Origin of the sequence: Propionivibrio sp. (assembly GCF_016790145.1) — a bacterium.
Classification (GTDB): Bacteria; Pseudomonadota; Gammaproteobacteria; order Burkholderiales; family Rhodocyclaceae; genus Propionivibrio.
The window spans coordinates 1-57,270 of the sequence record NZ_JAEUOI010000096.1; the positions used below are offsets into that span (position 1 = coordinate 1).

Genomic DNA, 57,270 nt, shown 5'->3' on the forward strand with positions numbered 1-57,270 from the left:
CGAATGTGCTTGATCCAAACAGCCTGAATCCCCAGAACATTCGCAACCGCCTTTATTTTGCCTTGCTCTATCGGTTCTAGCGATACAAAACTGAAGCTTCCAGAGTATGTTGGAGTTATTCGCCTGATTGTATAAGTTGCCCCAGCGCTTCATCCGGGCTGGTGAAAAAAAGCGGCTTGACTGACCGTTGCTCCAGCGCATTGCCGAGCAGAGCGCGGGTAAAGGTGCTGGAGGTGTAGCGTGTGACGCGGATGTAATAACGCTCCACCAGGTCGCGTACCATATCCATGTAAGCGTCGATCAGTTCCGGAGCGAGCGCGAAGTTGTCGTAGTTGACAATCGCATAGACCTTGCGGCGCAAGGGTTGCAGCCGGGCTTCGATCACCCGGCGCAGGTTCTCGATTTCCTCCCGGCTGTGCACGCCCAGTCCCTCGAAGTTGACGAAGAAGAGATTATGCCTTTCATCGTAGGTAAAGCGCTGTTCGAGCGGTAGCGCCAGCATGACTTCACGCATGCCAAATGCTTGTTCGCGGAAAAGGCGTGCATCCATCGTTTTCAGATCGGGGCTGATCGCCGGCCGGAAATCCATCAGCGCCAGAATGTCGCGCTCGAGATCGATACCGGGAGCGATCTCGATCAGTTCGAGTCCGCCTTCGATCAGACGGAAAACACAGCGCTCGGTAATGTATAGCACCGGCTGGCGGCGCTTGAAGGCGTATTCGCCGCTGAACGTGCGGTGTTCGACGTGGGAGACGAATTTCTTCGTTTCGCCTTCCTTGACAATTTTCAGGGCGCCATCGCAAACGGCAACGGCCAGTTGTCCTGCGGTAAAGGTGCCGACGAAGACCACCTTTTTGGCGTTCTGGCTGATGTTGATGAAGCCACCGGCACCGGCCAGGCGCGGCCCGAACTTGCTGACATTGAGGTTGCCCTGGGCATCTGCCTGCGCCAGTCCGAGGAAGGCCAGATCCAGCCCGCCGCCGTCGTAAAAGTCGAACTGCGCAGGCTGGTCGATGATCGCCTCGGCGTTGGTCGCTGCACCGAAACTCAAGCCTCCGGCCGGAATGCCGCCGACCACGCCGGGTTCGGCGGTGAGCGTCACCAGGTCGATGATTTTTTCTTCAGCGGCGATGTTGGCGATACCCTCGGGCATGCCGATACCTAGATTGACGATGTTGTTCGGCTTCAGTTCCAGTGCGGCACGGCGGGCGATGATCTTGCGTTCGGAGAGTTCCATCGCCGGGATCGCCGACATCGGCACACGAATCTCGCCGGCGAAGGCCGCGCTGTAGGGCTCGATGAAGGTCTGCATCTGGTATTCGGGTTTCTCGGCAACCACCACGCAATCGACCAGAATGCCGGGAATCTTGACCTGGCGCGAGTTGAGCGTAGAGCGCTCGGCGATGCGCTCAACCTGGACAATGACCAGGCCGCCCGAGTTGTGTGCGGCCATGGCGATAGCCTGTGCTTCCAGCGTCAGCGCCTCCTTTTCCATGGTGATATTGCCGTCGGGGTCGGCGGTGGTGCCGCGAATGATGCCGACGTTGATCGGGAAAGTCTTGTAGAAAAGATATTCCTGGCCGTCGATGATCATCAGTTCGACCAGATCCTTTTTGGTGAAGGCGTTGATTTTGCCGCCGCCATGGCGCGGGTCGACGAAGGTGCCAATACCGACGTGCGAGAGCAGTCCCGGCTTGCCCGCCGCAATGTCGCGAAAGAGATGGGTGATGATGCCCTGCGGCAGGTTGTAAGCCTCGATGCGGTTGCTCACCGCGAGCTGCTGGAGTTTTGGCGCCAGCCCCCAGTGACCGCCGATCACGCGCGCCACCAGACCCTCGTGGCCAAAGTGGTTGAGGCCGCGATCCTTGCCGTCGCCCTGACCCGCGGCGTAGGCCAGGGTCAGGTTACGCGGGCTGCCGGCTGGCGATTGGGGGTCGGCGCCAAGGAAGCGCTGTTCGATGGCAACGGCGATGTTCTCTGCAAAGCCGATGCCGATGAAACCGCCGGTGGCCACCGTGTCACCGTCGTTGATCAGGCGCACAGCCTCGGCAGCGCTGACGATCTTGTTGCGTTTGCCCGACAGTTGCTGCGGGTTGGTCAGCAGTGGGTGGATGCTTGGGTGCATGTCATAATTCCCCTCGGCGGATTTGGTCGGATTAGTGTATCACCCTGCTCAGCGAAGAGATGCGGGAGCCAAGGCGACACGTGGCTTCCAGATCGCTCGCTGAAGACTCCGCCTCATATGCCGTAGGGATTCGATACTCACCGTCAGATCAGCCGCGATAGACGATGCGATAGATCGCGCCCGCGTAATCGTCGGCTACCAGCAGCGAGCCATCGGGCATGACCAGCACGTCGGACGGGCGCCCCCAGGCGGTTTCGCCCTCAAGCCAGCCGCTGGCGAAAGTTTCGTAGGCCACTGCCTTGTTGCCTTTCAGGCGTACCAGTGAAACCCGGTAGCCGATCTTCCTTGAGCGGTTCCACGAACCGTGCTCGGCAATGAAGATCTGGTTACGGTACTCCGGCGGAAACATTGTCCCGCTGTAGAAGCGCATGCCCAGCGCAGCGACATGGGGCCCCAGCTTTTGGGCTGGCGCGGCGAACTGATCGCATTTGCGCCTGCTGCCGAATTCCGGATCGGGCATGTCGCCGCCGTGGCAGTAGGGATAACCGAAATGCATCCCGGCGCGTGGTGCATGATTGAGTTCATCGGGCGGCAAGTCGTCACCGAGCAGGTCGCGGCCGTTATCGGTGAACCAGAGCTCACGGGTCTGCGGCTGCCAGTCGAAACCGACGCTGTTGCGCACGCCATACGCATAGACTTCGATGGCGCTGCCGTCCGCATTCATGCGCATGATATTGGCAAAGCGCTGCGCATCGGGTTCGCAGATGTTGCAGGGAGCGCCCACCGGAACGTAGAGTTTGCCGTCCGGACCGAAAGCGATGAATTTCCAGCCATGGTGGGTTTCGGCGGGCAGCCGGTCAGTAACCAGCACGGCGGCTGGCGGATGCTCCAGGCGTCGCTCGATGTCGTCATAACGCAGGATACGGCTCACCGCTGACACATACAGATTGCCCTCCTTGAAGGCGACGCCGACCGGAAGTTGCAGTCCGCTTGCAAGCAGCGTTACCCGTTGTGCCTTGAAATCGGCGCCGAAGCTCACCGCATGCACTTTCCCCGCCTGCATCGAGCCGACGTAAAGCGTCCCGCCATGGCTGTCGTGGCGCCCCAGCGTCATCTGTCGGGCGTTGTCGACGCGTGCCCAAAGCTCAATGGCAAAGCCTGGCGGCAACTTGACACGCTCCAGCGGCAGATCGGCTGCCGACACGGTCGGCGCAATCAATGCCACGGCAAGTCCAAAAAGGATACTGATTCTGCGCATGTTGAGTCCCGCATCAATGCAAGGCCTCAAATATAACTCCTGGGAGCCTGACTGGTGCCTTTGCGCCAAAATCCATCCTGATTGGTCATGCAGTTCAGCTCGTGACCCGAGGCCAGACTTCGCGCTCATTCCGGCTGGATGACGCCTGCCCGCAAAACGTCGGGACAGGTTTTTTCTGACTCCAGGAAAATTTTGACTTCTCGGCGCTGTTAAGGGCTGAAGTGGCTATTCAAGCGACAAAGCATTCGGTGATAATAGGCAGCGCCATTGATTGGTCAATGCAGTGGCAGCATGTTTTATAAATAGAGATTTGCTTAGGGATGGAAAACAGAATGGAAAGCGAAAGCGCCCTCACCAGCGCGAGGCTCGTGAAGCGCCAAAGGAACCGCCTCTTTTTCTGGACTGCGATTACCCTTGCATTGTTAGCGGTGATAGCGACAGTGTCCTGGATCGAAGCTCGTGATTCGCGCCTGCAGGCGCATTACTTTTCCGAGTTTGCGCGCAGTATCAGCTGGGAAATTCAGGACGGGGCCAATGCCGAAATCTGGCTGCCAGAGTCCGGCCCCTACAGTATCCGTCTCGGTTACACCCAGATGCGGGCGATGTTGCCGCGACTCGCTGCAGCAGGCTACGAGGTTTCAGCGCAGGCCCGTCAGTCCGAAGCGTTTCGCGACATCACCGGTCGCGGTTACTACCCGATCTATCACGAAAAGTCACAGGCCGGGCTGACCCTGCTCGACCGCAACGAAATCCCACTCTATGGCAGTCGTTATCCGGAGCGGCAGTACGCCTCGTTCGAGGCCATTCCACCGGTGCTGGTCAACGCCCTGCTCTATGTCGAGAACCAGGATCTGCTCGATCCCGAGCATCCGCTACGCAACCCGGCGGTTGACTGGGGCCGCTTTACTCGCGTGGCGCTGGGCCAGACCTTGCGCGCACTCAACCTCGAAGGCGGGCGTGCCGGCGGCAGCACGCTGGCCACCCAGATCGAGAAATTCCGGCATTCCCCAGGCGGGCGAACGCGCGATGCCGACGATAAATTGCGGCAGATGGTTTCTGCGTCGCTGCGGGCCTACCAGGATGGTGAAGACACCCTGGCCGCGCGGCGACGCATCGTCCTTGACTATCTCAACTCCGTGCCGCTGGCCGGGCTGGCTGGCTACGGCGAGGTCAATGGCCTGGGCGATGGCCTGTGGGCCTGGTATGGCCGCGACTTCGACGCCGCCAACCGCTTGCTGGCCGACCCCGACGCCGACCCGCTAGAGCGGGCGCAGGTATTCAGGGAAGTATTGTCGCTGATCGTTGCGCAGCGCCGACCTTCCGGTCTCCTGCTCGAATCTACGGAGCGTCTCGACCGCCTGACCGACAGTTACCTGCGCTTGCTGACAAGTGATGGCGGGATCCCCGAAGTCTTGCGTGACGATGCCCTGCGCACCCGGTTGACCCTCGCGCGCAAGGCGCGCGAGGGTGAAGCCGTCTCCTTTGTCGAGCGCAAGGCCGTCAACGATGTGCGCGGGACGCTTGGCGATCTCCTGGGTGTGGATGACCTCTATGCCCTCGATCGTTTCGATCTGCAGGCGCGAACCACACTGGACGCGCCTGCACAGTCCAAAGTGACGGCTTATCTTGCTCGTCTCCAGCAGGCGGACTACCTGCGCTGTGCCGGCTTTAAGGAGCAGCGCATGCTCGACCGTGGCGATCCGGTCGGCGTCAACTACAGCTTTACGCTTTACGAGAAGACGCCACTCGGCAACCTCTTGCGCGTGCAGGCAGACAATCTCAACCAGCCGCTCGACATCAACGCTGGAACCAAGCTCGATCTGGGCTCCAGCGCCAAGTTCCGTACCATGATCTCCTATCTGAGTGTCATCGCCGATCTGCACCAGCGCTATGCCGGCCTCGACGACAAGGAACTGGCCGCCATCGCCACCAAGCCGAGCGACCGTCTGAGTGTCTGGGCCATCGCCTATCTGCGCGGCAGCAAGGATCGCAGTCTGGCGCCGATGCTTGAGGCGGCCATGGAACGGCACTATTCGGCAAGTCCCGGCGAAGCTTTCTTCACCGGTGGTGGCGTGCACCATTTTTCCAACTTCAAGCATGAAGACGACGGGCAGTCGCCGAGCGTGGCCGGAGCGCTTGAGCAATCGGTAAATCTGGTGTTTGTCCGTATCATGCGCGATGTGGTGCACTACCACGCCTATGAGGCGATCAATGCACCCGCACGCTCGCTGCGTGAGGGCAATGAGACGGCACGTCAGGATTTCCTCAACCGTTTTGCCGAGCGCGAAGGCATCGGCTTTCTGCGTACCTTCTGGCACAAGTACCGCGACATCGAAGCACAGGAGCGTCTCGACGTTCTGGCTGATTCGGTTCCGGAACGACCCTCTCCGCTGGCGTCGGTATTTATGAGCGTTCAGCCGGAAAGCGACTTTGCCGCCTTTCTCGCCTTCATGCGTGAACGTCTTGGCGACAAGGCCGGTACCGACGCCGGCCTGCGTCGTCTTTACAACAACCATGCGACGCGCAACTACAACCTGTCCGACCAGGGCTATCTGGCGCACGTGCACCCGCTCGAACTGTGGCTCGTCCGTTATCTGCAAACTCATCCTGATGCCGGCCTGCGCGAAGTCGTCGCGGCCAGCGTCAGCGAACGCCGGGAAGCCTCGCGCTGGCTGTTCGCCAGCCGTTTCCGGCATGCCCAGCAGGTGCGCATCGACATTATCGTCGAGGTTACGGCCTTCGAACGGATCGCCGCCGAATGGCGCCGGCTGGGTTATCCCTTCGAGCATCTGGTTCCCTCGCTGGCGACCTCGATTGGCAGTTCAGCCGACCGCCCTGCGGCTCTCGCCGAACTCATGGGCATCGTTGTCAATGATGGCGTCCGGCGTCCGACCGTGCGCATCGATCAGTTGCACTTCGCTGCCGCTACACCTTTTGAAACCCTGCTTGAGCGCCGGGTCGAGCCGGGTGAACAGGTGTTGCCGGCCGAAGTTGCCCAGGTCGCGAGACGCGCACTCTTGCGCGTGGTCGATAGCGGCACAGCCCGGCGCGTCAAGGGAACTTACCGTGATGCCGACAACATGCCACTTCCGGTGGGCGGCAAGACGGGAACCGGTGACCATCGCTTTCAGATCATCGGTGCAAACGGGTCGGTCAAGAGTTCTCGTGTAATGAACCGCGCGGCGACCTTCGCCTTTTACATCGGCGACCGCTTCTACGGTGTCGTCACTGCTTTTGTTCCGGGGGCGAAAGCTGCCGGCTATGACTTCACCTCGGCAGTGCCGGTACAGATTCTCAAGGAGTTGCAGCCCGCACTGCTGCCCCTGATCGCCGGGAAAGACGCAGTTCCGGTGCGCTGCAGCGAGGTGCGCCGGGTTGAAACGCGGGCGGGCGAAGCAACAAAAAGCGACGCTCACGCGGCCAGGATCAGCAAAAAAGGGGGTTGATCTGGCAGAAGGCCGAGGCGTCACCAGCAGGGTGGAACGTAGAAGCCATTAAAACCGATGGGGAAACTTTCCGCCAAGATCTACAGAGCAAATTCGGCATCATCCCCCAAGTCGTGACCATCAACCGGCTGGAAGCCCGCCTTTAACAATCACTTTCTCGGCCCGGACCCAGTCGTCGGCAGGTGCGCCATCCTTGAACGCACGCTTCTCGGCCAGGTAGTAGGCTGTCTCGCGAATCGCTTGCTCTGGATCCGGGTAACCGTGTATTTGCTCATTCGCCGTGACCGCCACCTCCGGGCTTATTGGTTCAGACGCTTGAATTGCGGGCGGCTCGCTCTGATTCTGCGATTTTACAAGGTGAATCGCTTGGGGCTGCACTTCAGCATGAAGCGCGGTACTTTCTTCGCTGGCCTTGTCCCCGGGTATCGATACCCGGACCGGGCCGGCCAATTCCGTTGGCGTAGCGGCGGGCACCGCATCGGCAAGCTCACCCCGGTGCGGTGTCTCTGTGTCGGGTCTCGTTGCCACATCAACGCGGTTTGCCATATCAGGGGGCGTTACGCCGGCCACCGCTGCTGCCAGGTCGGAACGGGTCGCAACGGCCTTGTCGGATCGCTCGGAAGCGTCTGCCGGTCCGGGCAATTCTTTTTTACGCGTCTCCCACAGGAAGTTTCCAGCGACAAGAAGCGCAATCGCGAGCGGATCAAAAACAAAGATGATGATCAGGATCACGTACTTGACCGCCTGTTCCACCGACACGTTGAATGCCTCTGAAATGTAGACAATGGGTCCGGTATGCGTGTTGATGGTGATCTGTTGCGCGCGCATTTTAGGCAGTTCAGCGTCCAGTTGCCGTAGGCGCAGATTGATGCGGTCCGCCTCTCCCTTGAAGGCACTGATCAGCTTCTGACGCCCTTGCACGATGTGTGAGGGAAGGTTGGCTATCTGGGCATCAATCTCCTTCTTGCGCGCCTCCAGCTTCGCCTTCTCCTCCATGGCGGCGGTCACCAGAATTTGTTGCTGCTTCGTATCCTTGATGGCGCCCTGGAATGCGGCGGAGAGATACCCGAATGCGCCGGCAGACGTGATGGCCATCAACACCGCGGTGGCCACTATCATGTAGAACCTGAGCACCCTGGGTGCCGTACTCCACCGCTTGTACAGAAAGGAAACGGTGACAACCTTGCCCACGTCAAGCGCCGCCGCCAATGCAATAATGATGGGATCCGCGCTAAAGAGGCTCGACAAGCCGATTATTGAAATCCAGGTTCCGAGACCCTCGATCAAGAACGCCGAGGCAAAGGTCAGCAGTGAGAAGATCATGGGGGAAGAAAGTGTCGGGAAATTTTCGCTAACGCTCGTTGCTACTGGGCAGCACCAGCGTGAAGGTGAGAATACGCCAAACCTCGATAACTGTTATAAGCTATTGATTTAGTTGGTTTATGTGGTAGGGCGTGACAGATTCGAACTGTCGACCTACGGATTAAGAGTCCGCTGCTCTACCAGCTGAGCTAACGCCCCACATAATGACTTCAAACAAACTGCCGACCGCTGAAGTTTCCTGGTAGGTCGGGCGAGATTCGAACTCGCGACCAACGGATTAAAAGTCCGCTGCTCTACCAACTGAGCTACCGACCCGGAAAAACGGGAACGCCGGATTATAGGGAGCGGTCATTCGCCTGTCAACGCGAGCCTGCCGCGAGCAAGCCAGGATTACGCCTCTTGCGTACCGATGACGTAAGGTGTCGGGTCACTCAGGCCAAGCGCCGAAAAGCCTTCCCGGCGTAGCCGGCAGGAATCGCAGACACCGCAGGCACGGCCCCATTCGTCGGCCTGGTAGCAGGAAACCGTTTTGCCGTAATCAACGCCTAGGGCACTGCCGCGCCGTATGATCTCCGCCTTCGATAGATCGATCAATGGTGCGTGGATGCTCAGTGTTTCGCCTTCCACGCCGGCCCGGGTCGCCAGTCGGGCCATGGTCTCGAAGGCGGCAATGTATTCCGGCCGGCAATCCGGGTAGCCCGAATAGTCGACGGCATTGACGCCGACGAAGATATCGCGGCTTTCCAATACCTCGGCCCAGGCCAGCGCCAGCGAAAGCATGATGGTATTGCGCGCCGGTACATAGGTTACTGGTATGCCGGGCTGGACGCCATCGACCGGAACGGCGATGGCGTTATCGGTGAGCGCCGAGCCGCCGAACTCGCCGAGCGCCACATGCAGCACGCGATGCTCGCTGGCGCCCAGGGCTTTGGCTACGCGCGCGGCCGCGTCGAGTTCAATGCGATGTCGCTGGCCATAGTCAAGGGACAGACAGTAGCAGTCAAACCCGGCGTCACGGGCAATGGCCAGCGTGGTGGCCGAGTCAAGACCGCCGGAAAGCAGGACAACGGCGCGTCGGCGGGGGGAGGTTAGCGGTGTACTCATGATGGGAAATTGACAATTAGTCACTTACAAAACAGCCGTCATTCTAACGGTTTGGGGAAGAGTATCTCCCGGCATGGTGCGCTACAATCTCCCCCTTTCAGCCTGATTTCCATTTCCGGAGAAAATGATGCGCCCTACGAAATGCCTTTTCGCCCTGGCTACCCTGCTCCTGCTGGGCACCTCCGTTCATGCGGCCGAAGCGAGCCGAACGTCAGTGAAAGTCGGCTTCCTGTCCACGCTCTCCGGCCCCGGCGCCGGTCTCGGTATCGATATTCGTGACGGCTTCAATCTGGCGGTCAAGCAACTCAACGGAAAACTGGGCGGGTTGCCCGCCGAAGTGATCGTCGTCGACGACCAGCAGAAACCCGAGGTCGCGCAGCAGGTCGCCGAGAAGTTCATGAAGAAGGACAAGGTTGATTTCATGACCGGCATCGTCTTCTCCAACATCATGCTGGCCGTGGGTCAGCCGGTCTTCGACAACAAGACCTTCTATATCTCGGCCAATGCCGGTCCCTCGCAGTATGCCGGCGAGCAATGCAACCCGTACTTCTTCAACGTTGCCTGGCAGAACGACAACCTGCATGAGGCGGTTGGCAAGTACGTTATGGACAAGGGCTTCAAGAACGTTGTTCTGGTCGCGCCCAATTATCCCGGCGGCAAGGACGCGATGGTCGGCTTCAAGCGCTTCTACAAGGGCAAGGTCAGCGAGGAGATTTACACCAAGCTGGGGCAACTCGATTACGCGGCCGAACTGGCGCAGATTCGCTCGCTCAAACCCGATGCCGTATTCTTCTTCCTGCCCGGCGGCATGGGCATCAACTTCGTCAAGCAGTTTGTCGCGGCCGGCCTGTCGTCCGATACTCAGCTCTTTGCACCCGGCTTCTCGGCTGATGAGGACGTGATCAAGGCCGTCGGGGCGCCGATGCTCGGCATGTTCAACTCCTCGCACTGGGCGCACGACATGGAGAACGCCGAGAACAAGCGCTTCGTCGCCGACTTCCAGAAGGAATACGGACGTTTGCCCTCACTCTACGCCTCGCAGGGCTACGACGCCGCGTTCCTGATCGACGGTGCCGTGCGCGATGTGAAAGGCAGGCTCGACGACAAGGAAGCGCTGAGAAAGGCGCTCGAAGCCAAGCACTTCAAGTCGGTGCGCGGCGACTTCAAGTTCAACCGCAACCACTACCCGGTACAGAACTACTATCTGCGCGTGATCGGTCGCGACGCCCAGGGCCGTATAACCAACAAGACGATGGGAACGGTGTTTACGAATCATGCCGATGCCTATGTCGCGCAGTGCAAGATGAAATGATGACTTGAAACTCTTTCAACACAGAGTACGCAGAAGCGCAGAGTTCGCAAAGACAAGCGAAAGCAATTCTCTCTCTGCGCCCTCTGTATCTCAGCGATTTCTGCGTTGAAAGCGGTTTGCTATCTTGACCAATGACCCAGCTCATCCTTGAACAGGCGCTCAACGGCCTGCAATTCGGTCTCATGCTGTTCCTGCTCGCCGCCGGGTTGACGCTGGTGTTCGGGATCATGGACATGATCAATCTGGCGCATGGATCGCTGTACATGGTCGGAGCCTACCTGGCGGCAGCGGTAACGCAGGCCAGCGGGTCCTTCATGGTCGGAATCGGCACCGCCATGCTGGTTACGGCCCTGCTCGGCGCACTGCTTGAAGTGTCGCTGCTGCGCCGCCTGTATGCGCGTGATCACCTGGCGCAGGTACTGGCCACATTCGCCCTGATCCTGATCGCCAACGAAGTGGTGCGCATGATCTGGGGCGCGCAGCCGATGTTGCTCAATGCGCCGGAGGCGCTTTCCGGGCCGGTCAGCCTCGCTGGTTTCTTCTATCCTGCTTACCGTCTGCTGCTGATCGGCGTCGGCGTGCTGGTCGCCGGCCTGCTTTACCTTCTGGTGTCCCACACTCGGCTCGGGATGTGGGTGCGTGCCGGTGCATCGAATCGTGAAATGACCGAGGCGCTGGGAGTCAATGTCCGTCTGCTGTTTACCGCCGTCTTTGCTGCCGGTGCGGCGCTTTGCGCGCTGGCCGGCGCCATGCTCGGGCCGCTGCTGGCGGTTCAGGTCGGCATGGGAGAGAGCATTCTGATACTGGCCTTCGTGGTCATCGTCATCGGCGGCATCGGGTCGATTCGCGGTGCGCTGGTCGGCAGCCTCATGGTTGGTCTGGTCGATACGCTGGGCCGCGCTGCGCTACCCTCCTTGTTGCGCGAGTTTTTGTCGCCGGAGGTGGCGTCGAGTCTCGGCCCGGCGCTCGCCTCCATCCTCATCTACGTCCTCATGGCGGCCATTCTTTTCTGGCGCCCGGAAGGCCTCTTCCCGGCGCGGGGTTAATGATCAGTTATGTTGAAAGGCATAGAAAAGCTTCACCACCAAGTCACCAAGGACACAAAGTTTCACCAAGAAAAATCAAGCGGGTTTCCCTTGGTGAACCTGGTGTCATGGTGGTTTGCATTTTCGTGCTAACTCAATTCTAAATGGGACTATACGCCTCCTCACCGCGCCGCCGCATCGCTGCAGCAATGACGCTGGTGGCGCTGCTTGCGCTGCCCTGGCTGATGCAATCGCTCGACCAGGGCTTCTACGTCAGCCTGGCCAGCCGCGTGCTGATCTTTGCGCTGGCGGCAACCAGCCTCAACCTGGTAATCGGCTTCGGCGGCATGATCTCCTTCGGGCATGCCGCCTTTTTCGGCGCCGGTGCTTATACGGTGGCCATCCTCGCCGAGAGCGGAGTGGTTTCTGCCGCGCTGGCGTGGCCGCTGGCGCTCGCTGTGGCCGCATTGCTGGCGCTGTTGATCGGCGCCATCAGCCTGCGCACGCGCGGCGTCTATTTCATCATGATCACGCTGGCTTTTGCGCAGATGGTTTTTTATCTGGTCGTCTCGCTGAAGTCCTGGGGTGGCGATGACGGGCTGTTGTTGCTGCGTCGTTCGACTTTCGGTAGCCTCGATCTGAAGGACGACACGACGTTCTATTTCGTGGTGTTGGCGACGCTGGCGCTGGTGCTGCTGGCGCTCGACCGTCTCGCCCATTCGCGCTTCGGGCGCGTCATCCAGAGTATCCGCGAGAACGAAACGCGAATGGAGGCGCTCGGCTATCCGGTGTTTTCCTACAAGCTGGTCTGTTTCGTGATCGGCGGCGCGCTGGCCGGTCTGGCCGGAGCGCTGCTGGTCAATCAGAGCGGGCTGGCCAGTCCGAACCTGTTGCACTGGATGCAGTCCGGAACGCTGATGGTGATGATTGTGATCGGCGGTGTCGGCAGCGTGTTTGGCGGTGTTGTGGGTGCCGTTCTGTTGCTGCTCTGCGAAGAATTTTTCGTCGAGATATCGCCCCATTGGCAGATCGGACTCGGCCTGCTGTTGCTGGCCGTTGTGTTGTGGGCGCCGCTAGGAATAGCCGGCCTGTTTGGCTGGGGTCGAAGCCGTGAGTGAGCGCCGTACGATCCTGCTCGAAGTCCGTGATGTGAGCAAGCACTTCGGCGGTATCTATGCGCTCAATGGGGCTTCGCTGGCGCTTGAGAGCGGCGAGGTGCATGCGCTGATCGGCCCCAACGGCGCCGGAAAGACGACGCTGATTCACGTTCTGTCAGGCGCCCTGACGGCGGATGCCGGGCAAGTGATCTTCAACGGCAACGATCTGGCGTGGCGCGCGATGCACGAGCGCGTCGCACTCGGTCTTGCGCGTTCGTATCAGATCACCAATCTGTTCTCGCGTCTTACGGTGCTCGACAACGTGACGATGGCGGTGCAATCGCGGGTGCGCGACTGGGGTTCGAGCTTCAGCTTCTGGAAACCCTTTTCGCTCGATTCGGCGATTGTCGACGAAGCCCAAGATTTGCTTGATCAGGTCTCGCTCACCGGTCTGGCCGGGCGTCGGGCCTGCCAGCTCTCGCATGGCGAGCAGCGCTGTCTGGAGGTGGCGCTGGTGCTGGCCACGAAACCAAAGCTGCTGCTGCTCGACGAACCGATGGCCGGAATGGGGCCTGAGGAGTCGGTGCGCATGGTCGAACTGATCGAAAATCTGGCGCGCCGGGTGACGATGCTGCTCGTCGAACACGATATGGATGCCGTTTTCCGCCTGGCCGACCGTATTTCGGTGCTGGTTGGCGGTCGCGTCATTGCCAGCGGCGCGCCAGCGGCTATTCGTGCCGACCATGAGGTGAGACGCGCCTATCTGGGAGACGCGCAATGAGCGCGCTGCTTGAAATCGAGTCGCTGGAAACCGCTTACGGCAGCAGTCAGGTATTGTTTGGCGTCAGCCTGTCGATTGTTGCCGGCGAGGTGGTCACCCTGCTCGGGCGTAACGGCATGGGCAAGACGACCACCGTGCGCTCGATCTGCGGGCTGCAGGTGCCGCGTGGCGGCAGCATCCGCTTTTGCGGCGAACGGATCGACGGGCAGTCGGCCGACCGCATCGGTCGCGCCGGGATCGCACTGGTGCCCGAAGGGCGGCAGATATTCCCCAACCTCCTGGTGCGGGAAAACCTGATCGCCTTCGCGGCCAATCGTCATGGCGTTCCGGATCCATGGACACTGGATCGGGTCTATGCCTTCTTCCCACGTCTGGCTGAACGTGCCGGCCTGCTCGGCGGCCGTCTCTCCGGCGGCGAGCAGCAGATGCTGGCCATCGGCCGCGCCTTGATGACCAATCCGAAGCTGCTGATCCTGGACGAGGCCAGCGAAGGCCTGGCACCACTGGTGCGTGAGGAAATCTGGAATTGCCTCGACACGCTGCGCGCCAGCGGGCAAACCATTCTGGTCATCGACAAGTATGTCGAGCGGCTGCTTGCAGTAGCCGATCGGCATACCATTCTTGAGCGCGGCCAGGTGGTGTGGCGGGGCAATTCGACCGAACTCGCTGCCGATCACGGCATCTGGCATCGCTACCTCGGTATCTGAGGTGCGCAGCGACTGGTGCGATCCTGCAAAAAATTCCTGGCAGCGAACCGGTATCGTTGTCCTGCAACACCGGGAGGGCCGCTCGAACGACGCGTAGAGCTTCGAGCCAAAGGGTCAGCGTAATTTCCAGATTTCACCACGGTTAAATGTCACCGACGGCATAGACGCCAATCCAGCTTGTCTCATGGGCCGATGCGGTTGTGGTTTGTAGGCGGGCGACCTGATTATTCCTTCGGTTTGATGATCCACGCCGCGATCAGGTCGACTACTTCGTTCTCCATGCCGATGAAGCCATGGTGGTGCATGGCTTCGCAGGGGTCGCCGCTGGCGCCCGAGCCGCCGCTGACGAAGACGGTCTTCCTGAGTGGGGCGTTCTTCAGATCGTCGGCGATGTTCTTCGCCTCATGCGGACGGCAGGCCCAGCAGGCATCGTTCTCGTTGTGCACGACCAGCGTCGGCACGCGGATTCTTTCGAGATCCTGCTTCGGTACCGCGCCAGGAACCTTGTAGGCCACGATCGAGGACGTCAGCACAACGCCCGAAACCAACTTTTCGCTGTCCTCAATCGCCGCGGCGGCGGCCGAAATCGTCCCCATGCTGGTACCGATCACCCAGATCGGGAGCGGGCTTTTGCGCTTGATTTCCCTGAAAATTGCCACATTGTCTGCGTTGTGTTTTTCTCCCGTCCGCACGCTGCCGAGCGCGAGGTCGATGCCGTCCGACGGGCGACCGATCATGACGACATTGAAGGGGAAACCGGTCCAGTGCTTGCCGGTGCGGATCAGGAAGTTGCCGCTGCCCGGCCAGCCGTCTGCGCCGATCTTGCCGTAACCCCCGGCACCGCCCGAGAAGAGCACGACGGTAGCCAGCGCATCGTTGCGCCAGTAGGTGTAGATCGGTACGCTGACGCCCTCGCGCGTGGCGACCTGCTGCACCTCGCCGATGCCGACCTCCTGCGCGCGTAGCAGGCCACAGCAGGCCAGGGCAAAGAGAACGGTCAGGGTTCGAATCATTGTTGAGCTAATTCTCTGAGGCAGTATGATTAATCGATAAACACCTTCAAAACCGTGGCCCGAGGCCAGGCTTCGCGCTCATTCCGGCGGAAGCCGGAATCCAGTAACTTCCTCCGATATCCATAAATACAACCGGATAAACGTGCTGGACCCCGGCTTTTGCCGGGGTGGCGGAAGGAATTATTTTTTCACAGACTATCAGTCGTCGTGCTCGAGCAACTCCAGCACCTTTTCTGGCGGGCGCCCGATCACTGCCCTGGCGCCGCAGACCACGATCGGTCGCTCGATCAGGATCGGGTGTGCGACGAGGGCTTCAAGCCACTGTTCGTCGCTCAGGGTCTGGCCGGCGTAGTGTTCCTTGAACACCGCCTCGCCACGACGCACCAGTTCTTCCGGTTTCATGCCGAGCTTCTTTAACAAACCGCGCAGTTCATCCTGGTTCGGCGGCGTCTTCAGGTAGTCGATCACCTCGGCGTTGATGCCACGGGCAGCGATCAGTTCGCAGGCGGAGCGGCTCTTCGAGCAGCGGGGATTGTGATAGATCACGATGGGATTGTTGTTCATGGAGGGTCCTTAAAAAATCAGCGCCAGATGCTGAGCGGTGGATCGGTAACCACGGCGCGCATGATGTCGCTGCGCGAGACGAAGCCGACCAGCGTGCCGGCGTCGTTGACGATGGGTACGCCATCCACGTCACGATCGAGCATCACGCGCGCAATGCGCCGGATGTCGGTCACCGGGCTGGCGGCTACGACCGGCGTAGTCATCACGTCGCTAACCCGCTTGGCCAGCACATCGCGCACCTGGCCGTCGTCGACATTGAGCGTGGTCAGCAGATCCCGCTCGCTGACGATGCCGATCAGGCGCTGCCCGCTGTCCAGTACCGGTGCCTGATGGATCTGGTGTTCGACCAGAACGCGCCAGGCCCGCGCCACGTCGTCGTCGGCATTCACCGTGACGAGTTGTCGCTGCATGATCTGGTTGGCGTGGTAGAGTGGCCCGCGCTCAATGTTCTGCGGCAGCATGGACTTGTAGGCCTCGACGGCCTGGCTACCCAGGGCGCTGGCTTCCGTTGCGCCTGAATCGGTCGGGATGACGGTTTCCTCGATTTGATCGCCGACGCGACGCGCAGCAATAACCGGGCCGCGCCGCGCTACCGGCGAAATCCGGGGGAGATTTTCGAGTGTGCCCTGATAAATCGGGCCACTGGTACCGTAGATTGCGAACATTGACGTGCCTCCTGCTGTCTATCTTACACCGAGTCATGCGACGCCCCGCGTTGCGCTCGGAGGCTGCCAAGCCGTCATTCCGGCAAAAGCCGGAATCCAGTTTCGTTCATCTGATCAAAATGTTAAAAGAGTTGTTTGTTTAACAAACTGGATTCCGGGTCAAGCCCGGAATGAGCGCGAAGCCTGGCCTAGGGCCACGGAAATAAATGAGTTAACGGAAGAACAAATTTACCGTTGTTTCATTTGGACTGAGGCCTTGATTTCGACCCTGATTTGACTCAGTCTTGGCATTCGTGGTCGCCAGTCCGGAAAGAATGGGTTGCGCGACCGATTGGGCATGGAAAGCAATGGCTGACAAAACGGAAACTGTCATTCTGGTTCACGGGTTGTGGATGCGCGGCCAGGTCATGCTGCCGCAGCAGCACTGGCTGCGTGCCGAAGGTTTTGCTGCACAGCGGTTTTCATACCCCTCCTGGCGCGACGGCCTGGCCGACAATGTCGGCCTGCTCTGCCGCTTTGTCAATAAAACGCAGGGTAGCGTCATCCATCTTGTCGCGCACAGCCTGGGCGGCCTGATCACGCTCAGGATGCTGGCGCAGGAGCCCGATGCGCGCATCGGCCGCGTAGTCCTGCTCGGCACGCCTTATGCGGGCTGTCATTGCGGCGCCACGCTGGAGGCAACGCCTGGTCTTGCGCGATTGGTCGGACGAACGTTCGAAGACTGGTTCAGTCTGCCTCGCCCCGACCTGCCCCCGGCGACGGAGGTCGGCATCATTGCCGGCACGCGTCGCCTCGGTTTCGGGCGATTGATCCCCGGGTTGCCGCGACCCAACGATGGCCTGATTACCGTGGACGAAACACGCCTTGATACGGCAAGCGACAGCATCGCGCTGAACGTCAGCCATTCCGGAATGCTCGTCTCGCGCGCCTGCACCGGGCAGATCGCCAGTTTTCTCAAGACGGGAAAGTTCATTCATGTTTAAAGTTATTCTTGCGGCGACCCTGTTTCTGCTCATAGGTGGCTGTTCGAATATTGCCTATTATGCGCAGTCGGTCGAAGGGCATCTGCGCCTGATGGCGAAGATGCGAGCGATTCCCGACGTGGTCACCGATGCCGCCACCGATCCGGCGTTACGCAAGCAACTCGAACGGGTAAGCGCCATACGCGAATTCGCCAGCCACCAACTCGCCCTGCCGGATAACGAAAACTATCGCTCCTACGCCGACCTCGGGCGCCCCTACGTTGTCTGGAATGTCTTCGCTGCGCCAGAGTTTTCGCTTGAGTTGAAGCAGTGGTGCATGCTGTTCGTCGGCTGCGTCAATTATCGCGGCTACTTTGACCAGAACGACGCAAACCGCTACGCCGGCGAGCTGGTTGCTGCGGGCACCGAAACCCATGTCAGCGGCGTTCCCGCCTATACCACCCTCGGCTATTTCAACGACCCGGTGCTCAATACCTTCCTGCGCTACGGCGACCAGGAAGTCGCCCGCATCGTCTTCCATGAACTTGCGCATCAGATTGTTTACGTCAATGGCGATACGGCGTTCAACGAATCGTTTGCCGTCAGCGTCGAGATTGAAGGCGTGCGGCGCTGGCTGACCGAGGCGGTGACACCGGAAAGGCTGCGGGAATTCGAGAAAAGGCAGGAGCGCAAGGAACAGTTCCATCAGTTGGTGGCGGAGACTCGCGACCAGTTGCGCACTCTGTATGCCTCATCGCTGGCACCCGAGGCGATGCGAGCAGCCAAGACGGACGTGATTGCAGCAATGAATCAAAGCTACGCCAACCTGAAAGCAAGCTGGGGCGGCTATGCAGGATATGACCCGTGGTTCAGCCAGCCCATGAACAACGCCACCCTCGGTTCGATCAGCCTGTACACAAAATGGGTTCCGGCATTTCAAGCTCTGCTCGAACAGGAGGGAGGCGATCTGCCGCGCTTTTACCTGCGCGTGGCCATGCTCGCCGATCTGCCGAAGGAGGAACGGATCATCGCGCTCGACATGCTCCAGTCGAGCCGCCTGGCCTCAGCAAAATAAGCCTCGCTTGAATGGCTAGAACAGGATTTAAATACCGATCCGACTCGGGTCGCTCGACAATTCAGCGAGCCAGACCAGGACTTCTTCAGCATTCTGGTCTGGCGGGAAAACGGGATAGAAGATCTTCTCGATCCGTCCTTCGTGAGCGATCAGGGTCAGGCGCTTGTATAGCTCCATTCCGGCCACCGTGAACGTGGGGAGCCGCATAGTGCTCCTGAGCCGCAAGGTGCTGTCGCTCAATAACTGGAATGGCAAGTGCAGCCGGTCTCTGACTTCACGCTGATATTCTGTGGTCTGGGTACTCAAACCGATCACTCCGGCGTTCAGCGCCTTGAGTTCTGCGTAGTGGTCGCGAAAGCTGCAAGACTCTGGTGTACAGCCACGAGCGCCGGGGATTCCATCCCACCCGTCGGGCAATGGAACATCTGGGCGACCCGTCATCGGGTAAACGTAGATTACCCAGCGGCCGCTTAAACCGGTGAAATTTACGCTTGATCCATCCGTGCTTTGAAGCACGAGATCTGGCAGCAGCGAACCCTCGAGGTGAGAAGCGGCACCGTCGTCAACGGGTGTCGGGAGATCTTGTGGTAGCTGAGAGAGGTTTGCGTTCATGAGATTCCATTGGGGCGAGACGCCCAAGACAAAATTATGGCATGTCGGCCTATGAAAATATCGCTCCCGCAAGCGACTGCCGCGATTGTGAGATATTCTTCGCTGATGATTCTGATTATCCACGCCCATCCGTATCCGCAACACTCACGCGCCGGACGCGCCTTGCTTGAGGCGGTGCGCGATCTGCCCGATCTCGATGTTCGTTCGCTCTACGATCTTTATCCCGATTTTGATATCGACGTCGCTGCGGAGCAAGCCGCATTGGTGCGCGCCGACCTCGTGGTCTGGCTGCACCCGATCTACTGGTACAGCGTGCCGGCGATGCTGAAACACTGGTTTGACGTGGTCCATCTGCGCGACTGGGCATACGGCGAAGGCGGCGACAAGCTACGCGGCAAACACTGCCTCTGGGTAACAACAAGCGGCGGGGAAACGTCTTCCTTTTCCGAGACCGGCGTCCATCAATTGCCATTTGCGGCATTCGAGGCACCGCTTCGGCAAACGGCATTATTCTGTGGCATGGTTTGGGAAACGCCCATCGTGCTGCATGGCGCGCATGTAATCACGGAAGATGAAATCGGGGCGGCCGCATTGGCCTTTCGTGAACGGCTGGCGACGTGGCGCCCCAACCCGCCCTCGCAAGCAGCGAAGCCAATCCGGAGGCCAAGCGATGTTGACTGATGCACTGATCTATCTTGCCGCTGCGGTCATTTTTGTTCCCATCGCGCAGCGTTTCAAACTGGGCGCGGTGCTGGGCTACCTGATCGCCGGAGCCGCCATCGGGCCGTGGGGCTTGCGCTTTGTTTCCGATGTCGAGTCGATCATGCACTTCTCCGAATTCGGCGTCGTGCTGATGCTGTTCGTGATCGGGCTGGAGCTTGAACCCCGGCGCCTGATCGAAATGCGCAAAAGCGTTTTCGGCGGTGGCGCGCTGCAAGTGGGGCTGACCGGCATGGCGCTTGCTCTGGCCGCCGGAGCCGCAGGCCTCGGCTGGAAAGCCGCGCTGGTTGTGGGTCTGGCGCTGGCGCTCTCGTCGACCGCGATTGCCATAGCGACCATGAACGAGCGCAATTTTCTGCCGACCCCAACCGGCCAATCAAGCTTTGCGCTGCTGCTCTTCCAGGATATTGCGGCCATTCCCCTGCTCGCCGTCATTCCGCTTCTGGGTGCGGCAGCAGTCGCAAGCGGTGGGGCCGGTGCCGAGGAGCCGGGCTGGATGGCAGCGGCAAAAGCCATCGCCGCAGTTGTCGCCGTGATTATCATCGGCCTCTATCTGACGCGGCCGCTGTTGCGGCTGGTGGCCCGGACGAATCTGCGCGAAGTCTTTACCGCGTTTGCCCTGTTGCTGGTGATCGGCATCGCTCAGATCATGTCGCTGGTTGGCCTTTCGATGGGCCTGGGGGCGTTTCTCGCGGGCGTTTTGCTGGCCAGCTCCGAATATCGTCATGCGCTGGAAACGGATATCGAGCCCTTCAAAGGCTTGCTCTTGGGGCTTTTCTTTATTTCGGTCGGCATGGCCATCGATTTCGGTCTGCTGGTGAGTCAACCGGCGATGCTTGTTATGCTGTTGCTGGGTTTTCTTGCGCTCAAGCTGGCCACGTTGTGGCTTACTGCACGCCTGATCGACGTGACTTCCCGCCAGCGCTGGTTGTTTGCCATTCTGCTTTCGCAAGGCGGTGAGTTCGCCTTTGTGGTGTTTGCTGCCGCGCGCTCGGTCGGCGTTTTATCCAGCGAGTGGGCGGCCCTGCTCAACATGACCATCGCGCTCTCGATGGCCACCACGCCACTGTTACTGCTGCTGCACGATTGGTGGATCGCGCACGTCGAATGCGCCAGTGGGGAACGGACTAAAGCCGATGAAATCGATGAAACAGAGGCGCGTGTGATCATCGCCGGTTTCGGACGTTTCGGGCAGATCATCGGCCGCCTGTTGTTTGCCAACGGCATCAATGCGGTGGTGCTCGATCACGACCCGGATCAGATCGAGATGCTGCGCAAGTTTGGCTACAAGGTTTTTTATGGCGATGCCGCGCGCATCGACCTTTTGCACGCTGCCGGTGCCGCCGAGGCTACGCTGATTGTCAATGCGATTGACGATATCGAGGACAATCTGCTGCTGACCGACATCGTGAAGGAAAATTTCCCGAAGCTGAAAATGATCGCCCGCGCGCGCAATGTGACGCACTTTATCGAGCTGCGGGCACGCGGAGTGGAGATCATCGAGCGGGAATCCTTTGAAGCCGCTCTCAAGGCCGGACGGCATACACTTGAAATGTTGGGTTTTGAACGTTTCAGGGCGCGTGACATGGCCAATATTTTCCGGCGCCATAACATCAACGCCATGGAATCGCTGATTCCGGTCTTCAAGGATGAAGCGAGTCGGGTCTCTGCGGTCAAGATTGGCCGCGACGAGCTTGATGCCCTGTTTGCCCGCGACCGCAAGCAATTCGAGTCCGAGCATTCGTCGAAGGGTTGGCATTGAGCTGCGGGCGACGTTTGGCGAGCTGGTTGCATCGCGTAGGTCGGGTTAGCGCCAGCGTAACCCGACCTACACATTCAGCGCGTTCTGCTACTTGAAGCGGATGTCGCCCGCTTTTTCGGGATAGCAGCCGCTCTTGTCGGCGTAGTACGTGCGGAACAGGGCGAGGTCGGTTTCCTCGTCTCCGGTTAGGCTTATCCAGCGTTCGACACCGATACGCCTGTTGCCATAATCGATGAAGCCCAGCCCGACCGGCACGCCGGTAGCCAGCGCCAGCCGGTAGAAGCCGGTTTTCCAGTGCTCGCTTCTTGAACGCGTTCCTTCCGGTGTGATGCACATGCAGAAGCTCTCGCTCTGCGCAAAAATGTCTATCAGTTGCCTGATCATTCCCGTGTTCTCGCGCCGGTTGATCGGCACGCCGCCGAGCCAGATGAAAAACCCCTTCAGCGGCCAGCGAAAGAGCGAGTCCTTGCCCGCCCAGTTGAGGATCATCCGGTGCCTGGCCTTGAACAGCACACCGAGCGGAAAGTCCCAGTTCGAGGTGTGCGGATAGACCAGTACTACCGATTTCGGCCCCGGCGGCGGAACGAACACGCTACGCCAGCCAATCAGCCGGAGGATGAGTGCAGCCAGTCGGCTGATCAAGTTTGCGGCGCCTCAGTCAATACCCTGACTGGCCAGGTACTCTTCGTAGTTGCCGAGGTAGTTGACCACCGTTCCGTCGATGCGGATTTCGAGAACCCGCGTTGCCAGCGAGGAAACAAACTCGCGGTCGTGCGAGGCAAATACCAGCGTTCCCTTGAACTTCTCCAGCGCCGTGTTGAGCGATTCGATCGACTCCATGTCGAGGTGGTTGGTCGGCTCGTCCAGCACCAGCACGTTGCATTTCATCAGCATCAGCTTGCCGAAGATCATGCGCCCCTGTTCGCCGCCGGAGATGACTTTCACTGCATTGCGCACGTCATCACCGGAGAACAGCAAACGGCCGAGCGTGCCGCGAATCAGCGTTTCAACCTCGTCGCCTTCGCTGGCGGTGGCGCGGGCGTAGCCGGCGATCCAGTCGGTGAGGCTGGTGTCGCTCTTGAAATCATCGGCATGATCCTGCGCGTAGTAGCCGCGACGTGCTTTTTCCGTCCATTTGATGCTGCCGTACTGCGGCTGCAACTCGCCCATCAGCAGTTTGAGGAAGGTCGATTTGCCGACGCCGTTTTCACCGATGATCGCCACGCGGTCACCGGCGTTGAGCGTGAAATCGAAGTTATTGAAAATCTTCCGTTCACCGGCAGCATAAGCAAAGGTCAGGTTTTCAATCTCGACCGCCTGCCGGTGCAGCTTTTCTTTCTCGTCGTAATCAAAACGAATCCACGGATATTGCCGTGATGAAGGCTTGATGTCTTCCGGTCGCAGCTTGTCGATCAGTTTCACCCGTGAGGTGGCCTGCTTGGCCTTCGACTTGTTGGCCGAGAAGCGGCGAACGAAATCCTGCAGGTCGGCGATGCGCTCCTTGGCCTTGGCGTTGGCATTGGCCTGCCGCGCGCGTGCCTGCGACGAGGCCTCCATGAAGTCGTCGTAGGTGCCCGGATATACGGTGATTTTGCCGTAATCCAGATCGGCCATGTGCGTGCAAACCTGATTCAGGAAGTGGCGATCATGCGAGATGATGATCATCGTGCTGTTGCGTTCGTTGAGCACGTTTTCCAGCCAGCGGATGGTGGCGATGTCGAGGTTGTTGGTCGGCTCGTCGAGCAGCAGGATGTCGGGGTTGGCGAACAGCGCCTGAATCAGCAGAACGCGCAGTTTCCAGCCCGGCGCCACTTCGCTCATCGGGCCGAAGTGCTGAGCGGAAGGGATGCCGACGCCGAGCAGCAATTCGCCGGCGCGCGATTCGGCGGTATAGCCGCCGTACTCGGCAAACCGGCTTTCCAGCTCGGCGGCGTGCAGGTAATCCGCTTCGCTGGCGTCCGGATTGGCGTAGATCGCATCCTTTTCCTGCAAGCAGGACCACATTTCCTCGTGCCCCATCATCACTACGTCGATCACGCGCTGATCTTCAAAGGCAAACTGATCCTGGCGCAGGTAGGCCATGCGCTCATGGGTGTCTTTCGAGACGTTGCCGGCCGTGGGCTCGAGTTCGCCGTCGAGAATTTTCATGAAGGTCGACTTGCCGGAGCCGTTGGCACCGATCAGGCCGTAGCGATAGCCCTCGCCGAATTTGACCGAAACGTTTTCAAAAAGGGGCTTGGCCCCGAACTGCATGGTGATGTTGGAGACGACGAGCACTAAGAAACCTCGGGAAAGTCATTGATTTGAAAAGGCGGCTATTGTAACCGAGGCCGGACCTTTCTGAGCGCGGCAGGTAGGTCGGGTTAGCGGTTTTATCGCGTAACCCGACACGGTAGTCTGCCAGGGAAGATGCCGGGTTACGCTGCGCCAACCCGACCTACGAGAAGTCAAGTGATTAAATTATAGCAATAGGCTATCAAATAAATTGCAACAATCAATTGGATAAATACAAGTCGCGCCTCTACCATTCATCTGTCGCATCACTTTATCAACCCGTAACACAAGGAGAAATCACCATGCAATCGTTGATCAATACTGAAATCATGCCTTTCAAGGCTACTGCTTACCACAATGGGAAGTTTGTCCCGGTGTCCGATGCCGACCTGCGCGGCAAGTGGTCGGTCGTCTTCTTCTACCCGGCCGATTTCACGTTTGTCTGCCCGACCGAACTGGGCGATGTCGCCGACGAGTACGCCGACTTCAAAAAAATGGGCGTCGAGGTATATTCGGTGTCGACCGACACGCACTTCACGCACAAGGCCTGGCACGACGCGTCGGACACGATCAAGAAGATTCAGTACCCGATGATCGGCGACCCGACCGGCACCATCACCCGCAACTTCGGCGTAATGATCGAAGAGGAAGGCCTGGCCTTGCGCGGAACCTTCGTCATCAATCCGGAAGGGGTGATCAAGGTCTGCGAAATTCACGACCTCGGCATCGGACGTGACGCCAAGGAACTGAAGCGCAAGATCCAGGCCGCCCAGTACGTTGCCACGCATCCGGGCGAAGTGTGCCCGGCCAAGTGGACGCCGGGCGATGCCACGCTGGCCCCGTCGCTCGATCTGGTTGGCAAGATTTAAGACCGGCAGCAAACCACGGAGGGCACGCCCTTCGTGGTTGATCCAGCAATTGCCATTGGGAGAACAAAAATGCTCGACGCCACCATCAAGACCCAGCTCAAGGCCTATCTCGAACGCCTTCAACAACCGATCGAACTCATCGCCTCGCTCGACGACAGCAGCCAGGCGCAGGAGATGCGCGCTCTGCTCGACGACATCGCACTGCTTTCCGACAAGGTCAGCGTACGCAACGATGGCGTCGATAAAAGGAAACCTTCGTTTGCCGTGACTCGCCCCGGCACAGCGGCGCGCATCGGCTTTGCCGGAATTCCGATGGGGCATGAATTCACCTCGCTGGTACTGGCGCTGCTACAGACCGGTGGCCACCCGCCAAAGATCGAGGCCGAACTGATCGAGCAGATTCGCGCCATTCCGGGCAGCTTCCATTTCGAAACCTTCATTTCACTATCCTGCCACAACTGCCCCGACGTGGTGCAGGCGCTCAATCTGATGTCCGTGCTCAACCCCGGCATCAGCCACACGATGATCGACGGCGCGCTCTATCAGGACGAAGTGAACGAGCGCAAGATCATGGCCGTGCCGACCATCTATCTGAACGGCGAGCCGTTCGGGCAGGGACGCATGACGCTCGAAGAGCTCATCGCCAAAATCGACACCGGCGCCATTGCGCGTGAAGCCGAGAAAATTGCGGCCAAGGACACTTTCGACGTACTTATCGTCGGCGGCGGCCCCGCCGGTGCGGCAGCGGCAATCTACGCGGCACGCAAGGGCGTGCGTACCGGCGTGGTCGCCGAACGCTTCGGCGGACAGGTACTCGACACGATGGCGATCGAGAATTTCATTTCGGTCACCGAAACCGACGGCCCCAAGCTTGCCGCCGGGCTGGAGCAACACGTTCGCGCATACGAGGTCGACATCATGAACCTGCAACGCGCCGAGGCACTGGTGCAGGGCGAGGATGGCCTCAAGGAAGTCCGGCTGGCCAGCGGTGCGGTGCTGAAAAGCAGGTCGGTGATCATTTCCACCGGCGCACGCTGGCGTGAAATGAACGTGCCCGGCGAGAAGGAATACCGCGGTCGCGGTGTGGCCTACTGCCCGCACTGCGATGGCCCGCTGTTCAAGGGCAAGCGCGTTGCGGTGATCGGCGGCGGCAACTCGGGCGTCGAAGCGGCTATCGACCTCGCCGGGGTCGTCGCACACGTTACCCTGATCGAATTCGACAAGGTTCTGCGCGCCGACGCGGTGTTACAGAAAAAACTCTTCAGCCTGTCCAACGTGACGGTCATCACCAACGCGCTGACTACCGAAGCGACGGGTAATGGCGAAAAGGTGAATGGCCTCATCTACAAGGACCGGGCCAGCAACGCGTTGCACACCCTCCCGCTCGAAGGCATCTTCGTGCAGATCGGCTTGCTGCCCAATACCGACTGGCTGAATGGAACGATTGCCCTCTCGCCGCGCGGCGAGATCGAAGTCGATGCGCGCGGCCAGACCTCGCTGCCCGGCGTTTTTGCCGCCGGAGACTGCACAACGGTACCGTTTAAGCAGATCATCATCGCCCTGGGCGAAGGAGCCAAGGCCTCACTCGGCGCCTTCGATCATTTGATCCGCAGTTCGGCGCCGGCATGACGAAACGGGGTATCTTGTGGCGTTGTCCGTATCAACCAAAAATCGTGACTCTCAAACGTTCAAGGTAGCCGAGACTCTCCCACCAGATCACTCCATTATCGCGTAATCGCTTGCCGGATTCGGTCAGGGTGAGCTTCCTGGCACCGAACTCGGTGGCGCCGCTATCGACAAGAAAGTCACCGTTCATGAGGTACGTGGCGATCCCTGGCTGCACCTGCATGCCATCAAGCAGCCAGCGGGTGCCATAGCCATCGTCGCTGCCCCTCAGCATCAGCATCGGCCGATAGGTCCCCATGTGGCGCAGCACGTCAAGCGTCTGCGCGCGGCAGGGAATCAAGCTCGTTGATGAGTAGGTGTCCATGGTTCGTCCAATTATGAACCTTACTGGAGGGTCGCAGTTCAGGGCTTATTTGCTTTTTTAGCCGACATACAATAATGAGCGGACAGGTCGGCAAATTCAATACGCGGGAGGCGGAAATTTATCTCGAAAACAGTAGCTCATGCGCTCTTGTTGTATGCTTTTGCACTTGAGTACGTGGAACAAATCCTGTAATGCCTTGACAAGTCGGGCGCTGAAATTACCAAATTTGAATTGATCGATGCTGGTGATTGGTATTGTTCCAGGCTTACGGTCTCGAATTCCATTCACGTATAAATCAAAAGGGAGCTACAGCATGAGTGACCAGGCAATCATGGAAAAGGAAGCGCACTACATCTCCGGCTGGCTGGCTTTGTTTTTGTGGCTGCTGGCCCTGGCCGGCGTCATCTGGCTTTTTATCGGCAGCGTGCTGCGCCACGGCGAACCGCCGGTGCTGGCGGTTCTCGGTATCCTGCTGCTCGGCTTTCTGGCCAAGGGATTTGTCATCCTGCAGCCGAATATTGCCGGCGTGCTGATTTTCTTCGGTCGCTATTCCGGCACCATCCGCGAGGGCGGCTTCTTCTGGTACAACCCCTTCAGCAAGCGGCAGAATATCTCGCTGCGCGTGGTCAATCTCAACACCCCGACGCTCAAGGTCAACGACATGGCCGGCAACCCGATCGAGGTTGCCGCCGTCATCGCCTGGCGCGTGAACGACACCGCCAAGGCCAGCTTCGAGGTGGATAACTACGCCAGTTTCCTGGCCATTCAGGGCGAGTCGGCGATTCGCGCGGTGACCAGCACGCGCTTCTACGATGGCGACCAGCACGGGCGCAATTCATTGCGCGGCGATCTGGTGGCCGTGGCCCAGATGCTCTCAGAAACGATCCAGTCGCACGTCGAGCTGGCCGGGCTGGAGATCATCGAAGCCAAGATCACCCACCTCGCCTACGCGCCGGAAATCGCCTCGGCAATGCTGCGCCGGCAGCAGGCGGCGGCGGTTATCGCGGCGCGTCAGCTCATTGTCGAAGGTGCCGTCGGCATGGTGAAAATGGCACTGGACAAGTTGCAGGTGGAGGGGGTGGTGACGCTATCCGATGCCGATCGGGTGCATCTGACCAGCAATCTGCTGACCGTTCTGGTGTCGGAGTCGGAAACGCAACCGGTACTGTCGGTATCGCGTTCCTGAGGCAGGGTCCGCCAGCTCTGCGCCAATTTAGATTTCCCCGCCCCCTTTTTTCAGAGAGAGAGCTTGCTCCTCCCCTGAAAAGGTGAGGCCGGGAGGGGTTGCTGCGTTGTATTCATCAGTGACTGCAGTCGCCCACAGCGTCAGATACTGCACATCCGGGCGAGCAAACCCTTGTTGCGAGCGCTAACCTGTATCATGTGACACCCTGCCGCTTTGGCGGCAACTCCGGCGTAGTCAAATCCTGCTCGCCACTGAGGAATCAAAGTGTCCGCAAATTTGACTGATCTCCTGGCGGCTGCCCTTGCCACGCGTCGTTCCCTGCTTGATCAACTGCACGCTGAACAGACCAGCGCTTACCGCCTGTTTCATGGCAGCGTCGATGGTGAAGCCGGCTTGAGCGTCGATCGCTACGGCGATGTCTTGCTGGTGCAGAGCTTTCATCGCCCGCTGGTGCCGGATCAACTGGCGGCGATCGAAGCTTTTTACGCCGACGCGTTTTCCGGCTTGCCGGTGTTCTACAACGAGCGCAGCCAGGCCAACTCGCGGATTGCCAATGCCTTGCTGCCAGAACAGATTGCCGCCGCGCACGCGCCGCGCCAGTTCCAGGAAATGGGCGTCAATTACCGCTTTAAGGTGCGCCATGCCGGGCAGGACCCGTGGCTTTTCCTCGATCTGCGTGCCGGGCGCCGGCGGGTGATGCAGGAAATCGCCGGCAAATCGCTGCTCAATCTTTTCGCCTACACCTGCGGCGTCGGCATTGCCGCCGCCAAAGCCGGCGCGCGGCATGTGGTGAATGTGGATTTTTCCGAAGCCAGCCTTTCCATCGGCAAGGAGAATGCGCGTCTCAATGCGTTGCCGATCCGCCTGCGCTTCGTTAAAAGCGACGTCTTCGCTGCCCTGCGCCAGCTTTCCGGGCAGGGGCAGGCGGAGCGGGTGCGCGGCAAACGCATGCCGCCCTTCCCAAAGCTCGAACCGCACTCGTTCGATGTCGTTTTTCTCGATCCGCCGCGCTATGCCAAAAGCCCGTTTGGCGTTGTCGATCTGGTCAATGACTACGCCGCACTGTTCAAGCCGGCGCTGTTGTGCACAGCCGAAGGCGGCACGCTGATCTGTTGCAACAACGTCGCCGAAGTCTCGCGCGCAGACTGGCTGGATCTGCTCGAACGCAGTGCGCGCAAGGCCGGGCGGGGTATTCGCGAAGTCGAGTGGATGGCTCCCGAGGCTGATTTCCCCAGCCTCGACGGGCAAGCGCCGCTGAAAATGGCCTTGTTGCGGGTTTGATCGTTTGCGCCTTACTTGTTTTTCGGTAGCCAGTGTCGACTTATGCTGCGAAGTAAATCCTCCTGGGGGACGCTTCACTAACCCGACCTGCAATCGACTATTCTCCTGACTTGATGGAACCCCTACCCATACATGAAAACCCCGAAAAGACTCACCGCACTGGTTGAAGAAGGCCTCGTTGATGAAGTGATTGGCCAACTGATGAGCGGCAAGGAAGCCACTGTCTATGTCGTGCGCTGTGGCGAAGCCATTCGCTGCGCGAAGGTTTACAAGGAAGCCAATCAGCGCAGCTTCCGCAAGAACGCCTCCTACCAGGAAGGCCGCAAGGTAAAAAACAGCCGGCAAGCGCGCGCCATGGACAAAGGCAGCCGCTATGGGCGCCAGATGCAGGAAGAGGTCTGGCAGAGTGCCGAGGTCGATGCCCTCTATCGCTTGTCCGCTGCCGGGGTGCGGGTGCCGCAGCCGCATCTCTGCTTCGCGGGGGTGTTGCTGATGGATCTGGTGCTCGATGCCGAGGGGCATGCGGCACCGCGCCTCAACGATGTCGAACTCTCCGAGGAACTGGCGCTGGCGTTTCACGCCCTGCTGGTCAATCAGGTGGTACGCATGCTGTGCGCCGGAGTCATCCACGGCGACCTTTCCGAATACAACATCCTGGTCGGCGAAGGCGGACCAGTGATCATCGACCTGCCGCAAGCCATCGATGCGGCGGGCAACAGCAACGCCGCCGAAATGTTCGAGCGTGACGTGATTAATCTACGCACCTACTTCAGCGCCTTCGCCCCGTCGCTCAAGGACACCCAGTATGGCAAGGAAATCTGGGCGCACTACGAAAGCGGCTTGCTCACCCCGGACCTGCCCTTGACCGGCCAGGTCGTCCTCGACGAACGACTCGCCGACGTCGACGCCGTTCTGCTCCAGGTCGAGCTGGCCATCAGGGAGAATGAAATCCGGCGCATGTGCCAGTAAGTTGCACTCGTACTCATCATCCCCATTTCGGGGCTGATCAGCCCCAATCCAGGGAACGCCTGCCGGCTACTATTGATGCTGGGGCGTCTCCAAGTGCCTGGCGATTGCGAAACATCAGTGTTTCTCCGACGCACATGGCCGGGGGGGTCGTATCACGTATCGTCATCGCCATGACCAGCGAACGGGTATTCCCGAGCAGTTTGGCCTGAAGAGTCTTCTGCGCTACGATGAATTACTGCGCCGTCCTGGTGTCAAAATTTATTCTTTCTTCCAGGCGTTGGTGTCACCCTTATGTGAGCGTCAAGAAATCCAAAAATGAAAATCAATCTGCAGCGAACTATTACCTCTCTGACCAACGCCCTCGATTTTGTTGGCACCGACGAATATCACCACGGCAAGCGTGTGGCGCTGATGGCGGTGGCGATTGCCAATGAAATGAACTGGTCGCAGCCGCGCTGCGAAAGAATGCTTTACGCCGGGATGCTGCATGACTGCGGCGTCTCGCGTACCAAGGAGCACCGCGCCATTACTGAAACCCTCGAATGGGAGGGAGCGCAGCAGCACTGTCTGCGCGGTGCCGATTTTCTGGCAGCCTGCCCGCCGCTGGCCGGTTTCTCGTTGATTGTTCTCTGGCATCACACACGCTGGGAAACACTACTGCTTGAAGATCTCGACGACAATCTGCGTCTCGAAACCAATCTTGTATTTCTCGCCGACCGTGCCGACGTTCTTCTCGCGCCCTATTTCATCGGTCCGGCGCTGAAGAACGAAATCCTCTGGGAATACCCCGGGATCATCGAGCGCATAACCGGTCTTGGCGGCACCTTGTTTGCACCGGTACTGGTCGAGGCTTTCCGACGTGCCGCTACCCGCGAATCGTTCTGGCTGGCCATGGATCCAAGCTACATCGAAGACCAGATCGAGGAGCATCTGCACCGTGGCCAGCCGGTCGAACTCGGTACCGCCGATACACTAGCCATCGCCGGAATGTTCGCGCACACCGTTGATGCCAAGAGTTCCTACACACTCGAGCATTCGACCCGTGTGGCCCGTATCGCGCGTCATCTGGCCTATGCCTCCGGCATTCGCGGCGAACATCTTGACCAGGTCGAAATTGCCGGTCTGCTGCACGATATCGGCAAACTGCGCGTACCGGAGGAAATCATTGACAAGCCGGGCGTCCTGACACGCGAGGAACGGGCCTTTGTCATGCGTCACAGCTATGACACCGGTCACATTCTGAGGAAAGTATTCCCTGGGCAGCCGATTGCCGACTGGGCCTCGATGCATCACGAAAACCTGCTCGGCACCGGCTACCCTTTCCATAGCCAGGCCTCGGAGATCCCGCTCGAAGCGCGGCTGATCTCCGTCGCAGATATTTTCCAGGCACTGTCGCAGGAACGGCCATACCGTGGCCATATAGCCAAAAGCGAAGTGATGTCACGCCTTGACAGTCTGAGTGCGCAAGGGCGCATCGATCCGGAAATGGTCAAACTGCTGCACAGCCAGCTTGATCGCTGCTATGCGCTGGCGGTCGACCCGGATGAGTTGTCACCGCGAGCAACAGTCTGTGGATGAGGACTATTCGGGCAAGGTCATGGTGGCTACCAGCACAGTGACGGCGGAGCCTGAAAGCAGTACCCGGTCGGCCTTGAGCGCGCACAGCAGGTCGCCCCCGCGTCTGGAAACCTGCCGGGCAGCCAGTGAATTCTTTCCCAGCCGCTTTGCCCAGTAGGGCGCCAGTGCGCAATGCGCGGAACCGGTCACCGGATCTTCAGGGATACCGTACTTCGGCGCAAAGAAACGGCTGACAAAGTCGACGTCGCTACCCGCTGCGGTGACGATCACGCCTCGCCGGTCAAGCCGGCTGAGCAACGAGTGATCGGGGGTGATCGCGCGGACGATATCCTCGCTGCCGAAAACGGCGATGTAATCATCTGCCGCCAGTACCTCGAGCGGACGCTGTCCGAGGCCTTCGGCCAGGGCTTCCGGCGCAGGACAGGCCAGAGGCGGCTGCGCAGGAAAGTCCATTTCGAGCAGGCCGCCCCGGCGCCCGACGGTCAGATCGCCACTGTGCGTTTCGAAGACGATCGTCGGGTTTGGATAGCCGAGTATCTCGAACAGTACATGCGCCGCCGCGAGGGTGGCGTGTCCGCACAGATCGACTTCCCTGACCGGCGTAAACCAGCGCAGCCGGAAGCCCTTGACCGATGGCACGAAAAAGGCCGTTTCCGAAAGATTGTTCTCCTCGGCAATGGCCTGCATCAGGCTGTCGTCCGGCCAACTGGCGAGCGGGCAAACCGCCGCCGGGTTCCCGGCGAAAGCGCGGGTGGCGAAGGCGTCAACCTGATATTGCCTGATGCTGTACAAGGGCGGGCTCCTTCAATGAAACTGCCGGCAAACACAATCAAAGGTCAGTTCGTCGCCGCCTGACGACGGATAGCGTAAGCCTGCAGATGCGAATAGGCGAGCCTGAGCATCGGGGCTTCAACCCCATTCGCTTGTGCGCGGGCAAGCATGTCGCCAAGAATGTGATCTGCTTCGGTCGGCCCGCCGCGTTCGATATCGCGCAGCATCGAGGCCATCAGCCCCGACCCGCTGTCGGTCAACTGCTTGCGATAAGCGGCCAGTTGCGCATCAGCCACGGCGTGGCCGCTGGCTTCGGCAACCCTGGCACATTCGGCAAGCAGGCCGGTAATGAAGGCTTGACCAGCCACCGTGCTCAGAATGTTACCGATACTGGCGCGAAACAGGCAGGTTGAACCGGCCAGAGTGGACAAGAAAACGAACTTGTCCCACATCGCCTGTTCGATATTGTCTGAGAGTGTAAAGTCGAACCCTGACGAAGAGAGCAACTGCGCCACCGGCTGCAGCCATTGCGAGGGCTGCGGCGCAAGCGCACCGGTGAAGAGCTTGTGCAACTTGAAATGGTGTTTTATTTCACCGTCCGGCGTCAGCATGACCGATATGAATGCCACACCGCCCAGCACGCGCTGCGGACCAAAGCGGGCGACCAGGGTATCGATGTGCAAAACGCCGTTCAACAAGGGCAGGATGACGCTCTGTTCGCCAACGGCCGGCGTGATCGCCTCAATCGACGATTCCAGATCGTAGGCCTTGCAGGAGAGCATGATTACGTCAAAGTGAACGCTCAGCTCGTCCCTGGTCAACACCCTGGGGTTGATCTGCAAGTCGCCGGAAGGGCTGGAAACTTTCAGCCCGTTTTCGCGCAACTGCGCCGCCCTGGCCGGACGCACCAGAAAGGTGACATCGCCGCCTGCGGCATGAATTCTGGCTCCGAAATAGCCGCCAATTCCGCCCGCTCCCAAAACAAGAATACGCATCAAAGATCTCCCGGGAATCGTAAAAAATAAAGTCCGGTACTTTACCTCATTTGTGCTCTCGACATAGCCTTGCGTCGGAAAATGGGGTGTCGGAGCAAAGTTGAAAAATGCTTCGCTTTTCAAGCGTATACTCCCGTCTCCTGTATTCCTGCCTGCCCACAACATGTCCGCACCGCTTGCCCTGTCTCCCGCCTCCGCCTATGAGGTTGCCACCCTCGGCCAGATCTTCACGCCGCCGGCTATCGTCGATTGCATGTGCACGCTGGTACGCAACAGTGGCCGAGTGCTCGAACCGGCCTGTGGCGACGGCGCTTTTCTCCGGCATTTCCCCGGTGCGCTGGGGATCGAGATCGACCCCCGGCATACACCGCCGGGCGCCGAAGTCATGAATTTCTTCGAACTGGCGGAGGATGAGCTTTTCGACACGATCATCGGCAATCCCCCCTACGTGCGCTATCAGGATATTTCACCGGGGACGCGGCGACTGGCCAGAGGCAGTGTGCTCGACAAGCGATCCAACCTCTATCTGTTCTTCATCGAGAAGTGCCTGCGCCACCTGGAGACCGGCGGTGAACTGATCTTCATTACGCCACGCGACCTGCTCAAATCGACTTCGGCCGTACCACTCAACCGCATTCTGTTTGCCGAGGGAACGATCACCGATTTCATCGATCTGGGCGACTCGCGGATGTTCGACGGCGCAACGCCGAATTGCGCGATCTGGCGCTTCGAGAAGGGCAATCGCTCACGACTGACTCGGTATGCCACGCTTGGCCTGGCTGATGGAGCGGCCGGACTTCAGCGTTTGTCGTGGGAGGATCGACGCTTCATGGAAAGCGGCGGCCACCTGTTGTTCACACGTCACGACTATCCGCTTTGTCTTTCTGACATTGCTTTCGTCAAGGTGGGCGCGGTGTCGGCGGCTGACGATCTTTACACCAGTGACGAGTTCGGCAACCGCGACTTTGTCTGTTCATCAACAGTGGCCGATGGCAAGACGCGTCGCATGATCTGGTGCGAGCCCGGTGAGCCTCCGCCGGCGGTGCTGTTGCCGCACAAGGAGCGCCTGATAGCGCGCCGCATCCGCAACTATGACGAGTTCAACTGGTGGCAGTGGGGGCGCGGTTATTACCAGTCGGCGCAGCCGCGTATTTACGTGAATGGCAAGACGCGCCGCTCGCAACCGTTCTTCGTTCATGATTGCCCGAATTACGACGGCTCCGTACTCGCCATTTTTCTCCGTGACCCGACGCTCGATGTGCACCTGCTGGCCGAGGCCCTGAATGGCGTCGACTGGGCCGATCTCGGCTTTGTCTGCGACGGACGCTTTCTGTTCACCCAGCGCAGTCTGGAGCAGACGCCGCTGCCCGGTTCCTTCCATGCTTACCTGTCACAGTCCGGTGTAACATGGTTGGACAAACTCAGAAAACTGTTCTGAAACTGAAAGATCACGCTGCACGGCCTGATCGGAGACAAGCCATGGTTCCTCAACTGAAAACCGCCCTCACCGGACCGCTGCTGGCGCTTGAGGCGAAGTTCCTCGACGCCACACCGGATATTGAACGCTGGCTGCGTGGCCAATGGCAGGAGCACACGCCGCCATTCTACGGTTCGGTCGATCTGCGCAACTCCGGCTTCAAACTGGCGCCGGTCGATATGAATCTCTTTCCCGGCGGTTTCAATAACCTGAATTCGGCCTTCCTGCCGCTCTGCGTGCAAGCCGCGATGACGGCTATCGAAAAAATCTGCCCGAGCGCAAAGAGCCTGTTGCTGATTCCCGAAAACCACACACGCAACCTCTTCTACCTCCAGAATGTGGCCCAACTGGTGAGCATTCTGCGCCTGACGGGTCTCAACGTTCGTCTGGGCTCGTTGCTGCCGGAGATCGACAAACCGACGCCGGTCGAGCTGCCCAACGGCAAGACACTGCTGCTCGAACCGCTGCTGCGTAGCCAATACCGCCTTGGCGTCGAGGGCTTCGATCCGTGCGCGATCCTGCTCAACAACGATCTGTCGGCCGGCATTCCGGAAATTCTGCAGAATCTCGAAGAGCAGTTCGTGTTGCCGCCGCTGCATGCCGGCTGGGCGGTACGGCGCAAATCCAACCACTTTGCCGCCTACGACGAAGTGGCGGGTGAATTTGCCAGTCTGGTGGGTATCGACCCGTGGCAGATCAACCCTTACTTCGCGGTATGCGACAGCGTCAATTTCCATGAACGGCAGGGCGAGGAGTGCCTGGCGTCCAACGTGCATGCGGTGCTCGGCATGATCCGCGAGAAATACAGGGAATACGGTATCAAGGAGACGCCCTATGTGGTGGTCAAGGCCGATGCCGGTACGTACGGCATGGGCGTGATGACGGTCAAGGATGCTTCCGAAGTCACCGGCCTCAACCGCAAGCAACGCAACAAGATGTCAGTCATCAAGGAGGGCATGAGCGTCTCGCAGGTGATCATTCAGGAGGGCGTACATACCCACGAACGCGTCGGCAAGGGCGAAAAGGCGGGTGTCGCCGAGCCGGTGGTATATATGATCGACCGCTTTGTCGTCGGCGGTTTCTACCGCGTGCACTCCGGACGCGGCAAGGATGAAAACCTCAACGCTCCAGGCATGCACTTTGAGCCGCTGGCCTTCGAAACCAGTTGCTCGCTGCCCGACCACGGCCAGAACCCCGATGCGCCGCCGAACCGTTTTTACGCCTATGGCGTGGTCGCGCGCCTGGCACAGCTTGCCGCCTCGCTGGAACTGGAACGTACGGCACCGGCGGAAGCCTAGGGATGTTGAGATTGATTCAAGTCTTGGTGGTTCGCCTTTTCTCGTTAACCGAATACCCGCTTTGACACTCGTCAGGAGTTGATGAAATGCGCTTCGCTTTCGTTCTCGATCCGCTCGATTCGCTGAAGGCCTACAAGGATTCGAGCGTAGCCATGATGCGTGCGGCGCAGGCGGCCGGTCATGCCGTGTGGGCGATTCAGCAGTCGGCCATTCATTGGTCGGCGCTGCACGGCGTGTGCGCCGAAGCGGTGCATCTGGAACTGCTCGTAGACGATGCCGAGTGGTTCGTCGAAATTGACCGCCATGTCGTTCCGCTGCGCGATTTCGCCGCCGTGGTGATGCGCAAGGATCCACCCTTCGACTTCGAGTACATTACCAGCACCTGGCTGCTCGCCCGCGCCGAAGCCGAAGGCGGGCGAATTTTCAACCGGCCGCAGGCGCTGCGCGATCACTCCGAGAAGCTTGCCGTCGCTGAATTTTCACGCTTCGCGGTGCCGACGCTGGTGGCGCGCGAGGCCGCCCGGATCCATGGCTTCATCGACAACCAGCGCGATGTCATTCTCAAGCCGCTCGACGGCATGGGCGGAAGCCAGATTTTTCGTGTCCGCCACGACGATCCGAACCGCAACGTCATCGTCGAGACCTTGATGCAGGACCGGCTGGCGCATGATGGAACGCGCACGATCATGGCGCAACTCTATATCCCCGAAATCGTCGACGGCGACAAGCGTATTCTGATCGTTGGCGGTGAAGTCGTTCCGTTTTGTCTGGCACGCATCCCGAGGGCGGGTGAGACGCGAGGCAATCTGGCCGCCGGCGGAACCGGTGTGGCGCGCGAACTGAGCGCCCGCGACCGCGAAATTGCCGGCGCGCTTGCACCGGTACTGGCAGCGCGTGGACTGCTGCTGGTCGGTATCGACGTGATCGGCGACTGGCTCACCGAAATCAACGTCACCAGCCCGACGTGCATGGTCGAAATCTGCGAACAGACGGGTTTTGACGCCGCCGCTTTTTTCATTGCCGCGCTGGAGCGTGAATGCCCGCTGCCCGCCTAGTTTATCTGGCTGTCCTGGTATTTTTTCTTGCGGCCTGCGCCAAGGCACCACTGCACCATCAGGAGTCCTTCGTTTTCGGCACCCGTGTCGAAGTGCTGATCGCCGGCCTCGACGAAGCGCAGGCGCGTCCGGCGGCGGCGGCCGTGTTGCGCGAATTCGACCGCCTGCATCGTACCTACCACGCCTGGCAGGCGTCTGACCTGAGCACGCTGAACGAGTCTATCGCCGCCGGCAAAACGCTGGAAGTGACGCCGGAGATGGCGGCTCTGATCGCCGACGCACAGCGCATTGCGGCGGACGGCGAGCAGCTTTTCGACCCCGGCATCGGTGGTCTGATCCGCCTGTGGGGCTTTCAGTCGGATGAATTCAAGGCCAAACTGCCCGATCCTGAGTTGCTCGCCAGGTGGCGTGCGGCTCATCCCGGCATTGCCGACCTGCAACTTGACGGGTTGCGCGTGAGCAGCCGCAACCGTGCCGTAGCGCTGGATTTCGGCGGTTATCTCAAAGGGGTTGCACTTGACCGGGCGGCGGACATCCTGCGCGCGCAGGGCGTGAGTAACGCATTGATCAACATTGGCGGCAACGTCCTGGCGCTCGGAACGAAGAACGGCGAGCGCTGGCGCGTCGGCATCCAGCATCCGCGTCAGCCGGGGCCGCTGGCCACGCTGGAGCTCAACGACGGCGAAGCCATTGGCACATCCGGCGACTACCAGCGCTACTTTGAACTCGACGGCAAGCGCTATTGTCATCTGCTCGATCCGCGCAGTGGCGTGCCGGTCATGCACACGCAGTCGTTGACCGTGCTGATTACGCCGCGCCCGGCGGCGGGCACGCTCTCCGATGCGGCGTCCAAGCCACTCTTCATCGCCGGTCCCGACTGGCCGCCGCTGGCGAAAAAGATGGGGGTCGGCCAGGTGTTGCGTATTGATTCCGAGGGACGCCTGCAGATCAGTTCCGCTCTGCATCGCCGCCTTGAATTCGTCGGTACGCAAGCAAAAATGCCGGAAATAATTCCCTGAGGTGGTTCCGGCACTTCCGAAAACCACGGAATCACTTAGAATGCTGGCTGATCTCACAGGAACGCACGATGATTGGCATTCTTCTGATAACGCACGGCACGTTTGGCGAAAGCCTGATTCAGAACGTGTGCCAGGTTCTCAACAAACGCCCGCCATTGATCGGCCAGCTCGGCGTTGCCGCGCAGGACGACCCGCTGGACATGCTGCCTCTCGCCCGCTTGCGATTGAGGGAGGTTGATGAGGGCGACGGGGTGTTGATCATGACCGATATATTGGGCGCCACGCCGTCCAATCTCGGCTTGAAGCTTCTGGTACCGGGCCGGGTCGAAGGCGTTGCCGGCGTCAGTCTGCCGATGCTGTTGCGCGTCCTGACCTATCGCAAGAGCAGTATGGAAACATTGTTGCAAAAAGCCATCAGCGGTGGTCACGATGGCGTCATTTGCATGCCCCTACCCTAGCAGATTGATCGACTGGAATCTTGATGGCACGTGCTGAAACCGAAATTGTCAACAAACTGGGCTTGCATGCACGCGCTTCGGCCAAGCTGACACAGTTGGCCGGCAGCTTCGATTCCGAAGTCTGGCTGGAGAAGGGGGCGCGCCGGATCAACGCCAAAAGCATCATGGGGGTGATGATGCTGGCGGCCGGCAAGGGATCGAGGATTGTGATTGAAACCATCGGCCACGATGAGCAGGCGGCACTCGAATCGCTCCTCAATCTGATCGCTGACAAATTCGGCGAAGGAGAATAAGCAAACCATGAGCTTCACTCTGCACGGTCTCGCCGTCTCGAACGGTATCGCCATTGGCCAGGCGCACCTGATCTCGCAGGCAACGCTTGAGGTCTCGCATCTGGTCATTGCGCAGCGCATGGTGGAGAAGGAAGTCACCCGTTTCGAAACGGCACTGGCCAAGGTACGCACCGAGTTCGGGGTGATCAAGAATGGACTGGGCAAGGCACCGACCGATATCGGTGCCTTCATTGACCTGCATCTGCTGATCCTGTCCGATCCCGAGCTCTCCGAGGTGCCCAAGCAAATCATTCGTGAACGGCGTTGCAACGCTGAATGGGCGATCGTCCAGCAGATGGAGCTTCTGGTCGCCCAGTTCGAGAAGATCGAAGATGTTTATTTGCGCGAGCGCAGTTACGATGTGCGCCAGGTCGTCGAACGTATCGTCCGCGAACTGGTTGGCCGGTCGGGCCATGCCGCTGCCAAGTCCGCCAAGGGGGTCAAGGGAGAAAACCTGATTGTCGTTGCCCATGATCTTTCCCCGTCCGACGTCATGGCCTTCAAGGACCAGAATTTCGCTTCGTTTGTTACCGATGTCGGTGGTTCCACCTCGCATACCGCGATCCTGGCGCGCGGCATGGGCATTCCGGCCGTGCTCGGTCTGCACAACGCCCGGCAGTTGATTCGCGACAAGGAAACGCTGATTGTCGACGGCACGCGCGGCGTGGTGATCGTCAACCCCGATGCGCGAATCCTGGAGGAATACGAGCTCAAGAAATGTCAGATCGAGATCGAGCGCTCGAAGCTCAAGCTGCTGAAAACCACGCGCTCAACAACACTCGACCGGGTCAAAATCGATCTGCTCGCCAATATCGAAGAGCCAAGCGACGTTACGGTGGCACTTGAAAGCGGCGCCGAAGGTGTGGGTCTGTTCCGTACCGAGTTCATCTTTCTCGGTCGCGGCGACATGCCGAGCGAGGACGAGCAGTTCGAGGCTTATCGCAAGGTCGTCAAAGGCATGCAGGGACGACCGGTAACGATCCGTACCTTTGATCTGGGCAATGACAAAAACATTCATTCGGACGACGCGATCGGTGAGCGAAAACGCGACAACCCGGCGCTAGGCCTGCGCTCGATTCGTCTCTCGCTGGCCGAACCGAAAACGTTCCAGTCGCAGTTGCGCGCCATCCTGCGCGTCTCCAAGCTGGGCAAGGTCAAGATCCTGATCCCGATGCTGTCGCACGCGCATCAGATCGACCAGACACTGGCCGCGCTGGAGCAGGCAAAATCCAGCCTGCGCGGGGAAAAGATTGCTTTCGACGAGAGTATCGAAATTGGCGGGATGATCGAGGTTCCGGCGGCGGCACTGGCGGTCGGCATATTCCTGCGCCGCATGAATTTTCTTTCGATCGGCACCAATGACCTGATCCAGTACACGCTGGCCATTGACCGCAGCGATGAGCAGGTCTCGTATCTCTACGATCCGCTGCACCCCGCGGTACTGATGCTGCTGGCACACGTCATCAGCACCGCCGAGAAAGTCAATATTCCGGTTTCGATGTGCGGCGAACTGGCGGGCGACCCCAAGCTGACCCGCCTGCTGCTGGGCATGGGTTTGCGCCAGTTTTCGATGCATCCGGCGCAGATCCCCGCAGTCAAGCAGAAAGTGAAGCAGAGCAATATTTCCGAAGTCATTCCGATCGTACGTCGCATACTGCGTCTTGAGGAGTCAGCGAAAATTCAGGAACAGATTGAACGCCTCAATGCCTGAATCAGCGTACACGTCGCGAATGCTCACGCTTGGCATGGAGCCAGCCCGGTCAGTTTTTTCAGGCCGACTGGTTTATCCTAGAAGGAGCAGTTGAGCGCGACCGCCGCAACACCAAGTTTGGTGAGTGTTTGGCCCTCACCCCAACCCTCTTCCGCGGGGAGAGGGGGTTTGCACCCTTCGCCCTGCGGGAGAAGGGCCGGGGATGAGGGACTACGATATTGCCATTATGCTCAACTGCGTTTTTAGGTTTATTTTTCCAATTCGATAATGATGTCAAAAGAAAATTCTGTCGGAGTCGTTGTCCCGCAACGAGTCCGTTTCAATGAGCCGATGCGGCTCAAGAGTGGCGCCTTGCTGCCCGGTTTCGATCTCGCCTTCGAAACCTACGGCACGCTCAACAGCGCACGCACTAATGCCGTGCTGGTTTGTCACGCCCTTTCCGGTGGCCATCACGTTGCCGGTGTGTACGCCGGCGAGCCGAGGAACGTCGGCTGGTGGGATAACCTGGTCGGACCGGGCAAGCCACTGGATACCAACAAGTTTTTTGTTGTCGGAGTCAACAATCTCGGGGGCTGCTACGGTTCGACCGGCCCGATCTCGCTCAACCCGGAAACCGGCAAGCGCTACGGCGCGGATTTTCCGATGGTCACGGTCGAGGACTGGGTGGCGGCACATGCCCGGCTCGCCGACTATCTCGGTATTGACACCTGGGCCGCCGTCATCGGCGGCAGCCTTGGCGGAATGCAGGCGCTCGAATGGTCGTTGCAGTTTCCGGAGCGCATCCGGCACGCCATGGTGATTGCCTCGGCACCCAAGCTTTCGGCGCAGAACATCGCCTTCAACGCGGTGGCCCGGCAGGCCATCCTTTCCGACCCCGACTTTCATGGCGGCCACTACGCCGAACACGGTGTGGTGCCACGCAAAGGGCTGCGGCTGGCGCGCATGGTCGGACACATCACCTACCTGTCGGACAGCCAGATGGGCGAGAAATTCGGTCGCCAGTTGCATCATGGCGAACACCAGTTCAGCTATGACGTCGACTTCGAGATCGAATCCTACCTGCGCTATCAGGGCGACAAGTTCGCCAGCTTCTTCGATGCCAATACCTATCTGATTACAACCAAGGCGCTCGACTATTTCGATCCGGCCTACGCCTACCAGGGCGATCTCGCTGCTGCCCTGGCGCGTGCCAGCGCCCGCTTCTTTGTCGCCAGCTTCTCGACCGACTGGCGCTTTGCACCGGCACGTTCGCGCGAGATCGTTTTCGCCCTTCTGCACAACCGGCGCCATGTCGCCTACGCCGAGATCGATTGCGACGCCGGGCACGACTCCTTTCTGCTCGATGACGCCCACTATCACGCCGTGCTGCGCGCTTATCTGGAGAACATATCGACATGAGCAATGGGAATCCGCACAATCCGCTTACGGCCAAGGAACGAGAACGTTTCGACTTTGCCGTCATCGCCAACTGGATTCCGCCGGGCGAGCGCGTACTCGACCTGGGCTGTGGCGACGGCAAGCTGCTGCGTTATCTGCGCGAAACCAAGGGAGTCATCGGTTACGGAGTCGAGATCGATCACGGCAGCGTGCTCGGCTGCATCAGCAACGATGTCGATGTGATCCAGATCGACATCGAGGGCGGCCTCTCGGGTTTTGAGGACCAGTCGTTCAATCACGTCATCATTTCCCAGGCGCTGCAGGCGATGCACGCCACCGAACGCATCCTCGGCGAAATGCTGCGCGTTGCCGAAGAGGCCGTCGTGAGTTTCCCCAACTTCGCCTATCGCGCCAACCGGGCGGCGATTGCCGAAGGCCACATGCCGGTTTCCGAAGACCTGCCTTACGCCTGGTATGAAACGCCGAACGTACGTTTTTTCACCCTCGCCGATTTTGAGTCGCTGTGCCGCAAGCTGGACATCGAGATCCGCGAGCGGCTGGCATTTGACGAAGCCGGGCAGTTGGTGAGCGACGATCCCAATCTCAACGGCAGTCTGGCCTTCTACCGCCTCGGCCGCCGGCGCGGATGAGCATTGCCTTGCCGGAGTCCTTGCGCGTCCTGCTGACGCGCAAGATGTTGATCTGCGTGTTTACCGGATTCAGCTCGGGGCTGCCGCTTTACCTGCTGCTCAACCTGCTTCCCGCCTGGTTGCGCAGCGAGGGGGTCAACCTCAAAACGATTGGCTTCTTTGCGCTGATCCAGTTTCCCTACACCTGGAAATTTCTCTGGTCGCCCTTTCTCGATCGTTATGCCCTGCCCATACTCGGTCGCCGGCGTAGCTGGTCGCTGCTCATGCAGATTGGCTTGCTGCTGTGCATTGGACTGCTCGGCGGGCTTTCGCCGGGCACCGACATCGTCCCGGTGCTGTGGCTCGCGGCGCTGCTCGCACTTTTCTCGGCCACCCAGGACATCGCGCTCGACGCCTACCGGCGCGAGTTGCTGTCCGATGTCGAACTGGGTCTGGGCAACGCCGTGCATGTCAATGCCTATCGGGTAGCCGGTCTGGTGCCGGGTTCGCTGTCGCTGATCCTTGCCGACCTGCTACCGTGGTCGCAGGTGTTCTGGATCACCGCCGCCTTCATGCTGCCGGGCATGCTGATGATCCTGCGGGTCAGCGAGCCGGTGGCGGCGCATGCCGCGCCGAAGACCCTGCGCCAGGCGGTGGTCGAGCCTTTCAACGAATTCATGGGGCGCAACGGTGTGCGTGGCGCGCTGCTGGTGCTGGCCTTCATTTTCCTCTACAAGCTGGGCGACTCGCTGTGCACGGCGCTGGCCACCCCTTTTTATCTCGACATGGGTTTCACGAAAACCGACATCGGCCTGATCGCCAAACACGCCGGTCTGTGGCCGGCAGTCATCGGTGGTCTGCTCGGCGGTCTGTGGATGGTGCGTCTGGGGATCAATCGCGCACTGTGGTTGTTCGGCGTCGTGCAACTCGTTTCCATTCTCGGCTTCGCCTGGCTGGCCTGGCTCGGGCCGCAGACGGCGATCGGCATCGACCAGCGCCTGGCGCTTGCTGCCGTCATCGGCGTCGAGGCGCTCGGCGTCGGCCTGGGCACTGCCGCTTTTGTCGCCTTCATTGCCCGCTCGACGCACCCGGCTTACACGGCAACGCAATTTGCCCTGTTCACCAGCCTGGCCGCCGTTCCGCGCACCTTCATCAATGCCTCGGCCGGCTGGTTGGTGGAAGGCCTGGGCTGGTTCAATTTCTTCCTGCTGTGCACCGCGCTGGCGGTTCCCGGAATGCTCCTGCTTTCGCGCGTGGCACCATGGAATGCAGCGCCGGTGAAAGGGGCGCAAGGTGCGTGAGACGGATTCGGCGATTGCCGACGCACTGGTCGACGCCGCCCGCGAGTTGTCGGCCAAGGTCGAAAGGCTTGATTTTGCGGCACCGGTTTCACACCGCTACAACCCGCTGGACTACGCCTGGGCGCCGCATGAGCTGTATTTGCGCCGCTACGGAGCCAACCGCAAGAAGGTGGTATTCATCGGCATGAATCCCGGCCCCTTCGGCATGGTGCAATGCGGCGTTCCCTTCGGCGAGATCGCCGCCGTGCGCGACTGGATGGGAATCGACGCAAAAGTCGATAGGCCGGCGCTGGAAAATCCAAAACGGCCGATCGAGGGCTTCGCCTGTACCCGTTCCGAAGTCAGCGGCCGGCGCTTGTGGGCTTTGTTTCAACAGCGCTTCGGCACGGCCGAGGCCCTCTTTGCCGAGCATTTTGTGGCCAACTATTGCCCGCTGGCCTTTTTCGAGCACAGCCGGAATCTGACTCCGGACAAACTGCCAGCCGACGAGGCCGCGCCGCTCTATGCCGCCTGCGATGCACATCTCAGGCAACTCGTGGCGATACTCAAGCCGCATTGGGTGATCGGAATCGGAGGCTTTGCCGAAGCGCGTGCCGCGCTGGCTCTGAGCGGGATGAACGTCAGCCTCGGGAAAGTCCTGCATCCCAGCCCGGCCAGTCCGGCGGCCAACCGCGGCTGGGCCGAAGCGGCTACCCGGCAACTGACGGCGCTCGGAATCTGGTGAACTGCCCAGGCTGAAAACGCTGTCGAGCCAACCGAATGTTTCCGTTGAACCCGGCGCACTCGATTTCTTGCCTTACGGTCGTCTTCGCAGCGGTTGAAGCCTTGCCCTCAGGGCCATCAATTATGAAAACGACACCTCATTGATTAGTCCTAATGGACTATTGACTTCAAGTAACATTGTTCCTAGCATGGTTTTAGTTATCAATAAAACTAGTGGGAGAATGCCATGTTACCCAAGCCTGTCATGAAATCACTTCGGTTTCCGGTAGCCCATCTTGCCTTGGCGTTTGCGCTTGTAATCCCGGGTCTCTCGGTCGCCAGCCCATCTGCCAGCGTGGATGGTTCAATGGAAACCAGCGAAGGGTTCAGATACGACGACGGCGCAACCTCCCCCACGTTGGCTGTAAGTATTGCCCATAGTTATAGCGACGGCGTGCTTTCTTTTATGGCGTCGGCGGGTGGCGGGAGCATTTCCGGCGGAGCCAATCCTTTCATCACCATATCGACCTACGCCTCTAACAATGGTGCGTTTCGAACCGCGTCCGGGGCGCACGCTGGTACATGGAGTTCTTTCTATGTTGGAACAAAACCGGGGTTTTCTCCCCCGGCGGAGAAAATGTACGTTCCCGTCAAGGTTCATTACACCAGTACTCTGACGGAGCAGTTCGGGAAAGTTCCTGCCAGTTGGAACACCAACGAACCGGACAAAATGGCGTTTTACCTTGACAGTGTGAACTGGCGTCCTTATAACGAAGACGGCTATCTATCTGGTAATTTCTATTACGGCGATGTACGCAGCGTTGGCATCTACACGTCCTTGTCGTCGATCACCCGGAACGATATCGGGCCGGGCGCATGGGCGAGAGCGGATCTGTACGCCTCGATAACACCGTATGTCGATCCAGCATGGAATGCCGAACACGGCAACGGCTATAAGGTGTTCTACGTGGGACAGGTCCCCGAACCCGAAACCTACGGCATGATGATGGCGGGTCTGGGGTTGATCGGATTTCTTGTCCGGCGCAGAAAACTGAACGCCTGATAAGCTACCAACCTGAATGACAGCCCCGCTAGGGCGGGGTTCGTCTTTTTATGGCGTCTGTTAATGGCCGACTGCCAAAGTCGGTAACTCTGACGTCAATGGCTGCTGCATATCTATCACGGACTACGGATACCCAAACCTCAAAGGCGCGACAGCGTCCAGGTGCAGGCTCTGCATTCCCTTCAGCCAGATTTGCTTCGCGGCACAAAGTTCGCCAGGAAGCCGATGGTGCCGGTTCACCTGGCGAACTTTGTGACTTCGCGCTGATGCTCAGGCAGCCTTGACGTTCCTGCCGGCGATGTTCAGGCGGTTCACGCCACTCATCAGCGCCTTGATCGAAGCGGTGACGATGTTCGCATCCATGCCGACGCCGTAGCATTCGCGTTCGTTGCCGGCCTGCATGACCTCCATGAAGGCGCAGGCTTTGGCGTCGCCGCCTTCGCGGCTGCTGCCCATCGAACGCTCTTCATAACTGCGCACCTGCAGCGTGATGCCGAGTTTGCGCAAGGCATGGACGGCCGCATCGATCGGGCCATTGCCTTCGCCGGTCAGCACATGCGTCTCGCCGTTCATCTCTACGGTCAGGCGAATACCCTGCGCCGCTCCGTCCTCAAAGAGCTGATGTTTGACGTAGCTGACCGGGTTGCCTGCTTCAAGGTAAGTTTGCGAGAACAGCGCCCAGATGTCGGACGCTTCCATCTCGCCGCCGTGCTGGTCGGTATAGCGCTGAACCTCGGCCGAGAATTCAACCTGCAAGCGGCGCGGCATGACCACGCCGTATTCGGTTTCAAGCAGATAGGCGACGCCGCCCTTGCCCGACTGGCTGTTGATACGGATCACCGAATCGTAGCTGCGGCCGAGATCGGCCGGGTCGATCGGCAGGTAGGGCAGGTTCCAGAGCGCATCGGCCTCCTGTGCGGAGAAGCCCTTTTTTATCGCGTCCTGGTGCGTCCCGGAGAAGGCCGTGAACACCAGGTCGCCGACGTAGGGATGGCGCGGGTGGATCGGCATCTGCGTGCAGTATTCGAAGTTGCGCGCGACGGCGTTGATGTCCGAGAAGTCGAGATTCGGCGATACGCCCTGGGTGTAGAGATTGAGCGCCAGCGTGACGAGGTCGACATTGCCGGTGCGCTCTCCGTTGCCGAACAGGCAGCCTTCAACGCGGTCGGCACCGGCCATCAGGCCCAGTTCGGCGGCGGCAACCGCCGTGCCGCGGTCGTTGTGCGGGTGCAGGCTGATCAGGATACTGTCGCGGCGTGCGAGATTGCGGTGCATCCATTCGATCTGGTCGGCATAAACATTCGGCGTGGCTATTTCCACCGTGGTCGGCAGATTGAGAATGATCTTCCTGTCCGGCCTCGCATCCCAGGCTTCGCTGACCGCGTTGCATACCTCGAGTGCAAAGTCGAGTTCGGTGGCGGTGAAGTTTTCCGGGCTGTATTCGAGCACCCATTCCGTCGCCGGATTCTCCTCGCTGAGCTGTTTGACGAGCTTCACGGCGGCCACGGCCATGGCCACCACCTCGGCCTTGCTCATGCCGAAAACAATCTCGCGGAAGGGTTTCGACGTGGCGTTGTAGATATGCACGATGGCGCGGCGGGCGCCCTTTAACGACTCGAAGGTGCGGCGGATGAGCGCTTCACGCGCCGGCGCCAGCACCTCGATCGTCACGTCGTCCGGAATGTGCTTGTCTTCGATCAGCTTGCGAACGAAGTCGAAATCGGTCTGCGATGCCGAGGGAAAAGCGACTTCGATTTCCTTGAAGCCGACTTCGCACAGTGTCTTGAACATGCGCATCTTGCGCTCGGCATTCATCGGCTCGAACAGCGCCTGATTGCCGTCGCGCAGGTCGGTGCTCATCCACACCGGTGCGCTGGTGATGCTGCGGCTCGGCCACTGGCGCTGGTCGATGTTGACCGGTGGGAAGGCGGTGTATTTGGTGGCGGGTTGTTTCAACATGATCGGTACTCCTCAAGTCGGCGCAGAGGCCTGTTTCGATGGAGAGATGATAGCGAATGATGCACGGCAAGTGCTTGCGTTTTGTAGTAAGCCTAGCCTGTAATTAGGAATAATATTGCTTATATTATTATTATTACGATTTATAATTGCTAAATAATAAACTTGGTGGCCATATCATGGAAATCGATCGCTTTGACCGGCAGATCTTGCAGGTGATTCAGCAGGACGGACGCATCAGCAATCAGGATCTGGCGGATCGCATCGGCCTCTCGCCTTCACCCTGCCTGCGCCGCGTGCGCGCACTCGAGGAAGCGGGAATCGTCACCGGCTACCGAGCCCTGGTCAACGCCAAGGCGCTCGGCTATACGCTGATGGCGCTGATCTACATCTCGATGGACAAGCACACGCCGGAGCGCTTTGAACACTTCGAGAAAGAAATCAGCCAGATCTCCGAGGTGCTCGAATGCCTGCTGATCACCGGGCAGGATGCCGATTACCAGATCAAGGTCATCGTCAGGGACATGGATGCCTTTCAGGAACTCCTGCTCAACCGCATCAACCGCATACAGGGCGTGACCGGCGTACATTCGAGCTTCGTTCTTCGTCGCGTGGTCGACAAGACGGCAGTGCCGGTGGGATAGCTTCAGGATTTTTTCGCGGTTGTCGCACTTGACTGCGGTTAACAGGTTTAATCCGCCCTTGCCAGGGGTATTTACTGCACTCACCTCGGCGATGGATTTTTTTTCACAAAAACCTGGCGCCGCGACACCAGCCAGACACCGGTCAGTACCAGCGCGGCACCGGCCATCTGTGACAGCGAAAGCGGTTCGCCGAGCAGCCACCAGCCGAAGAAGATAGTCAGCACCGGTCCCAGGGTGCCGATCAGCACCGCCCTGGAAGAACCGATGCGACGGATCGCCGCCGACTGCATGAATACCGGCAACACGGTCGAGAAGAGTGCCATGCCAATACCATAGGCGTAGATGGTAAACGGCTGGCTGAGTGCCGACAGCGGCTGCACGACGAAGAAGTGCGCTTGCGTCGCCGCCGTCGACACCAGCATGGCCAGCGCCGTGAAGCGCGCTGCGCCGAGACGGTGGATCATTGGCGCGCTGCCGGCCAGATAGAAGGCATAGGAAATCGACGAAGCGAAGACGAAGGTCGCGCCGAGCAGGACGCTCGCGCTGTCGCCGCTCAGCTCAAGGTCGTGGGCGAAGGCGAGGGCGATTCCGGAATACGACAGCACCAGCGAACCCACCTCGCGCCGCTCCAGCGGCTGGCCCATGAACAGTACCCCGATCAGTATCGTCAGCGTCGGGTAGGTAAAAAGAATCAGGCGTTCGAGCCCGGCAGTGATATAGCGTAGCCCGATGAAGTCGAGCAGGCTGGCGCCGTAATAACCCAGCAGGCCGAGCACGATGAGCATCAGCCAGTCGCGCCGCGTCAGCGGCGGCGCCGAGCGACTGGAGTGGAATCCGACCCAGAGAAAGACCGGCAGTGAAAACACCATGCGCAGCGAAAGCAACGTCACCGCATCGACCGGTGCCGCCGCATAGGCCAGCTTGACGAAAATCGCCTTGAACGAGAAACCGAGCGCGGCGAGGATGGAGAAGGCGACGCCAAGACGTTCGGCAGAAAAATGCTTCCAGGGCATGAGGGATCAAGCGTGCGGGTTCAAGTGCATCGGAGAATAGTGCAGCCATGGGCTGTTCAGCCCAGGTGCAACAGGGCGACGCAGGTTAACACAAAGTGCACTCTTGATACAGACAATCAGTCTGACGAGATGGGCGTATGGGTATCCGGCCTGGTGACTTCACCCGCTCTTGTCATGAAATACGGGAAGCAGAGCAATCGTTTGCATATACTAGGTTTTCATGCGGGTCGTTGTTATCATTCCCCATGTCATTACCCGTAAGCGATATGTTTGCAGTGCTCAAGGCGGGTTGGGAGGATTATATGAAAGTGTATAGTCGTTTTTTTGGCCTGGCTCTGCTGCTGGCACTGGCCGCTTGTTCTCCGCCGGAGCCGTTGAAACTCGGTTTTCTCGGCGGGCTCTCCGGCCGTGTCGCCGACCTCGGCGAGGCCGGGCGCAACGGCACCTTGCTGGCTGTCGAGGAGGCCAATACGGCTGGCGGCGTCAACAGGCGCAAGATCGAATTGCTGATTTACGACGACGAGCAGCAGGCTGCCGCCGCTGTCAAGGCGACCGAGGCGCTGATCGCAGCACGCGTCGAAGCCATCATTGGGCCAATGACGAGTTCGATGGGCGATGCGATTTTACCTGTGGCTACCCGCGCCGGCATGGTCGTGGTCAGCCCGACCGTCACTGCGTCCTCGCTGTCCGGCAAGGATGACATTCTGTTCAAGGTGGCACCGTCGGTGGAGACCAGTACCCGGCTCAGCGCAGCATTCGAGTACGCCCGCGGGGTTCGTCGCGCAGCCATCGTCAATGACCTCAGCAATCGTGCCTATACCGCAGACTGGGCGGGGCACTTCCGCAGGGATTTCACCGCGCTCGGCGGAGAGGTCGTCGCCGAGGCCAGCTTCACGTCGGGTGACGACGCCAGCTACACCGAGGCGATCACGAAAATCGCCAAAGCGAAGCCGGATCTGCTGCACCTGGTCGCCAACGCCGTCGATACGGTGCGCCTGACGCAGCTTGCCCGCAATCTCGGTTTGACGCTGCCGGTAACGACGTCGACCTGGGCCGCGACCGAGCACCTGATCCAACTGGGCGGACGCACGGTCGAAGGCGTCACGCTGACGCAGTTCTTCAATCGCGACGATGCCTCGCCGCGCTATCGTGCATTTTCCACGGCCTACACGGCGCGCTTCAAGCAGGAGCCGGGCTTTGCCAGCGTCGCCGCCTACGACGCGACGCGGTCGATTCTCACGGCGCTGGCCAAGGCGGGCAAGGGCCAGCCGCTGAAGGAAGCCTTGCTTACCGCCGGCCCCTACGAGGGACTACAGGACCGCTGGAACTTCGACCGCTACGGCGACGCCCAGCGCCAAACCCACATCTCGGTCGTGCGCAACGGTCGTTTAGTCCTTGTCGAGTAGACTCATCGCATGCGCGAACTGCGGCTGCGAACATCGTTGATCCTGCTGCTGGTCACGGCAGTCACGCTGACCTTTGCGCTGGTCGGCAGTATGATTCTGGCATACCGCCTGCCGCAGATCGAGGCAAATAACCGTGCCGACCTGCAGGAACGGGCGGTGAATGCGTCACGCCTGCTCGACCACTACATGGCCGGCATCGAGGCGCAGATCAGGACGCAGGCTCGACTGGTGGCCAATCGATCGCCCGCCGAACTGCAGGCCTTCCTTGAAGCCGTAGTCGGCGATGGTGAAACAATGCAGGCCGCGTATGTGGTGGCCGCCGATGGCAGTGTGGAGGCTCTCGGCCTGCCAGGCACCCGCCGGCAGGCCGAGGCGGAACTGCGTGGCGCGGACTTTTCAAACATCCCGCTGTTCCAGTCGGCGCGCGCGGCAGCGACAGCAAAGGGAGATGTCGCACCGGCAATCTGGAGCGACAATTTTCTGTCGGCGATCTCCGGCAAACTCGCTGTCGGCGTTGCCGTGCCGACTGGCGACAAGGTTGTCATTGGCGAGGTCGCGCTGGAACGCGTACTGTCAATGTTCAGCAGTCTTGATCCGGGTTCCGAGTCCTTCGTGCTCGTTATCGATCGTCAGGGTCAGTGGCTGGCGGCCTCGCGTGACAATCCGACGGGGCGCTTTATCAACTATGCCGCAATGCCCACCTTCCAGGCGATTCTTGCCGGCCGAGCACTGCCCGAGTACGAGATTTCTCAAGGTGAACGTTTCCTGGTAGGGGGCGTGCTGGCCAGTAATCTGAATTGGGTGATCACTACGGCGGCGCCCTCCGGCACGGGGAGCTCCAGGTATCTGTCGACGATTTTTCTGGTCGTCGGTGGGTTTGCCGGATCGCTGCTGCTGAGCTTGATACTTGCACCCTTGTGGGCCGCACGCATGGTGCGCCCGCTCAAAGCGCTGATCGAGAGAACTCACCGCGTCATCGAGGGCGACTACGGTTCACCGTGGCCGCGCCGCGGGGCCATTAGCGAACTGAATCAGTTGACGATGGATCTTGGGCGCATGGTCGAGGTAATCCAGACCCGCGAAGCCGGGATGGCACGCAGTGAAGAACGGCTGCGCGCCACGCTGGAGAACACGCCGTCGATCGCGGTTCAGTGGTTTGACGCCAGCGGACGCATACTGTACTGGAACAAGGCCTCGGAGATCATTTACGGATTCACTGCGGCAGAGGCCGTTGGCGCGGTCATTGGCGAGAAGCTGCTGATGTATCCGGACCGGCAGCAGACTGACGATTTCATCGGCGTACTCGGTGATATTGAGCGTAGCGGGAAGCCCTTCGGCCCCGCCGAGTTTACACTGCGCAAGAAGGACGGGAGCGAGATCGTGGTGCTGGCGACGACCTTCGCCATTCCCGGCGAGGGCGACAGCAAGATATTCGTCTGCATGGATGTCGATGTCACCGAACGCAAGCGTGCCGAGGCCAATCTGCTGGACAGCGAAAAGAAACTCGAGGCAATTTTCAACGCCTCGCCGGCGGCCATGTCGGTGACCGACGTCAAAAATAATTTCAGAGTGATCACGGTCAATGCCGCCTGGGAGAGACAGTTCCAGCGTCGGCGACAGGATGTCGCCGGTCTCAACGGACTCGAAATGGGTTTGTGGGCTGATCCTGCTGACCGCGTCTTCTTGCTCGCCGCATTGAGAAGCGGCAGTACTCCCGATGTGATGGAGGCCGAACTGCTTGCCGGAGACGGGCGGCGGATGCTGTGCAGCATTTCCGCCCAGATCACCGAGATTCGCGGCAATCGTTTGTTGCTGATGATGACGGTCGACATCACCGAACGGCGACGCATCGAAAACGAGATTCGCGAACTCAATACCGATCTGGAGCAGCGCGTGGCCCGGCGTACCGGGCAGTTGTCCGAAGCCAACATCGAGCTCGCGGCGAGCGTGGAAAACCTCAGGACGGCACAGAAACAGCTTGTACAGTCGGAAAAACTCGCGGCCTTGGGCAACCTGGTGGCCGGCATCGCGCACGAACTCAACACGCCGATTGGCAACGCCGTGACGGTTGCCAGTACGCTACTCGATCACCACCGGCAGATCAGTGGCCAACTGCAATCCGGGCTCACCCGATCTTCCCTGAATGCCTTCATTGACACCCTGGGCGAAGCGGCAAGCATACTCGAGCGGAACTTGCATCGTGCCGCAGAATTGATCGGCAATTTCAGGCAGATCGCCGTCGATCAGGCGAGTTATCAGCGGCGTACCTTCGATCTGCGTGAAGCGGTCGAGGAGGTGCGACTGGTCATGACTCCGGCGATCCGCAAGTCACCGGTCGAGCTGAAAAATGAGGTTCCCGAAGGAATTCTCATGGACGGATACCCTGGGCCGCTGACGCAGGTGCTGATGATTCTGGTGAATAACTCGCTGATTCATGCGTTCGCAGGAAGAGATCGCGGAAGCATACGGATAGAAGCCAGCGCACCGCTATCGGGCAATGTCCGTTTACGCTTCAGTGACGACGGCACAGGCATTCCAGCAGAGAATCTGGAGCGGATATTCGAACCATTTTTCACTACCCGTCTCGGCCAGGGAGGCTCCGGACTTGGCCTGCATATCCTGTTCAACCTGGTCACCGGCTTGCTCGGTGGCCGGGTCGCAGTCAGCAGCGATCACGGCAACGGAACCGAGTTTGTTATTGACCTGCCACAGAGCGCTCCCGTAATCGCAGAGACTGTCTTGCAAGACTAGCGTGGTAAGCTGCTAATTAAATTAATTTGTCAAAAATTATTCGATCATGATTCCAGCAAGCCCTGATGATGTGTTGGTTTTCATTGACGAACCCGAGCCGCTGCCGACGGATGGCAATCCGATCTGGCGGGTGCTCATTGTCGATGACGAACCTGATGTCCATCAGGCGACATTGCTGGCCTTGAAGGATGTTGCCATCGAGGGGCGGCAACTGGAGTTTGTGCACGCCTTTTCGGCGGCGGAAGCACGGGACTGCCTTCGCCAGCACAGGGATCTGTCCGTTGTCTTGCTCGACGTGGTGATGGAATCCAACGATGCCGGTCTGCAATTGATCGGCTACGTTCGCAATGAACTTGCCAACAGGGCATTGCGCTTCATTCTGCGTACCGGGCAACCGGGTTATGCCCCCGAGATTGATACCATTCGTTTGTACGACATCAACGACTACAAGACCAAATCGGAGCTGACACGTGTACGGCTGTTTACCAGCCTGACCGTTGCCATTCGCTCGTACTGGCAGATTCATCAACTTGAGGCCAATCGGCGCGGTCTTGAGCTGATTGTGGCGGCCAGCACCGAGCTGTGCAAGCCCAGAGGCCTGCGTCGTTTTGCCGAAGGAGTTGTCACCCAGTTGTGTGCCTTGCTGAGGGTCAGCGAGGAGGGCGTTGTTTGTGCTGCAGCCGAAGTTTCCGGTGTATCGCCCTACGTTCTGGCCGCCGCCGGGCGTTACTCGGACTGGATAGGCCAGCCCTTGACTTCCATTCCCGACGAACGGGTACGTCAGGATTTGACAAGGACGCTGGCCGAGCGCAACCATGTTCTTGGTGAAACAACCTGCCTTTTTTTCAGCGTTCCCGGAGATCATTCACTGGCGGCGTTTGTTGGTGTCAATCATCACATCAATGAACTGGATCGAAATCTGCTTGAGGTATTCTGCAGCAACATTTCTGTCGCTTTCGAAAACACTCAGCTCTACCAGCGGATCAGCACTCTGGCCTACGAAGACCTGCTGTTGAACCTGCCTAATCGCAACAATTTTCTGGCGCGCATCGATCAGCGCCCGGACCATTTGGATACACTGGCGCTGGTCGATATTGACGGCTTTTCCGACATCAACAGCATTCTTGACCAGGATTTTGGGGATGCCGTTTTACGTGTGGTAGCAAGGCGTTTGCGTCATGCCTTTACTTCGCAAGTGGTCGTTGCCCGTGTCGGGAGCGATGTTTTCGGCCTACTGGGGTCACAAAGCGAAGTCAATCCAGAACGCATTACCGATGTTTTTTCCACGCCATTCGATGTCGGCGATGAGAACCTTCGTGTATCAGTGACCAGCGGTCTGGTCAGGCTTGACGATTCCTCGCTCAAAGGGGTGGAACTGCTCAGGAATGGCAGTGTGGCATTGAAAAAGGCCAAGACCTTCAGTCGCGGCAAGGCGCTATACTTCGAGGTCGCCCATGCCACCGCAGCCCGCGAGCGCATGCTGATGTTGAGCCGACTGCGCCTGGCCTTTTCCGCAGAACAATTATTCCTCGTTTATCAGCCTTTCATCGAACTGGCCAGTGGCCGCATTGTCGGCGCCGAGGCGCTGCTACGCTGGCGTACGGAGCAGGGGGAATTTATCGCCCCGGACAGCTTCATTCCTGTCGCCGAACAGTCTGGCCTGATGGTGCCCATTGGCGACTGGCTTACCCTCAGTGCATTGCAGTTTCTCAAACGTCTGGTCGAACTCGGCCATCACGACTTCAGGATGGCCATCAACGTCTCGCACGTCCAGTTTCGTGAACCTGATTTTGTCGAGAAACTGCTCAATGCGATAGATGAGCACCGTGTGAATCCTGCCAATCTCGAGATTGAACTGACCGAGTCAGTGGCCATCGATGATATTGAATTGATCGGGCAGAAACTTGCAGCCGTTCGTGCCGCAGGCGTAGCCATCGCCATCGACGATTTCGGCACGGGCTATTCATCGCTGAACATTCTGCGCAAGATGAATGTAGACCGCTTGAAGATTGACCGCGCGTTCGTCAGTGGCGAAGACAGCCTACATGAGGATTACAGCATCGCCGGAATGGTGCTGCAACTGGCGGGGCAGCTTGGGCTCGAATCAATCGCCGAGGGTATCGAAACGCAGGCTCAGCGTGACACGCTGCTGAGCATGGGTTGTCGCGATGGACAGGGGTATTTTTTCTCCAGGCCTCTGACGAGCGAGCAGTTCGCTGCGTTTCTACAGGACAGATAGTTGCCATGGCTGGATTCCCCTCATTTACATTGCCCGGATTGTTAATTTGCTGAAGAGTGTTGGATTTTTTGTTTATTGTGCAACATACGCTTGCTTTACATATGGTTACAGAAGATACTTGATCATATATATGAACATTTCAGTCATTACATGGCGATAACGTCAAGTACTCGAAGTACCTGTGAATAGGTTTGGCTGAGCGGACTATTTTGCATAACAAATTTTTAAGGAGATGATGATGCTTGATCGCATGAAACTAAGAACAAAAATTATCCTTCTGGTCGTCGCCGCCCTGCTCGGCATGGTGGTTATCGCCAGCTTGTCTGCCTTTGCCACCAAACGCGATCTGACCGAGGGGCGCAAGGTGCTGATCAAGTCAATCATCGAGTCGGCGCACAACACGGCGGCTTTCTATCATGCGCAGGAGGTGGCCGGAGCGCTGACCCGCGAGCAGGCGCAGAAGGCCGTCATCGACACCCTGCTGGCGGCACGCTACGGTGGAGCCGACGGCAAGACAGATTATGTTTATGCGCTTACGACGGAAGGGGTCTTCGTCGCACACGTCAAAACCGAATTGATCGGCCAGAACGTGCTGGAGAAGTTTGTGGACGGGCAAGGACGTTTTGCGCTGAAAGACATTATCGCGGGGGCTAAGTCCGCTCCGGGCGGTGCTTTTATCGATACCGCCTTCCCGCGTCCGGGTGAGAAGGTCGCTGTCGAAAAGCTGCAGTTTGCCAAAACCTTCGACCCCTGGAGCTGGGTCATTGGTACCGGTGTATACATGGATGACATTGACACCGAGTTCAATCACCGACTGGCCAAGGATCTGACAGTGACCGGCGTGCTGCTGGTGGCGATCGCCTTGCTTGGCTTTACCATTGCCCGCGGCGTGCTGCGCCAGGTTGGCGGCGAACCGGCCGAAGCCATCGAACTGATGTCACGCGCGGCCAGCGGCGATCTGACGGTGGAAATGCGCTCGGCTCCCAAAGGCAGCATGCTGGCTTCGTTGGGAGATATGGTCGGCGCGATTCGCACCATGGTGTCGGAAATCAGCCAAAGCTCGACCCGGCTTACGAAGGGCGCTGAAAGCATCAGCACCGCTTCACGCGAGGTGGCCATTGCCTCCGAAAGGCAATCCGATGCCACACAGACGATGGCCGCAGCGATCGAAGAAATGACGGTCAGCATCAATCACATTTCCGACAGCGCGAAAGACACCCAGGAGAACTCACTCACCTCGGTCAGCCTGTCCGAGGATGGCTATGGACGGGTTGAGACGGCCACGCATGAAATCAAGGAGATTGCAACGCGCGTCAGCGACGCCTCCGGGCGCATTCGCAAGCTGGAGGAACGCGCCAACCAGATTTCCTCGATC

48 protein-coding genes and 2 tRNA genes are annotated in these 57,270 nt (G+C 59.5%); 33 read left to right on the forward strand and 17 right to left on the reverse strand.

All coding sequences use genetic code 11. The annotated features are described in order from the left end of the window. Positions 1–115 precede the first annotated feature (115 nt). Positions 116–2,125, reverse strand: coding sequence for an acyl CoA:acetate/3-ketoacid CoA transferase (locus tag JNM42_RS08365; protein ID WP_294268235.1), 2,010 nt, complete (start codon positions 2,123–2,125; stop codon positions 116–118). Positions 2,126–2,273: 148 nt separating this feature from the next. Then, positions 2,274–3,383, reverse strand: a complete 1,110-nt coding sequence (locus tag JNM42_RS08370) for a PQQ-dependent sugar dehydrogenase (protein ID WP_294268236.1) — start codon at positions 3,381–3,383, stop codon at positions 2,274–2,276. A gap of 440 nt (positions 3,384–3,823) precedes the next feature. On the opposite strand from JNM42_RS08370, the gene JNM42_RS08375 reads away from it, so the two are divergent. Further along, positions 3,824–6,829 carry a transglycosylase domain-containing protein gene (locus JNM42_RS08375; RefSeq protein WP_294268237.1) on the forward strand — a complete coding sequence of 1,002 codons (3,006 nt, stop codon included), beginning with the start codon at positions 3,824–3,826 and terminating at the stop codon, positions 6,827–6,829. A gap of 120 nt (positions 6,830–6,949) precedes the next feature. On the opposite strand, the gene JNM42_RS08380 is transcribed toward JNM42_RS08375, so the two are convergent. The 4 genes from JNM42_RS08380 to queC form a co-directional block, all read right to left on the reverse strand. Continuing rightward, the gene (locus tag JNM42_RS08380) at positions 6,950–8,152 is read right to left on the reverse strand and encodes a DUF2934 domain-containing protein (protein ID WP_294268238.1); all 1,203 of its coding nucleotides are present in this window, start codon (positions 8,150–8,152) and stop codon (positions 6,950–6,952) included. A 122-nt stretch (positions 8,153–8,274) separates the two neighbouring features. Then, positions 8,275–8,350, reverse strand: a tRNA-Lys gene (locus JNM42_RS08385). Positions 8,351–8,391: 41 nt separating this feature from the next. After that, positions 8,392–8,467, reverse strand: a tRNA-Lys gene (locus JNM42_RS08390). Positions 8,468–8,542: 75 nt separating this feature from the next. Next, on the reverse strand, positions 8,543–9,256 hold the full coding sequence (gene queC, locus JNM42_RS08395) for a 7-cyano-7-deazaguanine synthase QueC (RefSeq protein ID WP_294268239.1): 714 nt from the start codon (positions 9,254–9,256) through the stop codon (positions 8,543–8,545). Between the two features lie 124 nt (positions 9,257–9,380). Between queC and JNM42_RS08400 the strand changes: the two genes are divergently transcribed. The 5 genes from JNM42_RS08400 to JNM42_RS08420 all read left to right on the forward strand — a co-directional run bounded on the left by JNM42_RS08400 (position 9,381) and on the right by JNM42_RS08420 (position 14,178). Continuing rightward, positions 9,381–10,568 carry an ABC transporter substrate-binding protein gene (locus JNM42_RS08400; protein ID WP_294268240.1) on the forward strand — a complete coding sequence of 396 codons (1,188 nt, stop codon included), beginning with the start codon at positions 9,381–9,383 and terminating at the stop codon, positions 10,566–10,568. Between the two features lie 131 nt (positions 10,569–10,699). Further along, positions 10,700–11,614, forward strand: a complete 915-nt coding sequence (locus JNM42_RS08405; protein ID WP_294268242.1) for a branched-chain amino acid ABC transporter permease — start codon at positions 10,700–10,702, stop codon at positions 11,612–11,614. A 143-nt stretch (positions 11,615–11,757) separates the two neighbouring features. Then, complete coding sequence (locus JNM42_RS08410) at positions 11,758–12,711, forward strand: branched-chain amino acid ABC transporter permease (RefSeq protein ID WP_294268244.1); 954 nt, start codon at positions 11,758–11,760, stop codon at positions 12,709–12,711. Beyond that, complete coding sequence (locus JNM42_RS08415) at positions 12,704–13,471, forward strand: ABC transporter ATP-binding protein (protein ID WP_294268246.1); 768 nt, start codon at positions 12,704–12,706, stop codon at positions 13,469–13,471. The genes JNM42_RS08410 and JNM42_RS08415 overlap by 8 nt, the downstream gene beginning before the upstream one ends. Continuing rightward, a complete protein-coding gene (locus tag JNM42_RS08420; protein ID WP_294268248.1) occupies positions 13,468–14,178 on the forward strand; it encodes an ABC transporter ATP-binding protein in 711 nt (236 codons plus the stop codon). Before JNM42_RS08415 ends, JNM42_RS08420 begins: the two co-directional genes overlap by 4 nt. Positions 14,179–14,402: 224 nt before the next feature. On the opposite strand, the gene JNM42_RS08425 is transcribed toward JNM42_RS08420, so the two are convergent. The 3 genes from JNM42_RS08425 to JNM42_RS08435 all read right to left on the reverse strand — a co-directional run bounded on the left by JNM42_RS08425 (position 14,403) and on the right by JNM42_RS08435 (position 16,420). After that, complete coding sequence (locus tag JNM42_RS08425) at positions 14,403–15,191, reverse strand: hypothetical protein (RefSeq protein ID WP_294268250.1); 789 nt, start codon at positions 15,189–15,191, stop codon at positions 14,403–14,405. Between the two features lie 198 nt (positions 15,192–15,389). Beyond that, a complete protein-coding gene (arsC, locus tag JNM42_RS08430) occupies positions 15,390–15,755 on the reverse strand; it encodes an arsenate reductase (glutaredoxin) (RefSeq protein ID WP_294268252.1) in 366 nt (121 codons plus the stop codon). Between the two features lie 17 nt (positions 15,756–15,772). Beyond that, the gene (locus tag JNM42_RS08435; RefSeq protein ID WP_294268254.1) at positions 15,773–16,420 is read right to left on the reverse strand and encodes a CBS domain-containing protein; all 648 of its coding nucleotides are present in this window, start codon (positions 16,418–16,420) and stop codon (positions 15,773–15,775) included. Between the two features lie 347 nt (positions 16,421–16,767). On the opposite strand from JNM42_RS08435, the gene JNM42_RS08440 reads away from it, so the two are divergent. Next, positions 16,768–17,403: an alpha/beta hydrolase gene (locus JNM42_RS08440; protein ID WP_294268256.1), complete on the forward strand. Its 636-nt coding sequence runs from the start codon at positions 16,768–16,770 to the stop codon at positions 17,401–17,403. Then, positions 17,396–18,457: an aminopeptidase gene (locus JNM42_RS08445; RefSeq protein ID WP_294268258.1), complete on the forward strand. Its 1,062-nt coding sequence runs from the start codon at positions 17,396–17,398 to the stop codon at positions 18,455–18,457. Before JNM42_RS08440 ends, JNM42_RS08445 begins: the two co-directional genes overlap by 8 nt. A gap of 27 nt (positions 18,458–18,484) precedes the next feature. On the opposite strand, the gene JNM42_RS08450 is transcribed toward JNM42_RS08445, so the two are convergent. Beyond that, the gene (locus JNM42_RS08450) at positions 18,485–19,069 is read right to left on the reverse strand and encodes a peroxiredoxin (RefSeq protein ID WP_294268260.1); all 585 of its coding nucleotides are present in this window, start codon (positions 19,067–19,069) and stop codon (positions 18,485–18,487) included. A 105-nt stretch (positions 19,070–19,174) separates the two neighbouring features. Here JNM42_RS08450 and kefF point away from each other — a divergent pair, with 105 nt between their 5' ends. Together kefF and kefC are read left to right on the forward strand one after the other, a co-directional pair. After that, entirely contained in the window at positions 19,175–19,750 is a 576-nt protein-coding gene (gene kefF / locus JNM42_RS08455; RefSeq protein WP_294268262.1) for a glutathione-regulated potassium-efflux system oxidoreductase KefF, read from the forward strand. Beyond that, the gene (gene kefC, locus JNM42_RS08460; protein ID WP_294268264.1) at positions 19,740–21,551 is read left to right on the forward strand and encodes a glutathione-regulated potassium-efflux system protein KefC; all 1,812 of its coding nucleotides are present in this window, start codon (positions 19,740–19,742) and stop codon (positions 21,549–21,551) included. The genes kefF and kefC overlap by 11 nt, the downstream gene beginning before the upstream one ends. Before the next feature lie 87 nt (positions 21,552–21,638). Here the strand turns inward: kefC and JNM42_RS08465 are convergent, their stop codons facing one another. Then, complete coding sequence (locus tag JNM42_RS08465; RefSeq protein ID WP_294268266.1) at positions 21,639–22,193, reverse strand: 1-acyl-sn-glycerol-3-phosphate acyltransferase; 555 nt, start codon at positions 22,191–22,193, stop codon at positions 21,639–21,641. Between the two features lie 12 nt (positions 22,194–22,205). Next, positions 22,206–23,828, reverse strand: coding sequence for an ABC-F family ATPase (locus tag JNM42_RS08470; RefSeq protein WP_294268267.1), 1,623 nt, complete (start codon positions 23,826–23,828; stop codon positions 22,206–22,208). Positions 23,829–24,127: 299 nt separating this feature from the next. Here JNM42_RS08470 and ahpC point away from each other — a divergent pair, with 299 nt between their 5' ends. Both ahpC and ahpF read left to right on the forward strand, forming a co-directional pair. After that, positions 24,128–24,694 carry an alkyl hydroperoxide reductase subunit C gene (gene ahpC / locus JNM42_RS08475; RefSeq protein ID WP_294268270.1) on the forward strand — a complete coding sequence of 189 codons (567 nt, stop codon included), beginning with the start codon at positions 24,128–24,130 and terminating at the stop codon, positions 24,692–24,694. A gap of 69 nt (positions 24,695–24,763) precedes the next feature. Next, on the forward strand, positions 24,764–26,323 hold the full coding sequence (ahpF, locus tag JNM42_RS08480; protein ID WP_294268273.1) for an alkyl hydroperoxide reductase subunit F: 1,560 nt from the start codon (positions 24,764–24,766) through the stop codon (positions 26,321–26,323). A 31-nt stretch (positions 26,324–26,354) separates the two neighbouring features. On the opposite strand, the gene JNM42_RS08485 is transcribed toward ahpF, so the two are convergent. Then, positions 26,355–26,684 (reverse strand): hypothetical protein, encoded by a 330-nt coding sequence (locus tag JNM42_RS08485; protein WP_294268275.1) that lies wholly within the window; start codon positions 26,682–26,684, stop codon positions 26,355–26,357. Positions 26,685–26,997: 313 nt separating this feature from the next. Here JNM42_RS08485 and JNM42_RS08490 point away from each other — a divergent pair, with 313 nt between their 5' ends. The 4 genes from JNM42_RS08490 (at position 26,998) to JNM42_RS08505 (ending at position 31,698) form a co-directional block, all read left to right on the forward strand. Next, positions 26,998–27,870 (forward strand): SPFH domain-containing protein, encoded by an 873-nt coding sequence (locus JNM42_RS08490; protein WP_294268277.1) that lies wholly within the window; start codon positions 26,998–27,000, stop codon positions 27,868–27,870. 264 nt (positions 27,871–28,134) lie between these two features. Next, positions 28,135–29,151 carry a class I SAM-dependent methyltransferase gene (locus JNM42_RS08495; RefSeq protein ID WP_294268279.1) on the forward strand — a complete coding sequence of 339 codons (1,017 nt, stop codon included), beginning with the start codon at positions 28,135–28,137 and terminating at the stop codon, positions 29,149–29,151. Between the two features lie 132 nt (positions 29,152–29,283). Further along, complete coding sequence (locus JNM42_RS08500; protein ID WP_294268281.1) at positions 29,284–30,120, forward strand: PA4780 family RIO1-like protein kinase; 837 nt, start codon at positions 29,284–29,286, stop codon at positions 30,118–30,120. A 315-nt stretch (positions 30,121–30,435) separates the two neighbouring features. Beyond that, positions 30,436–31,698 (forward strand): HD domain-containing phosphohydrolase, encoded by a 1,263-nt coding sequence (locus JNM42_RS08505; RefSeq protein ID WP_294268283.1) that lies wholly within the window; start codon positions 30,436–30,438, stop codon positions 31,696–31,698. 3 nt (positions 31,699–31,701) lie between these two features. On the opposite strand, the gene JNM42_RS08510 is transcribed toward JNM42_RS08505, so the two are convergent. Further along, entirely contained in the window at positions 31,702–32,490 is a 789-nt protein-coding gene (locus tag JNM42_RS08510) for a PhzF family phenazine biosynthesis protein (RefSeq protein WP_294268285.1), read from the reverse strand. Positions 32,491–32,534: 44 nt separating this feature from the next. Continuing rightward, the gene (panE, locus tag JNM42_RS08515; protein ID WP_294268287.1) at positions 32,535–33,464 is read right to left on the reverse strand and encodes a 2-dehydropantoate 2-reductase; all 930 of its coding nucleotides are present in this window, start codon (positions 33,462–33,464) and stop codon (positions 32,535–32,537) included. 163 nt (positions 33,465–33,627) lie between these two features. Between panE and JNM42_RS08520 the strand changes: the two genes are divergently transcribed. From JNM42_RS08520 to JNM42_RS08575, 12 genes are all read left to right on the forward strand, one after another. Next, entirely contained in the window at positions 33,628–34,902 is a 1,275-nt protein-coding gene (locus tag JNM42_RS08520) for a class I SAM-dependent methyltransferase (protein ID WP_294268289.1), read from the forward strand. Between the two features lie 41 nt (positions 34,903–34,943). Continuing rightward, positions 34,944–36,239, forward strand: coding sequence for a glutamate--cysteine ligase (gene gshA, locus JNM42_RS08525; protein WP_294268291.1), 1,296 nt, complete (start codon positions 34,944–34,946; stop codon positions 36,237–36,239). Positions 36,240–36,325: 86 nt separating this feature from the next. Further along, positions 36,326–37,294 (forward strand): glutathione synthase, encoded by a 969-nt coding sequence (gene gshB, locus JNM42_RS08530; protein ID WP_294268293.1) that lies wholly within the window; start codon positions 36,326–36,328, stop codon positions 37,292–37,294. Further along, positions 37,276–38,313 (forward strand): FAD:protein FMN transferase, encoded by a 1,038-nt coding sequence (locus JNM42_RS08535; RefSeq protein WP_294268296.1) that lies wholly within the window; start codon positions 37,276–37,278, stop codon positions 38,311–38,313. The genes gshB and JNM42_RS08535 overlap by 19 nt, the downstream gene beginning before the upstream one ends. Positions 38,314–38,381: 68 nt before the next feature. After that, a complete protein-coding gene (locus JNM42_RS08540; protein WP_294268298.1) occupies positions 38,382–38,771 on the forward strand; it encodes a PTS fructose transporter subunit IIA in 390 nt (129 codons plus the stop codon). Between the two features lie 23 nt (positions 38,772–38,794). Then, positions 38,795–39,064 carry an HPr family phosphocarrier protein gene (locus JNM42_RS08545; RefSeq protein ID WP_294268300.1) on the forward strand — a complete coding sequence of 90 codons (270 nt, stop codon included), beginning with the start codon at positions 38,795–38,797 and terminating at the stop codon, positions 39,062–39,064. A 7-nt stretch (positions 39,065–39,071) separates the two neighbouring features. Then, the gene (gene ptsP, locus JNM42_RS08550) at positions 39,072–40,814 is read left to right on the forward strand and encodes a phosphoenolpyruvate--protein phosphotransferase (RefSeq protein WP_294268302.1); all 1,743 of its coding nucleotides are present in this window, start codon (positions 39,072–39,074) and stop codon (positions 40,812–40,814) included. A 270-nt stretch (positions 40,815–41,084) separates the two neighbouring features. Continuing rightward, complete coding sequence (locus JNM42_RS08555) at positions 41,085–42,212, forward strand: homoserine O-acetyltransferase (protein WP_294268327.1); 1,128 nt, start codon at positions 41,085–41,087, stop codon at positions 42,210–42,212. Continuing rightward, the gene (gene metW / locus JNM42_RS08560) at positions 42,209–42,841 is read left to right on the forward strand and encodes a methionine biosynthesis protein MetW (RefSeq protein WP_294268305.1); all 633 of its coding nucleotides are present in this window, start codon (positions 42,209–42,211) and stop codon (positions 42,839–42,841) included. Before JNM42_RS08555 ends, metW begins: the two co-directional genes overlap by 4 nt. Then, positions 42,838–44,121, forward strand: a complete 1,284-nt coding sequence (locus tag JNM42_RS08565) for an AmpG family muropeptide MFS transporter (RefSeq protein WP_294268307.1) — start codon at positions 42,838–42,840, stop codon at positions 44,119–44,121. The genes metW and JNM42_RS08565 overlap by 4 nt, the downstream gene beginning before the upstream one ends. Further along, positions 44,114–44,845 (forward strand): uracil-DNA glycosylase family protein, encoded by a 732-nt coding sequence (locus JNM42_RS08570; protein ID WP_294268309.1) that lies wholly within the window; start codon positions 44,114–44,116, stop codon positions 44,843–44,845. The genes JNM42_RS08565 and JNM42_RS08570 overlap by 8 nt, the downstream gene beginning before the upstream one ends. Positions 44,846–45,190: 345 nt before the next feature. Then, entirely contained in the window at positions 45,191–45,886 is a 696-nt protein-coding gene (locus JNM42_RS08575; RefSeq protein ID WP_294268310.1) for a PEP-CTERM sorting domain-containing protein, read from the forward strand. A 270-nt stretch (positions 45,887–46,156) separates the two neighbouring features. Here the strand turns inward: JNM42_RS08575 and leuA are convergent, their stop codons facing one another. Then, on the reverse strand, positions 46,157–47,845 hold the full coding sequence (gene leuA / locus JNM42_RS08580; RefSeq protein ID WP_294268312.1) for a 2-isopropylmalate synthase: 1,689 nt from the start codon (positions 47,843–47,845) through the stop codon (positions 46,157–46,159). 176 nt (positions 47,846–48,021) lie between these two features. Here leuA and JNM42_RS08585 point away from each other — a divergent pair, with 176 nt between their 5' ends. Then, positions 48,022–48,486 carry an Lrp/AsnC family transcriptional regulator gene (locus tag JNM42_RS08585; protein ID WP_294268314.1) on the forward strand — a complete coding sequence of 155 codons (465 nt, stop codon included), beginning with the start codon at positions 48,022–48,024 and terminating at the stop codon, positions 48,484–48,486. Positions 48,487–48,566: 80 nt separating this feature from the next. Here JNM42_RS08585 and JNM42_RS08590 read toward each other — a convergent pair whose 3' ends face one another. Further along, a complete protein-coding gene (locus tag JNM42_RS08590) occupies positions 48,567–49,499 on the reverse strand; it encodes a DMT family transporter (protein ID WP_294268317.1) in 933 nt (310 codons plus the stop codon). A 302-nt stretch (positions 49,500–49,801) separates the two neighbouring features. Between JNM42_RS08590 and JNM42_RS08595 the strand changes: the two genes are divergently transcribed. The 4 genes from JNM42_RS08595 to JNM42_RS08610 form a co-directional block, all read left to right on the forward strand. Beyond that, positions 49,802–50,905, forward strand: a complete 1,104-nt coding sequence (locus JNM42_RS08595) for an ABC transporter substrate-binding protein (protein WP_294268319.1) — start codon at positions 49,802–49,804, stop codon at positions 50,903–50,905. 9 nt (positions 50,906–50,914) lie between these two features. Beyond that, positions 50,915–53,656: a PAS domain S-box protein gene (locus JNM42_RS08600; RefSeq protein WP_294268321.1), complete on the forward strand. Its 2,742-nt coding sequence runs from the start codon at positions 50,915–50,917 to the stop codon at positions 53,654–53,656. A gap of 46 nt (positions 53,657–53,702) precedes the next feature. Next, positions 53,703–55,895: an EAL domain-containing protein gene (locus tag JNM42_RS08605; protein ID WP_294268323.1), complete on the forward strand. Its 2,193-nt coding sequence runs from the start codon at positions 53,703–53,705 to the stop codon at positions 55,893–55,895. 250 nt (positions 55,896–56,145) lie between these two features. Next, positions 56,146–57,270 (forward strand): methyl-accepting chemotaxis protein (locus JNM42_RS08610; RefSeq protein WP_294268324.1); only part of this gene is annotated, 1,125 nt, incomplete at its 3' end.

Coding starts and splice junctions, on each gene's coding strand:
- JNM42_RS08365 (WP_294268235.1), bottom strand. CDS start 2,125: ATGCACCCAAGCATCCACCCACTGCTGACCAACCCGCAGCAACTGTCG.
- JNM42_RS08370 (WP_294268236.1), bottom strand. CDS start 3,383: ATGCGCAGAATCAGTATCCTTTTTGGACTTGCCGTGGCATTGATTGCG.
- JNM42_RS08380 (WP_294268238.1), bottom strand. CDS start 8,152: ATGATCTTCTCACTGCTGACCTTTGCCTCGGCGTTCTTGATCGAGGGT.
- queC (WP_294268239.1), bottom strand. CDS start 9,256: ATGAGTACACCGCTAACCTCCCCCCGCCGACGCGCCGTTGTCCTGCTT.
- JNM42_RS08400 (WP_294268240.1), top strand. CDS start 9,381: ATGATGCGCCCTACGAAATGCCTTTTCGCCCTGGCTACCCTGCTCCTG.
- JNM42_RS08405 (WP_294268242.1), top strand. CDS start 10,700: ATGACCCAGCTCATCCTTGAACAGGCGCTCAACGGCCTGCAATTCGGT.
- JNM42_RS08410 (WP_294268244.1), top strand. CDS start 11,758: ATGGGACTATACGCCTCCTCACCGCGCCGCCGCATCGCTGCAGCAATG.
- JNM42_RS08420 (WP_294268248.1), top strand. CDS start 13,468: ATGAGCGCGCTGCTTGAAATCGAGTCGCTGGAAACCGCTTACGGCAGC.
- JNM42_RS08425 (WP_294268250.1), bottom strand. CDS start 15,191: ATGATTCGAACCCTGACCGTTCTCTTTGCCCTGGCCTGCTGTGGCCTG.
- arsC (WP_294268252.1), bottom strand. CDS start 15,755: ATGAACAACAATCCCATCGTGATCTATCACAATCCCCGCTGCTCGAAG.
- JNM42_RS08435 (WP_294268254.1), bottom strand. CDS start 16,420: ATGTTCGCAATCTACGGTACCAGTGGCCCGATTTATCAGGGCACACTC.
- JNM42_RS08440 (WP_294268256.1), top strand. CDS start 16,768: ATGGCTGACAAAACGGAAACTGTCATTCTGGTTCACGGGTTGTGGATG.
- JNM42_RS08445 (WP_294268258.1), top strand. CDS start 17,396: ATGTTTAAAGTTATTCTTGCGGCGACCCTGTTTCTGCTCATAGGTGGC.
- JNM42_RS08450 (WP_294268260.1), bottom strand. CDS start 19,069: ATGAACGCAAACCTCTCTCAGCTACCACAAGATCTCCCGACACCCGTT.
- kefF (WP_294268262.1), top strand. CDS start 19,175: ATGATTCTGATTATCCACGCCCATCCGTATCCGCAACACTCACGCGCC.
- kefC (WP_294268264.1), top strand. CDS start 19,740: ATGTTGACTGATGCACTGATCTATCTTGCCGCTGCGGTCATTTTTGTT.
- ahpC (WP_294268270.1), top strand. CDS start 24,128: ATGCAATCGTTGATCAATACTGAAATCATGCCTTTCAAGGCTACTGCT.
- ahpF (WP_294268273.1), top strand. CDS start 24,764: ATGCTCGACGCCACCATCAAGACCCAGCTCAAGGCCTATCTCGAACGC.
- JNM42_RS08485 (WP_294268275.1), bottom strand. CDS start 26,684: ATGGACACCTACTCATCAACGAGCTTGATTCCCTGCCGCGCGCAGACG.
- JNM42_RS08490 (WP_294268277.1), top strand. CDS start 26,998: ATGAGTGACCAGGCAATCATGGAAAAGGAAGCGCACTACATCTCCGGC.
- JNM42_RS08500 (WP_294268281.1), top strand. CDS start 29,284: ATGAAAACCCCGAAAAGACTCACCGCACTGGTTGAAGAAGGCCTCGTT.
- JNM42_RS08505 (WP_294268283.1), top strand. CDS start 30,436: ATGAAAATCAATCTGCAGCGAACTATTACCTCTCTGACCAACGCCCTC.
- panE (WP_294268287.1), bottom strand. CDS start 33,464: ATGCGTATTCTTGTTTTGGGAGCGGGCGGAATTGGCGGCTATTTCGGA.
- JNM42_RS08520 (WP_294268289.1), top strand. CDS start 33,628: ATGTCCGCACCGCTTGCCCTGTCTCCCGCCTCCGCCTATGAGGTTGCC.
- gshA (WP_294268291.1), top strand. CDS start 34,944: ATGGTTCCTCAACTGAAAACCGCCCTCACCGGACCGCTGCTGGCGCTT.
- gshB (WP_294268293.1), top strand. CDS start 36,326: ATGCGCTTCGCTTTCGTTCTCGATCCGCTCGATTCGCTGAAGGCCTAC.
- JNM42_RS08535 (WP_294268296.1), top strand. CDS start 37,276: ATGCCCGCTGCCCGCCTAGTTTATCTGGCTGTCCTGGTATTTTTTCTT.
- JNM42_RS08540 (WP_294268298.1), top strand. CDS start 38,382: ATGATTGGCATTCTTCTGATAACGCACGGCACGTTTGGCGAAAGCCTG.
- JNM42_RS08545 (WP_294268300.1), top strand. CDS start 38,795: ATGGCACGTGCTGAAACCGAAATTGTCAACAAACTGGGCTTGCATGCA.
- ptsP (WP_294268302.1), top strand. CDS start 39,072: ATGAGCTTCACTCTGCACGGTCTCGCCGTCTCGAACGGTATCGCCATT.
- JNM42_RS08555 (WP_294268327.1), top strand. CDS start 41,085: ATGTCAAAAGAAAATTCTGTCGGAGTCGTTGTCCCGCAACGAGTCCGT.
- metW (WP_294268305.1), top strand. CDS start 42,209: ATGAGCAATGGGAATCCGCACAATCCGCTTACGGCCAAGGAACGAGAA.
- JNM42_RS08565 (WP_294268307.1), top strand. CDS start 42,838: ATGAGCATTGCCTTGCCGGAGTCCTTGCGCGTCCTGCTGACGCGCAAG.
- JNM42_RS08575 (WP_294268310.1), top strand. CDS start 45,191: ATGGAAACCAGCGAAGGGTTCAGATACGACGACGGCGCAACCTCCCCC.
- leuA (WP_294268312.1), bottom strand. CDS start 47,845: ATGTTGAAACAACCCGCCACCAAATACACCGCCTTCCCACCGGTCAAC.
- JNM42_RS08585 (WP_294268314.1), top strand. CDS start 48,022: ATGGAAATCGATCGCTTTGACCGGCAGATCTTGCAGGTGATTCAGCAG.
- JNM42_RS08590 (WP_294268317.1), bottom strand. CDS start 49,499: ATGCCCTGGAAGCATTTTTCTGCCGAACGTCTTGGCGTCGCCTTCTCC.
- JNM42_RS08595 (WP_294268319.1), top strand. CDS start 49,802: ATGAAAGTGTATAGTCGTTTTTTTGGCCTGGCTCTGCTGCTGGCACTG.
- JNM42_RS08600 (WP_294268321.1), top strand. CDS start 50,915: ATGCGCGAACTGCGGCTGCGAACATCGTTGATCCTGCTGCTGGTCACG.
- JNM42_RS08605 (WP_294268323.1), top strand. CDS start 53,703: ATGATTCCAGCAAGCCCTGATGATGTGTTGGTTTTCATTGACGAACCC.